This is a genomic window from Trinickia acidisoli (assembly GCF_017315725.1).
Lineage (GTDB): Bacteria > Pseudomonadota > Gammaproteobacteria > Burkholderiales > Burkholderiaceae > Trinickia > Trinickia acidisoli.
The window spans coordinates 455,003-512,673 of record NZ_JAFLRG010000001.1 but is presented as its reverse complement, the minus strand read 5'-3'; the positions used below and the strand labels follow the sequence as shown (position 1 = coordinate 512,673).

Sequence of the window (57,671 nt, the reverse complement as noted above, 5' to 3'; positions counted from 1 at the left end):
CGCGAAGGAAACAGCGAAATCGCATGGTTAGTCTCTTATTGTCTCTATTTAAGGAGATTCGACGGGAAGACGCTTGCCCGCCTTCGGAGCCGCCAGGAGCGCCGCGCGGCCAAGGCAACCCGCATTCGCCGCCGGCCGCTCCCCACTTTGCGTATTGCGCGCCGGCGCACGCGGGCTCGGCAAGCCACCGGGAGTAGCCGTTATAATAACCGGCTGAAATATCGGCGCCGTTCGCATTCAAGGGCGGCCACAGCACCCCCACGTATGCAACTGCTCACGATCGGAATCAATCACCACACGGCGCCCGTCGCGTTACGCGAGCGCGTGGCGTTTCCGCTCGAACAGTTGAAGCCGGCGCTCGACGCCTTCCAAGACCTCTGGCGCGGGCGCACGTCGCTCAGCGCACCCGAAGCCGCCATCCTGTCCACCTGCAATCGCACCGAACTGTACTGCGCCACGGACGAGCGCACCGCGCGCGACGCGGCGCTGCACTGGCTCTCGGCTTACCACGGGCTGTCGGTGGACGATCTCGCGCCGCACGTGTACGCGCTGCCGCAATCGGAGGCCGTCCGGCACGCGTTCCGGGTCGCCTCGGGCCTCGACTCGATGGTGCTCGGCGAAACGCAAATCCTCGGACAGATGAAAAATGCCGTGCGTTCGGCATCCGAGGCGGGCGCGCTCGGCACGTACTTGAACCAGCTCTTCCAGCGCACGTTCGCCGTCGCGAAGGAAGTGCGCGGCACGACGGCCGTCGGCGCGCAGTCGGTCTCGATGGCCGCGGCGGCCGTGCGGCTCGCCCAGCGCATCTTCGACAAAATCTCGAACCAGCGCGTCCTCTTCATCGGCGCCGGCGAGATGATCGAACTTTGCGCAGCCCACTTCGCGGCGCAGAACCCGCGCGAGCTCGTCGTCGCCAACCGCACGATCGAGCGCGGGGCCAAGCTCGCGGAGCGCTTCGGCGGTCACGCGATGCCGCTCGCCGATCTGCCCGCGCGCATGCATGAGTTCGACATCATCGTCTCGTGCACGGCGTCGACACTGCCGATCGTCGGGCTCGGCGCCGTCGAGCGCGCGGTCAAGGCGCGCCGCCGCCGCCCGATCTTCATGGTCGATCTGGCCGTGCCGCGCGACATCGAGTCCGAAGTCGCCGAGTTGCAGGACGTCTTTCTCTATACGGTCGACGATCTCGGCGCGATCGTGCGCGAAGGCAACGCCTCACGCCAAGCCGCCGTCGCACAGGCCGAAGCGATCATCGAAACGCGCGTGCAAGGCTTCATGCAATGGCTCGATGCGCGCAGCGTCGTGCCCGTGATCCGGCACATGCACACGCAAGCCGACCTGCTGCGCCGCGCCGAGCTCGAACGCGCGATGAAGATGCTCTCGCGCGGCGACGACCCGGCCAAGGTGCTCGAGGCCCTCTCGCAAGCGCTGACGAACAAGCTGATTCACGGCCCGACCCATGCGCTCAACCGCGCGAGCAGCGACGAGCGGGCCACGCTCGTCGAGTTGCTCGGCGGCTTCTACGGGCACGCCAAGCGCCCTGATTCATCCGAGCATTAGCGGCGCTCCCCGCGCCAGCGTCCGCACCCGCGCCCTTCCCGTCGGACCCTTCCACTTTCTTTTCGGGGAGCCTCGCTCCGCACCATGAAAACGAGCATTCAACAGAAGCTCGACCAGTTGACGACACGGCTGGCCGAACTGAACGATCTGCTGAGCCGCGCCGACGTGACGGCCAATCTCGACCAGTACCGCAAGCTCACGCGCGAGCACGCGGAGATCGGCCCCGTCGTCGAGCACTACGCGCTCTGGCGCCAGGCCCGCACCGATGCGGCGACGGCGCAGGAACTGCTGGCCGATGCGTCGATGCGCGAATTCGCCGAAGAGGAAGTCCGAGCATCGCGCGACCGAATGACGCAGATCGCGGAAGACCTGCGCAAGATGCTTTTGCCCAAGGACCCGAACGACGAGCGCAACATCTTCCTCGAAATCCGCGCAGGCACGGGCGGCGACGAATCGGCGCTGTTCGCCGGCGACCTGCTGCGCATGTATCTGCGCTACGCCGAGCGCCAGCGCTGGCAAGTCGAGATGATGTCGGAGAGCGAGTCCGATCTGGGCGGATACAAGGAAGTGATCGTTCGCATCGCGGGCCAAGGCGCGTACTCGCGGCTCAAGTTCGAATCGGGCGGCCATCGCGTGCAGCGCGTGCCGGCCACCGAGACGCAAGGCCGGATCCATACGTCGGCCTGCACCGTCGCGGTGATGCCCGAAGCCGACGAGATCGGCGAAGTCGAGATCAACCCGGCCGACTTGCGCATCGATACGTTCCGCGCGTCGGGGGCGGGCGGCCAGCACATCAACAAGACCGATTCGGCCGTGCGCGTGACGCACTTGCCGACGGGCATCGTCGTCGAATGCCAGGACGACCGCTCGCAGCACAAGAACAAAGACCGCGCGCTGAAGGTGCTCGCCGCGCGCATCAAGGACAAGCAGTCTCACGAGCAGCACGCGAAGGAAGCGGCGACGCGCAAAAGCTTGATCGGCTCGGGCGACCGCTCCGAGCGCATCCGCACCTATAACTTCCCGCAAGGCCGGCTGACCGACCATCGGATCAATCTGACGCTCTATAAGCTCGACGCGATGATGGACGGCGATCTCGACGAGCTCATCGCCGCGCTCGTCAGCGAGCATCAAGCCGAGCTGCTGGCCTCGCTCGGGGACGCCGACTGACGCGCCGCCCGTCGCGCCCGCGCCATGACTTCCGGCCCGCTCATGCCCACACCTATGCTCACCCCTACGCCCACGCCACCGGTCACCGCCGGTGCGTTGCTGCGTGCATCGCTGCTATCTGCGCTCGAAGCCCGCGTGTTGGTCGCCCATGTGCTGGGTTGGCGGCGCACGGAGTTGATCACGCGCGCCGACGAGCCGCTCGATGTCGCGGCGCAGGCACGCTTTCGCGCGCTCGAAGCAAGGCGCGTCGCGGGCGAACCGATCGCGCAGATCGTCGGTGCGCGCGAGTTCTACGGGCTGTCCTTCGAGGTCACGCCCGAGGTGTTGATTCCGCGCCCCGAGACCGAGTTGCTCGTCGAGACCGCGCTGGCCGCAATCGCGGCGACCCCGCACGCGCGGGTGCTCGATCTCGGCACGGGCAGCGGCGCGATCGCCGTCGCCATCGCATCGGCACGGCCCGATGCGCGCGTTTGGGCTGTCGACCGTTCGCCGGGCGCGCTTGCCGTCGCGACGCGCAACGCCGCCAAGCTGCTCGATCCGTCGCGCCCCGGCGGGCCGATTGCGTGGCAGCAGGGCGATTGGTACGCGCCGCTGCCACCTTCCGCCGTCTTCGACGCGATCGTCAGCAACCCACCCTACATCGCCGCCGGCGACCCGCATCTCGATACGGGCGATCTGCGCTTCGAGCCGAGGGGGGCGCTCACGGACGACGCGGACGGACTATCGGCGATTCGCGCCATCGTGGCCGGCGCAGGCTCGTTTCTCGCTGAATATGGACATTTGTGGATCGAGCACGGCTACGACCAAGCGGCCCAGGTTCGAACACTGCTGGCCGCATCGGGCTTCACGAACGTGCAGTCGCGACCGGACCTGGCTGGGATCGAACGCGCGACGGGCGGTTCGCGCGCTTGATGCGCCGCGCCGCCGTCACCCGAACGTTCCCAATCGTCCGAACCCCATCTAACATGGATAGGTGCATTGTCGGCACTGATATGATCTATCCTCTCACGCGCCAAGAGATCGGCCTGGCGCAAGCGCTTATCAATCGACCTTCCAGCGGAGCATACGGTGAAGCGCCTCCTGCCCCATATCGGCGAACGACTGGTCATTCGCGGGACTGAGCTGCACCAGGGAGAGCCGCCCGAGCTGATGCAGAACAAGCTCGCTCGCATTGCGCTCGACGAAATGTCGGCGTTCGTCGCACTGCTGAGCCCGGACGGCACCGTGCTCGAATGCAACCGCAACGAACTCGGCGCGCGCTTGACGCCGCTAGCCGAACTCACCGGGCATTCGCTGGCCGACGCGTTACCGCCCTCGACGGAGCGGTCCGAAATGCGCGAAGCGCTGCGGCAAGCCGTCGCGCGCGCCGCGGCGGGCGAAACGGTATCGCTCGATCTGCCTTTACCGCCGGCCGGGCCCAACGATGCGTCTCCCGTTTTCGATACGACACTGCGTCCCGCGCGCGACGATGCCGGCCGTATCGCATTCGTACTGTTCGAGGCGCGCGAAGCGGCGCAGCCGCGTAGCGCCGACGCGCGTCGCGGACATGAGGCGTCGGCGCAGCTCAAGGAAAGCGAGCAACGCTTTCGCCTGCTCGTCGACAGCGTCGTCGATTACGCCATCTTCATGCTCGACGCCGACGGCTACGTGACGAGCTGGAACGCGGGTGCGCAACGAATCAAAGGCTATCGAGCCGACGAAATCATCGGCCAGCACTTCTCGCGCTTCTATACGCCAGAGGACCAACGCAACGGCGTGCCGCGCTCGGTCCTGTCCAGCGCCGCGCGCACGGGCAAGTTCGAGGGCGAAGGCTGGCGCGTGCGCAAGGACGGCTCGCGCTTCTGGGCCAACGTGCTGGTCGATGCAATCGTCGGCCCTGAAGGCGACGTCATCGGCTTCGCCAAAGTCACCCGCGATTTGACCGAGAAGCGCAACGTCGAAGCCCAGTTGCGGCAGTCGCAGAAGATGGAAGCGATCGGCCAACTGACGGGCGGCATCGCGCACGATTTCAACAATCTGCTGCAGGTCGTGATCGGCAGCCTCGAAGGGCTCCAGCGGCGTGTCGGCAACTTCGAGCAAGCGCCGCAAAGCGCGGACATGCAGCGCTTCGTCGACAACGCGCTGCGCGGGGCCGAGCGCGCCGCCAATCTGACGCGGCGTCTGCTGGCGTTTTCGCGGCGGCAGACGCTCGACGCGAAACCGACCGACGTCGGCAGGCTCGTCGGCGGCATGTCGGATCTGTTGCGCCGCACGCTCGGCGAAGCCATTTCGATCGAAGCGGTCAACGCGGCCGGCCTGTGGCGCGTCTTGATCGATGCCAACCAGCTCGAAAGCGCGCTCTTGAACCTCGCCGTGAATGCGCGCGACGCCATGCCGGGCGGCGGCAAGCTGATCATCGAGACGGCCAACTGCTCGCTCGACGAATCGTATGTCTCGCGTTTCGATGGGCTCGAGGCCGGGCAATACGTCATGCTCGCCGTGAGCGATACGGGCATGGGCATGACAAAGGATGTCCTGGAGCGGTCGATGGAGCCGTTTTTCACGACCAAGGAAATCGGTCACGGCACGGGGCTCGGGCTGAGCCAGGTCTACGGCTTCGTCAAGCAATCGGGCGGACACGTGCGGATCTACAGCGAGGTCGACGAAGGCACGACGGTCAAGCTGTTCCTGCCGCGCCTGACCGGCGATGCCGTCGAGGACGAGCAAGCCGACCACCGGCCCGTGCCGGCCAGCCGCGTCGGCGAAACGATTCTCGTGGTCGAGGACGACGAAAGCGTGCGCACGTCGACGACCGATATGCTGCGCGAACTCGGCTACCGCGTCGTGACGGCGGCGGATGGCGCGAGTGCCTTGCGTCTGGTCGGCGAGCGGCCCGAGATCCGTCTGTTGTTCACTGACGTCGGGCTGCCGGGCGGCATGAACGGACGCCAGCTCGCCGACGCCGTGCGGGCGAGCCGGCCCGAGTTGCCGGTGCTGTTCACGACGGGCTACGCACGCAACGCGATCGTTCACCACGGGCGGCTCGATCCCGGCATCAATCTGCTTTCGAAACCGTTCACGTATGCCGAGTTGGCGAACAAGCTGAGCCGGATGCTCGCCGACGCGCCGCAGGCGCGGCGGTAAGCGCCGGCCCGCGCGGGCGAAATCCGCTATCATTTCGATCTATCTTTTATCGTTTCGCGCGTGGCGCAAAGAAACAAGGTCAGTCATGGATACGCAACAACGCATCAAGCAAGTCGTCGACGAAAACGCAGTCGTCCTTTTCATGAAGGGCAACGCGCAGTTTCCGATGTGCGGCTTTTCGGGCCGTGCCGTGCAGATTCTGAAGGCGTGCGGGGTCGATCAATTCAAGACGGTCAACGTCCTCGAGGACGAGGAAATCCGTCAGGGAATCAAGGAATTCTCGAATTGGCCCACCATCCCGCAGCTCTACGTGAAGGGCGAATTCGTCGGCGGCTCGGACATCATGATGGAGATGTATCAGTCGGGCGAGTTGCAACAGCTCTTCGCCGCGGCTTAAGGCCACAGGTCATGGGCCACGCGTCCGGCACCGGCGCATCGCCGGCCGCCGCGCGCTTGTCCGTTGGCTCCGACGCTTCCGCCATGTCGCCCGCCAGTGCGCCGCCGCGCCGGTTGATCGTCGCGATCACCGGCGCCACGGGTGCGATCTACGGTGTCCGTCTGCTCGAAACGATGCGCCGCATCGAGGGGCTCGAGACGCACCTCGTCGTCTCCGGCGCGGGCTGGCTCAATCTTCAGCACGAACTCGGTTTGACGAAGGATGAGGTCCATCCGCTGGCCAACGTCGTCCACAGCGTGCGCGATGTCGGTGCAAGCATCGCGTCAGGCTCGTTCGCAACGGACGGCATGATCGTCGCGCCCTGTTCGATGAAGACGCTCGCCAGCATCGCGCATGGGCTGTCCGACAACCTGATCGCGCGCGCAGCGGACGTGACGTTGAAAGAGCGCCGGCGCCTCGTGCTGCTGGCGCGCGAGACGCCACTGAACTTGGCGCATCTGCGCAATATGACGGCCGTCACCGAAATGGGCGGCGTGATCTTCCCCCCCCTACCGGCTTTTTACAACCGGCCCGCCTCGATCGACGAGATGGTCGACGACACCGTGGCGCGCGTCCTCGATATGTTCGCGCTCGGCCCCGCGCTGGCCGCGGCTTGGGCGGGGTTGCGCGGCGAGGCATGAGCGTGTGCCATGCGTACGACGCGCGCCTCTGTGCCGGGCGCGCATTCGCAACTGCGGTGACACGGTTCGTTTCCAGAAAGCCCGTTTATCGCTTGCGCGCGGCGGCATATAGTCACGGCAGTCGCATTGCCCACTGATCTCAGGCCGCGCCCCGCGCGCTCCCATGCCATGTCACGCTTACCTTCGCTTTTCTTGTCTCACGGCGCACCAACCTTGCCGATCGACCCTGCGATGCCGTCGGGCGAATTCGCTACGCTTGCCGCACGCCTGCCGCACCCGCGCGCCATCCTGATCCTCTCGGCGCATTGGGGCACGCAGATGCCCGTTGCCAGCACGGCCGAGGCGCCCGAAACGATCCATGACTTCTACGGCTTTCCGCGCGCGCTGTATGAACTCCAATACCCTGCGCCGGGCGCGCCTGAAGTGGCTCGCGAGGCAGCCGCTCTGCTCGATGCGGCAGCGATAGCCGCGCAGACGCAGCCCCATGGGCTCGATCACGGTGCCTGGGTGCCGTTGCTGCTGATGTTTCCGCAAGCCGACGTGCCGGTTGCACAGTTGTCGATCCAACCGCACCGCGATCCCGCGCATCACTACGCGGTCGGACGCGCACTGCGGCCGTTGGCGGGCGACGGGGTATTGATCGTCGGCTCGGGCCAGATCACGCACAACCTGCGCGCGGCCGACTTCGGCGCGAAGCCGGGCGACGCCGATCCGCGGGTGGCCGAATTCACCGATTGGTTCGAAGCACGACTAGCCGAGCGCGACGTCGAATCGCTGCTCGACTATCGGCGCCGCGCGCCGCACGCGGTGTATATGCATCCGACCGACGAGCACTTGCTGCCAGTGTTCGCATCGCTCGGCGCGGCCGGCGACGCCTACACGCTCGACATTCAATCGCTGGGGACGTATCAGCGAGCGCTGGCGATGACGAACTACCTGTTTCTCGATTAGGCGCTGCCGCGACGACGCGCGGCGGCCAGGTACCGCGTTGCGTCAGGCGCCGACGCCTTCGAGAATGTCTTCCTCGGGCTCGCGCTCATCGAGATAGCGCGTGCGGTAGCCCGTGTTCACGCCCCAGAAATAGAAGCCGAGCGCGAACAGCGCCACGACGAGCATGTCCCATCCGTAGGGCAGGATGTTCAGACCACCGAACTGCTTACTGCCGATGATCGACAGAACGGCCATCGTGGGCAAATACGCGACGAGCCACCAGGCGGCCTTCAGATCGCGACCCCAGCCGCCGAAGCCCGATTTGCCCTGGTAGTAGAAGTAGACCGGCAGCGCGACGATCATCAGAAGAATGATTTCGCCCGTGAGCGGCCACTTTGCCCAAAAGAGGACGAGCGAGGCGCAGACGAAGGCGAACGGCGCGATCAGGTTCATCAGCGGCAGGCTGAGCGGACGCTCGACATCGACGGCCGTGCGGCGCAACGCCATCAGGCTGACCGGGCCCGTCAGATACGAAATGACGGTGGCGACCGAGATGACGGCGGCCAGCGAGCTCCAGCCGCGGAAGAAGAACATGAAGATGAAGGAGACGATGAGGTTGAACCACATCGCGTTGCGCGGCACGCCGTAGAACGGGTGCACGTTGCCGAACATCTTGGGCAGCGTGTTGTTGCGCTCCATCGCGTAGATCATGCGCGTCGTCGTCGCCATGTACGTCGTGCCGGTGCCGCTCGGGCTCACGAATGCGTCGACGTAGAGCAGGATCGCGAGCCAGTTCAGGTTCAGCGCAAGGGCAAGCTCGGCGAACGGCGAAGCGAAGTTGAAATGGCTCCAACCCTTCGCGACATCAGCCGGGTTGACGGCGCCGATGTAAGCGATTTGCAGCAGCACGTAGATCACGAGCGCGAGCAGGATCGAACCGATGACGGCGAACGGCACGCTCTTGGACGGATTGCGCGCTTCGCCGGCGAGGTTGACCGGGCTTTGGAAGCCGTTGAAGCTGAAGACGATGCCGCTCGTCGCGACGGCCGTAAATACGGCCGACCAACCGTAGGGCGCGAATTGGGTCGTGGTGCCGAAATTCTCGCGATGGAAGCCCGCCACCAAGAGGCCGAGAATCGTGAGGCCCGGGATGATGAACTTGAACACGGTGATGGTCGTGTTCGCGCGCGCGAACACCTTCACGCCCCAGTAATTGAGCATGAAGTAGACGATCACGAGCAAGGCCGACAGGAAGAGCCCCGGCGGCGCCAGCGATCCGTTCACGAACAACGCATGCGCCCAGGGATAGGGCCACGTGCTCATGTACTGAATCGACGCTTCGGCTTCGATCGGAATCACCGACACGATGGCGATCCAGTTCGCCCATGCGCTGATGAAGCCGACGAGCGCGCCGTGAGAATAGCGCGCATAGCGCACCATGCCGCCCGATTCCGGGAACATGGCGCCGAGTTCGGCGTACGTCAACGCGATGGCGAGAATCACGACGGCGCCGATGATCCATGCGCACACGGCCGCCGGCCCCGCGATCTTGGCCGCTTTCCACGCGCCGAACAGCCAGCCCGACCCGATGATCGAGCCCAAGCCGGTCAGCATCAGTGCAAATGGCCCAATGTTCCGTTGAATAGAACTTTTCACAACCTCTCCTTGGGGATAGACGAACGGCGCGCGAGTGAGGACGCGCGGGTGCCGCAAGAAACGTGCAACCGTGATGAGCGCTGCGGCGAGGGGAAGCCGCAACCAGGCGCAACCACCCGGCGCGGCGCGTAGTTTACCGGTTGCGATCACTTAAATGGTGCAAAATGATCCGTCACCAAGAAAAAAACATCGTGAAATGAAAGATTTGTAAGAAGAGACTGCGAACCTGGCGAACGCGCACGCATGTTGCGCCGCGAAATTGTGTTGACCTGCACGTTTTTTAGCGGTATAAAACTCAAGCAGGATTTCAAGTGGCGAGTGTTGATCGGTCTTTCGTAGTTCGCCCCCATCAGGTACTCCGGTTGTCCTATTACCCTTCCTTGATTTTCGTGCGCTCCCTGGCTTCGGCCTTTTTTACCCAATTTAGGAATACGTAATTATGGAAACCGGTACCGTCAAGTGGTTCAACGACGCTAAGGGCTTTGGCTTCATCACGCCCGACGGCGGCGGCGAGGATCTCTTCGCGCACTTCTCGGAAATCCGCGTCGAAGGCTTCAAGACGCTTCAAGAAAATCAGAAAGTGTCGTTCGAAGTGAAGACAGGCCCGAAGGGCAAGCAAGCCGCAAACATCAAGCCGCTGTAAAGCGCTCGACCGCTGTAAGCGCCTGGCGCTTATAAGCACTTCGCGCTTAGCGAATTAAAAAACCCCGCGTCATGCGGGGTTTTTTTGCTTTTACGGCAGCGACATGGTGTGCACTTCAGTGCGCCATCGGCCGCCTTGCGGCAGCGAAGGTGCCCTCTAGGCGAAAAGACGCTGCGCGTGGATGCCGAGCCCCGCCGCGACGCTCGCGAGCCGATCGCCGAACACGGGCCGAGCGTCGGGGAACGCCGCGCACAGCGCGCTCGTGAGAAAGCGCAGCCCGGTCGAGCCGCCTGTGAAATAGAGCGCATCGACGTCGCCGAGGGCCACGCCCGCGGCCTTTGCCGTCTCGCGCGCCGCCTCGGCGATCCGCCGCGTTTCCTCCGCGCCGGCCGCGATCAGTTGCGCTTCATCGAACGCGAGACGCAGATCGGCCTCGACATCGTCGAGATCGATCGAGGTCTCGCCGCCCGCGGCAACGCCAATCTTCGCCTCTTCGCCGCGCGCCGTCAGCGCATGGCCGAGCCGACGCTCGACGACGCGCATCAGCCGCTCATGATGCCGCACGTCGCCGTACAGATGGCGCATCAGCGCCAGCTCGCCCACTCGCTTGCCCGAGTAGACCGTGTTGATCAGGTGCCAGGTGGCGAGGTCGAAATAGATGCGGTTCGGCACTTCGCGGCCTTCGGGATCGAGCGAACGATAGCCGAGCTCGAGCAAGATCGTCTCGAGTTCCACGCGCCGGTCGAAGTCGGTGCCGGCCACGTGCACGCCATGATGCGCGAGCACGTCGTCCTTGCGCTCGATACGTCGCATCCGCTCAGGCCCGACGCGCACGAGCGAAAAGTCGGACGTACCACCACCGATATCGGCAACGAGCACGAGCGCTTCTTCGCTCAAACGCGATTCGTAATCGAAGGCCGCGGCGATCGGTTCGTACTGGAAATGAATGTCCTTCAAGCCCGCCGCACGGGCCGCCGCTTCGAGTTGCCGTTGCGCGAGCTGATCGGCGCGCGCATCGTCATCGACGAAGAACACGGGGCGACCGAGCACGGCGCGCTCGATCGGCACGCCCGCGCAGGCTTCGGCCTGGCGCTTCAGGAAGGCCACGAAAATCGCGATGACCTCGGTGTACTTGAGCGCGCTGCCGTCGCCGAGGTCCGTCGCGGTCTCGGCGAGCGAGGACCCGAGAATGCTCTTGAGCGAGCGCATCAGGCGCCCGTCGAAGCCGTCGATGTATTCGGCCAGCGCGGCGCGGCCATAGGCGCGCGAATGCTCGTCGGTATTGAAGAAAACGGCCGTGGGCAGCGTCGTGTGAGTGCCTTCGACGGGAGCCAACATCATCGTCTCGCCGCGCGGCAACGCCACGGCGGAGTTGGACGTACCGAAGTCGATCGCACAATAAGGCATCGCTTGCATCGCAACTCGCTTTATGCGAACAGAAGGGAGCGCGCTTTTTATCACAACTACCCGAGACGAGCAATCGGTGCGCCATTCGATGATGGCTCGCCTCGCCAGCCGGGCACGGTCCATGCGCCGCTGGCGGACGGCACGCGGCGTGCGCCGGCAGCTCGCACCGCATCCGCTTCACCGCCATCCCTCAGGAGAATGCCAGAAATGAGCCTGAAGACCGCGGCGCCGCGCCCCGCCTCACGCGAGGACGTCATCGAAACCGATTTGCCCTCGCGGCTCGACCGCCTACCCTGGGGACGCTTCCATACGCTGATCGTCGTTGCGCTCGGCGTCACGTGGTTGCTGGACGGGCTCGAGGTCACGCTCGCGGGTGCCGTTGCCGGCGCACTGAAGTCTAGCCCGGCGCTACATCTATCCGATGCCGACATCGGGCTGGCCGGCAGCGCCTACATCGCCGGCGCGGTGCTCGGTGCGCTCGGCTTTGGCTGGCTCACCGACCGGCTCGGACGGCGCAAGCTCTTCTTCATGACGCTCGGGCTTTATCTCGTTGCCACGGCCGCCACGGCGCTCTCGTGGAATTTCGCAAGCTTCGCGGCGCTGCGCTTTTTGACCGGCGCCGGTATCGGCGGCGAATACGCGGCGATCAATTCGACGATCCAGGAGTTCACGCCCGCGCGCGTGCGCGGCTGGACCGATCTCGGCATCAATGGAACGTTCTGGATCGGCGCGGCACTGGGCGCCGGCGGCTCACTCGTGCTGCTCGATCCGGCCGTCGTGCCTGGCGACTGGGGCTGGCGCGCCTGCTTTTTCATCGGCGCGGCGCTCGCGCTCGTCATCGTCTTCATGCGCGTGTGGGTGCCCGAAAGTCCGCGCTGGCTTCTCACGCACAACCAACCTCAGGAAGCGCGGCGCATCGTCGAAGACATCGAGGAGCGCTTTCGCCACGCGGGCCGCCGGCCGGTATCGGACGAGCGGGAGACGCTGCGATTCGCACGGCGCAAGAACACACCGCTCGCCGAAGTGTTCGAGGCGCTGTTCGTCACGTACCGACGCCGCTCGCTCGTCGGGCTCGCGCTCATGACGGCGCAGGCGTTCTTCTACAACGCAATCTTTTTCACCTACGCGCTCGTCTTGACCGACTTCTATCACGTGCCCGGCGGCAAAGTCGGCTGGTATCTGCTGCCTTTCGCGCTCGGCAATTTCCTCGGTCCGATCGTGCTCGGCCATGCGTTCGACGCGATCGGGCGGCGCGCAATGATTGCCTTCACCTATGCGTGGTCCGGCTTGTTGCTGATCGGCAGCGGCTACCTGTTCGCTCGCGGCCTGCTCACCGTGCAGGAGCAAACGCTCGCCTGGATGGTGATTTTCTTTTTCGCGTCGGCCGCGGCGAGCTCGGCGTACCTGACGGTCAGCGAATCGTTTCCGCTCGAGATCCGCGCGCTCGCCATCGCCGTGTTCTACGCGTTCGGCACGGCGTTGGGCGGCATTGCCGGCCCCGCCTTCTTCGGTCGGCTCATCGATACGCAGCAGCGCGGCGCCGTGTTCGAAGGTTATCTCGTCGGTTCGGCGCTGATGCTGGCCGCCGCGGCGATCGCGGCCGTATGGGGCGTCGATGCCGAACGCAAAGCGCTGGAACACGTGGCGATGCCGCTGTCGGCGCTGCGCGACGGGTCCTGAGCGCGGCAGCGCCTCCTTCCGACCTGCATTGGCCGGCCGCGCGCCAAGGCTCGGATCAGGCCGCCGTCACCGCGACGCTGCGCACGGCGCCGCGACGGTGAATCCGCAGCACCAGCACCGAGGCGATCAGGCACAACCCGCCCGAAATCATCGAAGCCACCGTGTACGTACCGAGGCTCGAACGCAGCAATCCCGCGCCGTACGCCGCGAACGCCGCCCCGAGTTGGTGCCCCGCCACGACCCAGCCGAATACGACGGGCGCGGAGTCCTTGCCGAACGCGTCGGTCGTCAGGCGCACCGTCGGCGGCACGGTAGCGATCCAATCGAGCCCGTAGAACATGGCGAACAGGGGCAGCCCGAAGAAATCGAAGCCGAACGCGTACGGCAGATAGATCAGCGAGAGCCCGCGCAGCCCGTAGTACCAAAAGAGCAGCACACGGCTGTTGAAGCGATCGGACAACCAACCCGAGAGCGTCGTGCCGAATAAGTCGAAAACGCCCATCGCCGCGAGCAGCGACGCACCCTGCACTTCGCTTAGACCGTAATCGCCGCACATGGCGATCAGGTGCGTGCCGACATAGCCGTTCGTGCTCGCGCCGCAGATGAAGAAGCTGAAAAACAACAACCAAAAATCACGCGATTTGCTGGCCGACGCAAGCGTGCCGAACGCAATCACCAGCGGATTGGCGGCAGCTTGCCCGTCGATGCGTGGCGCATCGTGCGGCTCGCCGTAGGGGCGCAAGCCGACGCTCGCGGGGCGCTCGGGCAGCAAAAAGAGGACGAGCGGCAAAACGAGCGCCGCGACGATCGCGACGATCCAGACGACCGGGCGCCAACCATGATGCTCGACGACCGCGGCGAGCATGGGCAGAAACACGAGCTGGCCCGTGGCCGAACTGGCGGTGAGCACGCCCATGACGAGCCCCCGGCGCTGCGCGAACCAGCGGTTGACGACAGTGGCCGAGAGCGTCAGCGCCGCGACGCCCGTCGCACTGCCGACCATCACGCCCCAGATCAGGATCATCTGCCACGGCGCCGTCATCATCGACGACAGCGCAACGCCGCCGGCCATCAGGGCAAGTGCCGTCAACAACGTCGGCCGCACGCCGAAGCGCTGCATCGACGCGGCTGCGAACGGACCGGTGAGCCCGTACAGCGCGATATTGACCGAGATCGCCAGCGAAATCGTCGCGCGACTCCAGCCGAATTGATGCTCGAGCGGCACCATCATTACGCTCGGCGTCGCGCGCGTCCCGGCCGCGGCGAGCAATACGAGGAAAACGACCGCCGCGACGACCCAGCCGTAATGCGCGCGCCCGTTCATTTTTCTTGCAATCCAGTTCATCGGCACTCTCGTTGCACGCTCCGCCGGTGGTATCGGCGTGACGGCGCGCGTAATTTGCGTAGCGTCGGTGTGTCCTGGGCCGGTTCGGCGTGACGTCCGACTGGCTTGTGACAGATCTGTCACAAGTGCGAGTTGCCATCGTAGTTACTGATCGGTAACATGTCAAGCGGGTCACCTTCGTAGTCTTGGCTGGCGATGGGTCGACCGGCATCACGATCGCCCTGATCGCCGCCCTCACCGTCAGTCGAATCCGGACAGCTCGCCATGAAAGACAGACACGCCGACGTCTCGCGTACCAGCGTCTCGACCGCCAAGTCGGCCGCCACGCGCACGCGTCCCCACACCGCTGCGGCCACGGCCCAGCAGCTCTTGCTGCGCGCGGCCGGGGAGCTGTTCTATCAGGAAGGCGTGCGCGCGGTCGGCGTCGACGCCGTCGTCGAGCGCGCGGGCGTCAACAAGATGAGCCTGTATCGGCAGTTCGCATCGAAGGACGAACTCGTCGTTGCCTACCTCGAGCAGGCGAACGATTGCTTCTTCGGGTATTTCGATAAAAGTATCGACAAGCATCCGGGCCAACCCATTCGGCAGATCGCCCAGTATTTCGATGACCTCACCGCTCGCGCCTCGCGCGAAGGGTATCGCGGCTGCCCGTTCGTCAACGTCGCGGCCGAATTTCCCGATCCAACGCATCCGGCCCGTCAAATCGTGACCCGCAACAAGACGCAACTGATCGAGCGGCTGACCGAACTGACGATCGCCGCCGGCGCCGACGATCCGGCGGGTCTCGCCGATGCGCTCGCACTGCTGGTCGAAGGTGTCTATGCGGCCAGTCAGACGTTCGGTCCTGGATGCGGCCCGATTCTGGCGGCGCCGCGCGTGGCCGCCCAACTCGTCACGGCGGCATGCGTCCGACGCGCAGACGCGTAAAATGCCGGCGCCTCCCCGTCTCATGCCGCCGAATCGCCGAACCGAAATGCCCGCTTAAAATGCCCGCTTACTCAGCCCACTCTGCCAACCTGCGGGAACCGAGCGATAGCGACACCGCACCCGCATCCGCAGCCGACCAGCACGTGCTCGACGTCACGCGGCATTGGCTGGTGCGCGCGGTGATCGGGCTCAATCTCTGCCCGTTCGCCAAGAGCGTCCATACCAAAGCGCAAATCCGCTATGTCGTCAGCGATGCGCGCGATCTCGACGGCATGTTGACGATGCTCGAAACGGAACTTCGGACACTCGCCGATACCGCTCCCGAGCGGATCGACACGACGCTCTTGATCCTGCCGCACGCATTCGCCGATTTCCTCGAATTCAACGACGCGCTGTATTTCGCCGAACGCCTGCTCGCGCAGATGCGGCTCGCAGGCGAGCTGCAAATCGCGAGTTTTCATCCGCGCTATCAATTCGAGGATACGGCGCCCGAGGACATCGAGAACTACACGAACCGCGCCCCCTACCCGATCCTGCATCTGCTGCGCGAATCGAGCGTCGAGCGCGCGACGCAAGCGTTCCCCGATGCCGCCGACATCTACGAGCGCAATCAAGAGACGATGCGCCGCCTCGGCCACGAGGGCTGGCGCGAATGGATGGAAGATCGGGCGCGGCCCGACGCGCCCGCGCCCGCGCCTTCGTCTGAAGATTAGGCTGATCAGGCCAATTCAGTCGGCGTAAAAAACCGCTCGTGCAGCGAATCGAGGCCGAACGTGTCGAGCACTTCGGCCAGGCGCTCGGCGGGCCGCCGCCGCGGCAAGTCCTTGTACTGCGCGACGATGAGTTCGTTTTTCATCGAATGCTCCCAGCCGACGAGTTCGGTCACCGTCACCTGATAGCCGTGCGCCTCCAGTTGCAAACAGCGCAGGACGTTCGTGATTTGACTGCCGAATTCGCGCGTATGCAGTGGGTGGCGATAGATCTCGGCAAGCGCGCTGCCGAGCGATTTGCCCTTGTTACGCCTGAGCACGCCCGCGACCTCGGCTTGGCAGCACGGCACGAGCACGATGTGGCGCGCGCGCTTTTCCAATGCGAAGCGAATGGCGTCGTCGGTCGCCGTATCGCAGGCATGCAATGCGGTAACGACGTCGATCGTCTCAGGCAACCGCGCCGAGCCGATTGAATCGGCCACAGATACGTTCAAAAACGACATTCCGTCGAAGCCGAGCCGCGCTGCCAGTAATGTCGCTTTGTCGACGAGTTCGGCGCGCGTCTCGATACCGTAAATGCGTGATCCGGTGCCGCCCGGCAACCCCTTGAAAAAAAGATCGTAGAGGATAAAACCAAGATAGGACTTGCCTGCGCCGTGATCGACGAGCGTGACGCATCCTCGATCGCGTACGACGTCCTCGAGCAGGGGTTCGATGAATTGGAACAGGTGATAGACCTGCTTGAGCTTGCGGCGGCTGTCTTGGTTCATCTTGCCGTCGCGCGTCAGGATGTGAAGCTCCTTGAGCAGCTCGATCGATTGGTTGGGGCGGATTTCGTAAGTCTTGTTCGACATGGTGGGACGGATCTCGGACAAGTCGCCGCCAGCGTGCGACAGCCTACAGAAGCGCAAAAACAATAGCGTCAGTTTACCCAAAAGCGCGAAGACGCTGGCAAGTGCGCGGGAACGGTTTATGCATCACGGCGCGGGCGCATTTCTTTCACGCCCGGGCGAGCCGCTCCGGACGCGTGCGGCAAGAGCGACAAAGTTGACGAAAGGACGACAGCAATGGCTACGATACCCAACGGAGACGCCGAGCAAAAGTTTCAAGCGATGCTCGCCACCCTCCTCACGCCGCCGACGGGCTGGTCGGAGAAGCAGCAATTGGAACTCGAAATGGCGCGCGACATTTCGACGGAGATGCTGCGGCTCGCGGAGTTGATGCGCGATTCCGACGGCAGCCTCGAAGCGCTGCTCACGCTGCTCAAGTACGCGAAGGTCGTCGACTTCATCTTGACGACGCTCGCATCGAGGCGCGACATCCGCCCGCAGACGTTGCGCGTCATCTTCAAGCTCGCCGGCTTGAAAGTCGACGAAGCCTATCCTGGCTAAGCGTATCGCCTGACATGCGAGCCGTGCGCCGGCCGGCGCCGCGGCCCGCCGCCCTCTCGTCACTTCACCCCGAGCCGCCACAGCGAGGTCACTTCGGCAGCACGGGCGCGGTAAAGCGGATCGGAAAGGTCCGCCGCCTTCGGGTGAACCGGCCGAATGTCGTCGCGCCCGATCACCTTCAAACCCGCCGCGTCGATCATGTCGAGCAACGCTTCGCGTGAACGCAAGCCCAAATGCTCGGCGAAATCGGACAAGATCAACCACCCTTCCCCGCCCGGCTCCAGATGGGCCGAGAGGCCGCCCAGAAACCCGCGCAGCATGCGGCTGTCGGGATCGTAGATGGCGTGCTCGACGGGCGAGCTCGGCCGCGCCGGCAGCCACGGCGGATTGCAGACGACGAGCGGCGCGCGTCCCGGCGGAAAGAGATCGGCCTCGGATATCTGAATCTGCTCGGTCAAACCGAGGCGGCCGACGTTCTCGCGCGCGCAGGCGAGCGCGCGCGCATCGGCATCCGTCGCGACGATGCGTGCAAGCCCCCGCTTGGCGAGTACGGCGGCGAGCACGCCCGTGCCCGTGCCGATGTCGAATGCCAGCGCGCGCGAGGGCAGCCGCGCACGCGCCACGAGCTCGACGTATTCGCCGCGCACGGGCGAAAACACACCGTAATAGGGATGAATGCGCGCACCGAGCGCGGCGATCTCCACGCCCTTCTTGCGCCACTCGTGAGCGCCGATCAGGCCCAATAATTCGCGCAACGAAACGACCGACGATTCGCCGCCGCGCGCATCGGCATCGCCGTAAACCTCGCGGCATGCCTCCTTCACATCGGGCGCGCGCCGCAGCGGAATCGAATAATCGGCGTCGAGCGGAATCAAGAGCATGCCGAGCGTGCGCGCGCGCTGCGCCTGCGCTTGCCGGTGCGCGTTGAACGCATCGAGCGGCGCGGCAGGCGGCTTGCGCGGTTTGCGATCGATTCGGCGCGCCATGGCTTGCAATAGCTGCCGCGCATTTTGATAGTCGCCGCGCCACAACAGCGCAACGCCCTCGCTGGCCTGGCGATAGGCCGCGTCGGCCGTCATGCGGTCGTCCGCAAGCACCACGCGCCGCGGCGGCACGACGCCGGCTTCGGAGCGCCAGCGCGCGCTCGGTTCAGCGGCGCCGTCGGTCCAATGGATAACGGGAAAAGTCGGGTCGATGGTCACGAAACGAAACGAAACGAAAGAACATCAAAAGGCGAGCGGACGACGCATTCGCTCGGCAAGCCGACACGATACGCGCTTTTGCATCGACGCCGTGCCCCATCGACGATCGTCCCCGGCGGATGCACGCGTATTCGTCTGACTTTGCGACAGCACGCGTCGCACGATGCTTGCGCGCGGTCTAATCAAGCACCGAGCCGCTCGCGTAAAGGCGAAAGGGCGCGAACTCACGCCGTCACGCCGTCACGCCGTCGCAACGCCGCGATGCTGGCCGCCGCGCTCGATGCTCGGCGTAAGAGGCAAGAGCGCACCTTGCAGCAACAGACGCGTCGCCGCATCGGCATCGAGCGGCTTGCTGAACAAAAACCCTTGCGCTTCGACGCAGCCGAGCCCGATGAGGAATGCCCGCTGGGCCTGCGTCTCGACGCCTTCGGCAATGACGTCGAGCCCGAACGCATTGGCGAGCGTCACCACGGCCGTCGCGATCGCGCCGGAATCGCCCGCGCCGATTCCCCGCACGAAGGCGCGGTCGATCTTGATGCGATCGACGGGCAACGCGCGCAATTGCCCCAGGCTGGAATAGCCCATGCCGAAATCGTCGATGGCCACCCGCATGCCGAGGCGGCGAAATTCGGCGAGCCGGCGGGCCGACGCCTCGGGATTCTTCATCAGCGCCGTCTCCGTCACCTCGAGCTCGAGTAGCGACGGGTCCATACCCGTTTCTTTGACGACACGCTGGAACGTCGCGACGATGTCGGCGCGCTGAAGCTGCAGCGGCGATACGTTGACGGAAATCGGGATCGGCTTGGCCTGCAGGTCGCGCCACGTCGCGGCCTGTTCGCACACCGCGCGCAGCACCCATTCTCCGAGCTGCGACACGAGTCCCGACGCTTCGGCGATGGCCACGAAATCGACAGGGCTCACGATCCCGTGGGCCTCGTCGCGCCAGCGCACGAGCGCCTCGAGGCCGCGCACTTCGCCCGTGCGCATGTCCACCTGCGGCTGATAGTTCAGATGCAGCTTGCCGCCTTCGATCGCTTTCCTTAGGCGTCCCGACAATTTCAGGCGGGCGTCGGCGTCGCTGCGCATGCGATGTCGGTAGAACTCGCAGCAATTGCGGCCGCGGCCCTTGGCCGCATACATCGCCATGTCGGCCGCGCGTATCAGCCCTTCGGCGTCGCCGCCGTCTTCGGGAAAGACGCTGATGCCGATGCTCGCACCGGCGAACAGTTCGTGCCCCGCCACGACGATCGGCTCGGCGAGCGCCGTCAGCACGGCATCGCCCAACGCCTGACGCGCGTCGCCGTCGCGCAGCTCGCTCACGATGATGAACTCGTCGCCGCCGTAGCGCGCAACGAGATCGTCGCGCCCCGCACAGGCCGCGAGCCGCGCGGCCACCTCCACGAGCAGTTGATCGCCGATGGTGTGTCCGAGTGCATCGTTCACGGTCTTGAACGCATCGAGATCGATGAACAAAACGTGAATGCGCGCCGCCCGAGTCATCATCGCTTGCAGCTTGGCGGCGATCGTCACGCGGTTCGGCAAGCCGGTGAGGCTGTCGCGCTCGCTGAGTTCGCGCAGGCGACGCGAGCGCTCGGTGAGCTTCATGTAGACGTCGTACGTGGTCTTGGCGAGCACCAGGGGATAGCCGATGAGCACCGGCACCCACGCGAGCGCGGTATGCGGATCGATGCCATGGACCACCTGCGTCCCGAATATGAGCACGCCAGCGCCGAGCCCCAGCGCCATGACGAGAAGACCGTAACCGAAGAGCCGCCAGCCGCCGGCCGCCATGTTGTCGATCGCGAACATGAGGAAGACGACGACAGTCGCGATCGGCGAAAAATGCACGGCCGCGATGAACCAGCCCCCATTGATCGAATCGATCATGAAGTTCCAGCGCTCGCGCAACAAGGGTTGCGGCGCGGCACGCACCTGCATGAAAGCCAAGTGCGGCCAGAGGAAACATACGGCCGCAACCGCGGCGATCGTCAAAGGATGGGCATGCTGCGAACGCAGCAAAAGCAACACAGGAAGGAAGCCGAGGCCAAAGCCGAAAAGCCGCAACACGTAGATGCGGCGCACGAACTTGGCCCCTTGTCGCGGGGCGTCCGCGCGATTGGCGATTGTTGCTGCAGTCAAGCGTGTCGGCTCGTGTGGCATGCCCTGGGCGGTGCGGTGCGCGTTCGCCGATTTGGCCATCGATTCGGAAACCGATTCGGAAACCGATTCGACCCATTCGACATCCCGCGCGCGTCAAGACAACGTGATCCCTGTACTAACGGCCATTCGTCCTAAAAGTTTAGACAAAAGTAACACGAGAGGCGAGACACACTAATATGCCCCGCGCACTGCCCGCCGTGATGCCTTTCCTCGCCTCGAAGAAAGGCGATACCGGTCCGGGCGGTGCGGTCGTCGGCGAACGAAGGTGTCACCTCACCATCGACGTTTCGCAGCGACTAACCGGGAGACAAGCACGTTTCATGGCCGACCTCATCGATCGCCTCCGGCGTCAACGCTTCGAGGCACATCGAGGCGCTTCGATGCACTCGAGCGCCCCGCTCTCCCCGTCATCGGAAGGATCCCCTCCTCGATCAGTCGACGATTCTCCGTTCTTATTCTCCGTTCCTCTTTTTCAAAAAATTAGGAGTCCGAACGATGATCGAAGGGAACACGCATCCCGCCGCAATCAACGTGCCCGCCATCGGTGATTATTGGGCCGGGCAAGGCGGCGTTTACGCGGGCATCATGCCCGATTACGTCGGCAGCCGCCCTTATCACCTCATCGTCTCCATCGACGAAGCGCTCGCCGTGGCGTGGGGCGGCTACGGGCGTGAAGAGCCGAAAGCGCGCAGCAAAAGCGACGGCGACGCGAATACGCAAGTGCTCGAGCGCTGTCCCCACCGACATCCGGCCGCGCACTGGGCGGCCGATTACCGAAAGGACGGCCACGACGACTTCCATTTGCCGGCTCAGCTAGAACTCGAAGCGGCGATGACCCTGCTGTCCGACCACTTCACCCCCTCCGATTGGTATTGGTCGAGCACCGACCATTCGGCCACGGAAGCTGAGGGGCACAATCGCAACGGGGTGGACTTCGCGCAGATGTTCAAGACGTTCGAAGGCCGCGCACGCGCCGTGAGGAGAATATTCGTGTCCGATCGCTGAGCATCGCGCCCCGTTGCCGCGCGTCTTAAATGTCGAGCGCAATCGACGATTGAAGGAGCGCGTGCATCAATATCGTCGCGCCGACCAACTCCACCCGCGCGGCAGCGGGCCACTCAACACACGAGGAGCGATTGTGATCGATACCACCCAGGGCGTCCGGCTCGCCGATGCGCCGAAGCTCGGCGAGTACTGGCCGGGACAAGGCGGTTTATACGCCGGCATCATGCCCGATTACGAGGGCACCCAGCCCCGCGTCTTGATCGTCGCCGAAGACGAAGCCGTCGACATCCCCTGGGGCGGGTTCGGCGCGACGGAGGAAGGCGCGCACGAGGACGGCGACGGCCACGCGAATACGCGCGATCTCGTCGGTTGCCCAAAGCCGTGGCACGGCCATCATGCGGCACGCTTTGCCGCGGCTTACGAAAAGGACGGTCACAAGGATTTCTACCTGCCGTCCCACCGTGAACTCGAGATCGCCAACGTCACGATTCGCGACGCATTCGACAAGACGGATTGGTACTGGTCGAGCACGGAGCAATCGAGCGCCATGGCGTGGGGCCGCAGTTTCGGCGACGTGCATCTCGAAAGTCTCTTCAAACACATGCCGGCCCGCGCGCGGCCCGTTCGCAGCATGCTCATCATCGACGGCAGCGCCACGTCCGACGATGAATGAATCAGTAAGTGAGTAAGCAGGCGAACGGGCGACCGACCGAGCGTGGCCGGCACGAGCGGAAAAAGCGCGCCCGTCGCCGCGACGCCAGTGCCGAGCAGCACGGGCCGGTCCGGCTAATCGCCTGCCACGTGGCGCTTGAATTCCGAGCGAAAGCGATGAAGCAACGGCTCCGTATACCCGTTCGGCTGCGTCCGTCCTTCGAACGCAAGCGCGCATGCCGCGCGAAACGCGAACGACGCGGCGTAATCGGGTGCCATCGGCCGGTAGTTCGGATCGCCCGCGTTTTGCTGGTCGACGACGCGCGCCATCCGCTCGAAGGTCGCCTTCACGAACTCAGGCGTGATCACCCCGTGGCGTAGCCAATTGGCAATATGCTGGCTCGAGATGCGCAGGGTCGCGCGATCCTCCATCAAGCCGACGTCATGGATATCGGGCACCTTCGAGCAGCCGACCCCTTGCTCGATCCATCGCACGACGTACCCTAGAATGCCTTGCGCGTTGTTCTCCACCTCGCGGCGAATCTCCTCCTCCGACCACGAAGCGCGCTCGACGACGGGCACCGTCAACAAACCGTCGAGCAGCGCATCGCGCTCGCTCGCATAGTCGATTTTCTCGAGCGACTGCTGTACGGCCCGCACGTCCACTTCGTGATAGTGAAGCGCATGCAGCGTGGCCGCCGTCGGCGACGGCACCCATGCAGTATCGGCCCCGGCGCGAAGCTGAGCGCCCTTTTGCTCGAGCATCGCATGCATCAGATCGGGCATCGCCCACATGCCCTTGCCGATCTGGGCGCGCCCGCGCAGCCCGCAGGCGAGACCGACGAGCACGTTGCTGCGCTCGTAGGCTGCGATCCACGCCGTGCTCTTCATATCGCCCTTGCGCAGCATCGGGCCCGCTTCCATCGTCGAGTGCATCTCGTCGCCGGTGCGATCGAGAAAGCCCGTGTTGATGAAGGCAACGCGCCCCGCCGCGGCAGCGATCGAGGCAGCGAGGTTGATGCTCGTGCGGCGCTCTTCGTCCATGATGCCGATCTTGATCGTCTGCGGCGGCAGGCCGTAGAGGCGCTCGACACGGCCGAACAGCTCATCGGCGAATGCGGCTTCGGCCGGCCCGTGCATCTTCGGTTTGACGATGTAGATCGCCCCTTCGCGCGAGTTGCGCCGGTTCTGCCGATCATGCAGCGCGCAGAGCGTCGTGACGACCGCGTCGAGCACGCCCTCGGGGATCTCGCGCCCGTCGCGGTCGAGCACCGCGTTCGTCGTCATCAAATGACCGACGTTGCGCACGAACAGCAGCGAACGGCCGTGCAGCGTCAGCGTGCCGCCCTCGCCCGTGTGATAGGCGCGATCGTCGTTCAAACGCCGCGTGAACGTCTTGCCGTTCTTGCTGACCGCTTCCTCGAGCGTGCCCTGCATGAGCCCGAGCCAGTTGCGATAAAGCGCGACCTTGTCCGCGGCGTCGACGGCCGCGACCGAGTCCTCGCAATCGATGATCGTCGTGACCGCCGCTTCGAGCACGACGTCGTTCACGCGGGCCGCGTCGGTCTTGCCGATCGGCGCCTGCGCGTCGATCCGAATCTCGATGTGAAGCCCGTGGTGCTTGAGTAGAACGGCCGACGGCGCATCGCTCTGCCCTTGGTAGCCGACGAATTGCCCGGGGTCCGCAAGGCTCGCCTCGCCCGCCTTCGTGCGCACGACGAGACGGCCGTCGCGCACGGCATAAGCCGTGGCGTCGCAATGGGACGCGCCCGCGAGCGGCGCGGCGCGATCGAGAAACGCGCGCGCGTAGTCGATGACCCGTGCGCCGCGCACTGGGTTGTAGTCGCCCGAACGCGTCGCCCCATCGTCCTCAGGCAACGCGTCGGTGCCGTATAACGCGTCGTAAAGGCTGCCCCAGCGCGCGTTGGCCGCGTTGAGCGCGTAGCGCGCATTCGACAGCGGTACGACGAGTTGCGGGCCCGCTTGCTCGGCGATCTCGACGTCGACGCCAGCCGTGCCGATCTTCACGCCGGCCGGCGCCGGCACGATATAGCCGATCTCTTCGAGAAACGTACGATAGGCACGCAAGTCGCGAACGGGGCCGGGATGCGTGCGATGCCATTCGTCGAGCGCCGTTTGCAGGCGATCGCGCTCGGCCAACAGCGCTCGATTTTTCGGGGCCAGCTCGTGCACGAGCGCGGCAAAGCCTTGCCAGAAAGCCGACGAGGCGATGCCGGTACCCGGCATCGCCTCGCGCTCGATGAATTGGCTCAGGGCCGCGTCGACACGCAGCCCGTGGTGGTCGGTCAGATTCATGATGCGGTTGTTGCTTCGGTTGTTGCTTCGGTTGTTTCGTTGAAAAACGGCTCCGGGCTAAGCCTCGATGCTTTGCGCGCCTGTCTTGGCGACGTGCGCGTCCTGCTCCGACTTGACGCCCGATACCCCCACCGCGCCGACCACGTGCCCGTCGACGACGACCGGCACGCCGCCCTCGAGCGTGCCTTGGAGCGGCACGCTCAGAAATGCGGTACGTCCCCCGTTGATCATGTCTTCGTAAGCTTTCGATTCGCGCCGGCCGAGCGCCGAGGTGCGCGCTTTTTCCATCGCAATGTAGGCGCTGACGGGCGACGCGCCGTCCAAGCGCGTGAGCGCGAGGGGATGCCCGCCGTCGTCGACCAGTGCGATCGCCACGTTCCAGCCGTGCTTCAGGGCTTCGGCGCGGGCCGCTTCGATGATCGTGTTCGCTTCGGCAAGGCCAAGTACAGGTTTCGTTTGCATCGTCCGCTCTCTCTCAAAGGTCAAAGTCAAAGGTAGAAGAAAGGTGCGACGTCGGCGCGCTGCGCCGCGTCGAGATCATTGTCGCAAGCTTGCGCGTGTCCGTAGGTTGCGCGAACGAATACCGACCTGCTGAACCACAGCATAGATGCCAATCGGCCGAGCCGCATGCTCGTGCCGCGCCGCCGCCACGACAAAGGCTCGAAGGCAGGGTGCCGGGTCAGGCGGCCGGCAACTCGCGTTGTCGAGCCGGCGTGCGCTCGGCGCTCGCCGGCTCCCATCGATGTGCCGAAACGAGCTTGCCGGTGCCGTCAGCCGCATTCCACCAAACGACGCGCAAAAGCGGCGCGAATTGCGCGATATGAATGGCCTGCACCGGATCGCTTTCGACGAAATGCGTGCACGATAGCTCGACGGCCGCCTGCGCCTTATGCGCCGCCACCTCGTGCGGCCGATCGCCGTGGCGCGCGGGATCGCGCATGACGAGCCGCGGCCGGTCGAACCCGTGCCGGGTCAGCCAGGCCTGCGTGCGCGCGCGATCGATCTCGGGGCGCCCCGTGACGATCGCCTTGGCGCACGCGAAGTCGATGCCGGGCAAGCGGTCGAACGGCAGGAGCGCATCGCGCTCGGCGAGGGCAGCGGCCAGATCGGCTTCATAGTGCTCCGGCGCAACGTCCGGTAACAGAATGCCGTCGAGATCGACGGCGTAGACCGCGAATTCGTGATCTTCGCCGATCGCGCCCCGTGTACCCGCCCGCGTTCGCTGCCATGCCTCGCGATAAGGATCGGTGTAGGCGTGGCGCTCCCACGGGAACAAAACGAAATAACCGCGGGCGTCGATGCCGTAATCGGGCCGAATCCGACTCAGATCGTCGAATCCCGCCGCGAGCGTGATCACCTCGAGCCCGTGAGCGCGCAGAAAGGCCATGCAATCGTCGAGCGTGTTGCCGGCGCCGGCGATATCTTCGCAAAGCAGCACTTTGCTGCCCGCGAGCGGCATGGCAATCGAGGAATCCCATGCCACCGTGCGCGTCGCGCGCTCGTAGCGTAAAAACGCCGCGGGCACGCCGACCGCGTGCGACACCATGAGTGCAAGCGGCGCGCCACCACGCAAAATGCCGACGGCGCACGCCAATCCCTCACCGGCCAGATCGGGCTGCAGCGAGGCGATCCATTGATCGATCTGATCGTAGGTCAGCGCAAGTATGGGTTTGTGCATGGCGGGATGGCGACGCGATTGTGCGAATGATGCGACGAAGCGGGCGGTCAACCCAGCATTATTGCCAATAGGCGGGTTGCCGTCCATTCGCAGCGCAACGCGCGGCTCGCTGTCGATGACTCGCCGATATTCGCCCGCCGCTGACGGAGATCGCGCTCGCCGGCGGTTTCTCGTCTCAGTCGCATTTCCGGCAATGCCTTCAAACATGCGTTCGACTCCAACCCGGCGCGCTATCGCAGCTTGCTGGGCGGGGCTGCCGGGCAGGCGCGCCAGCGCTCGTAGGAAAACGCTTACATCCGCGGCAGACGGGACGACATCAGGTTCCGCCGGCGCTGATTGGTGGCGCCAACGATCTGAACAATACTTTCATCCGACGCATGCACCACACCGCGCAGTTCAGTAAGCGGTCGAATCGAGAGGCGTGCGACCCGTGTTCCCCGTTGCGGAGGCTAGAGTGGACAATCGCGAAGTGCTCGAAACGATACGCGAAATCAACCTGTCGTATTTGATGCTTGCGCAGCACATGCTCAACGAGGACTACGCCGAAGGCCTGTTCAAGCTCGGCTTGTCGGCGCAATTGGCCGACTTGGTCCACACGCTCACGCCCGCGCAAACGATCAAGCTCGCCCAGTCGGAAGACCTCGTCTGCGATTTCCGCTTCGACGACGCGGCGATGCTGACGGCCCTCACGACGGCCGACAAGGGGCTCGACGCCGCCGCCACGCACGCGGCGATCTTGCTCGCCGCGCAGCCCGCCAAGCAATTCTGCTAAAAGGGAGCCAACCATGCCGAAGACGAGCCTGATCGAAGAAGCACAGGAAGTGTCCCGCGCCGTTGCACTGATCGAACTGGGCGCCCGCATGCAGGTGCTCGAGTCCGAACTCTCGCTCTCGCGCGAGCGGCTGATCCGCCTCTATCGCGAAGTCAAATCCGAATCGCCGCCGAAGGGCATGCTGCCCTCCTCCGCCGACTGGTACATGACGTGGCAGGCCAATATCCACGCGTCGCTGTTCTATCACACGTACTCGTTTCTGAAGGGCGAAGCGCGCTGCTCGCACGTCGACGCGCTGACCAAAGGCTACCGTCTCTATCGAGAGCACTGCACGAACGGCGGCCTCGATGTGCATCTGGATTTGACGCGTGCCTGGACGCTCGTGCGCTTCTTCAACGGCGGCATCCTCGAGATGCACCAATGCTGCCGCTGCAAGGGCAAGTTCGTCTCGTACAAGCACGATCTGCCTCGCGCAAAAGCTTGCGTCATGTGTCAGCCGCCCTCGCGCGCCGGCAAGAAAGCGAAGACGCTTAACTGAGCACGCTAGCGCCGCTGATCGGCGGCGCCCGGCAGCGCTTGCAGTCCGGCGAGCTGATACCGCCAAAACTCGATGGGCAGGCCCGGATAGGCAAACAGATCTTTCAACAACGTCGGCACGCCTGCGAGCAAACCCTGTGCTCGAACCGTGCCTGCGCGCTCGCGCGCCGCCTCGACGTCGATCGACGCCACCGCATTGACGCTCGGCTGCATTTGCAAGTCGTCGGCGGGATGACTGAATTTCCATGACCTCCGAGGTAATCGATTTTGCGTTCGGCTCCTTCTACGATGCCTTCCAACGCATCGACAACCGATATCGACAACCCACCAAAGGAGAACGACCATGCCATTCATTACCGCGAACGACGACACTCAACTCTACTGGCGCGAATGGGGCCGCGGCGCACCGATGGTGTTCGTGAGCGCGCTGGCCTGCGGTAGCGCGATGTGGGACTACCAGTTCGCCGAATTCGGCGAGCGCGGCATGCGCTGCATTTCCCTGGACCGCCGCGGTCACGGCAAATCGGACGAGAGCGCGCACGGCTACGACTTCGACACGTTCGCCGACGACCTCGCAACGCTCATCGACAAGCTCGATCTGAAAGAGATTACGCTCGTATCGCACTCGATGGGCACCGGCGAAGTCGTGCGCTATCTGAGCCGACACGGCAGCCGGCGCGTGGCCCGCGTCGTCATGCTCTCACCCACCACGCCGATGCTCTTGAAGACCGAGGACAACCCCACCGGCGTGCCCCGCGAGCAATTCGAAGCGCTCTGGGCGCTGTGGCGCCGCGACTATCCGAGCTGGGTGGCCGCCTCGCTCGCCCCGTTCTTCGTGCCGGAAACGTCGCCGGCGATGATGAAATGGGGCATCACGCTACTGCAATCGTCGGTGCCCGTCACGCTGGCATGCAGCCGTGCGCTCGCAGAAGCCGATTTCAGGGACGAGATGTTGCGCATCGACCGTCCGACGCTGATCGTGCACGGCGACCGCGACCGCTCGGTGCCGCTCGAAGTGGGCGGATTGCCGTCGTCGGAATTGATACGCGGGTGCCAACTGAAGGTTTATGCGGACGCGCCGCACGGGCTGCTGTACACACATATGGGTCAGTTGCACGCGGACATGTGGGATTTCATGCGTAGGAACTGACAGTGCGATGCATCGCTAGCGCCTTCGCCGGTCCGAACCAGCATGATCGCCGGCGATATACGCCTGCAGCCCGCGCACCAACGCATCGAAGGTTGCCGTGCAACGCGGGCTGCCGCGCAAATCCTCGTGCATGACCACCCACGTTTGCAGCTTCAGCGCGACGGCATCGGGCAGCAACCGCACGAGCGAATCGCGTTGCGCAATGCCGTTTTGACAGATGCCGATTCCGCAGCCCGCGCGAATCAACGCAAGCTGCGCGAGCGTGCTGTCGGTACGCAGGGCGAAGGCTTCGCGCTTCCAGATCGGAAATGCTTTGCCGGCTTCGCGCAGGAACGGCGTCACTTGATCGAAGCCGATCAACGCATGTCGCGCCAGGTCGGCGAGCGTCGCCGGCTCGCCGTGCTCCTCGACATAATCAGCCCTCGCGTACATCCCGAGTTCCACCTCGCCGATCCTGCGCGCGATCAGCGCCCCCTGCGACGGCTCGGCCATGCGCACGGCGATGTCGACTTCACGCTGCAACACGTCCTGGATGCGATCGGTCGGCACCAATTCGACAACGAGCTCCGGATGCGCCCGTCTGAGCTCGGCAATGACGGACGGCAACACCTCGACGCCGATCACGTCGCTCGCCGACACGCGCACGACACCCGCCAGCCCGGTTCCGTGGCTCGCCGCCGCACGCTCGAGCGCAGCCGCGGTGCTTTGCAGCGCGCATGCATAGCCGCGCAGCGCGAGCGCGGCCTCGGTCGGCAGCAGCCCCGACTGCGAGCGCGTAAACAACGTCTGGCCGAACGCGGCCTCCAGCGCCGCGACGTGGCGCCCGGCCGTCGGCTGCGTAATGCCGAGCGCACGGGCCGCGCCCGACAGCGAACGCTCCGTCAGCACGGCAAGAAAGGTTCGGTAGAGTTCCCAGCTCAGATTCGATGCCATACATAAATGTATATCCGATCGCTTATGCTCGCCAATTCCTTTATATCGAAGCTCGCCCCAGAATGTGCCCCATCGAGACACTCTTCTGAGGAGAACGGCGATGGAAACGAGGCAAGAAGCGAGACAAGAAGCGAATACCAAGCGCGCGCTCGTACTGGGCGCGACGGGCGGCATCGGCAGCGAGCTCGCACGGCAATTGCGCGATGCGGGTTGGGAAGTCAAGGCACTCACGCGCCGGCCCGACGCGGCCGCCGAGCGCGAAGGCATCGCCTGGATACCCGGCGATGCCATGGACCGGCAAGCCGTCGTCGCGGCGGCACGCGGTTGCAGCGTGATCGTGCACGCAGTCAATCCGCCGGGGTATTTGCGCTGGTCCGAACTCGTGTTGCCGATGATCGACAACACGATCGAGGCGGCGGCCGCCGCCGGCGCAACCATCGTATTGCCCGGAACCGTCTACAACTACGGCGCCGACGCGTTTCCGCTCTTGAAGGAGGATTCGCCGCAACGACCGTCGACGCGCAAAGGCGCGATCCGCGTGGAACTCGAGCGCAGGCTCGAGGTGGCAACGACGCGAGGCGTTCGAACGATCATCGTTCGCGCGGGCGACTTCTTCGGCCCGCACGTCGGCAATAGCTGGTTTTCGCAGGGGCTCGTCACGGCGGGGCGTCCCGTCAAGGCCGTGCGCATCCCGGGCCGGCGCGGCGTCGGGCACGCCTGGTCCTACGTGCCCGACGTCGCCCGCACGATGCTCGCGCTCATCGAGCGCCGAGCGACGCTCGCCCCGTTTTCCACGTTCCATATGGCAGGGCATTGGGATAAGGACGGCACGCAAATGGCCGCGGCGATCCGTGCCGTCGTAGAGCGGCATGGCGCGCGCCCCAAACTGCGGCGCTTCCCGTGGTGGTTGGTCCGGTTGGCCACCCCGTTCGTGCCGACGCTGCGCGAGATGATGGAGATGCGCTACCTCTGGAAGGTACCGGTACAAATGACCAATGCGCGCCTCGCCGGTGTGCTCGGCAGCGAACCGTTCACGCCGCTCGATGCCGCCGTCGAAGCGACGCTGCGGGGCATCGGCTGCGTGCGCTGACTGAGCGTGGGGTATCGAGGGGCGCGCTCGCTACGACACAGCCTTCCCTTGCCGAAAATGCTGCTGCACGAATTCGACGAAGCGGCTCGCGGCGCCGTTCTGCTGCGTCGTGGGAAAGCTCAATGTAATCGGCGCCGTCAATGCATGCGGCATTTTCAGTCGACGGTAGACCACGCCCGCTTGGTTGTATCGCTGCATCGACGCAGGGACCAGCGTCACGCCAAGCCCCGTCGACACGAGCTTGATACCCGAAAGCATGCGCGGCACTTCGCGCACGACGTTCGGAGAAAACCCCGCCTCGCGGCATGCGGTGAGGATGTCCGCATACATGCCGGGCGATCCCGGCCGCCGCACGAAAATAAAGGGTTCGTCGGCAAGCTCGCGAAGCGCGATGTCCGATTGCCGGCCCCGCCGGCGCCTCAACAACGCATGATCTTCGGGCAGCACGACGACCATCGGCTCCTCCTCGAGCACGTCGAACGACAAACTCGGCGGCCGCTCCACCGGCTTGCGCAGGAACGCGACATGAACGAGCCCGCCCGCAAGCCGCTCGTTGACTTCGGCCGCATTCAACTCGATCAAGTCGATGCCCACGTCCGGATGCAGCCGCCGGAATTCGCGGATCGCCTCCGTGGTCAGCGGATGAAAGCTCGCGGAACTCGTGAGCCCAATCGAGATCGTGCCAAGCTCGCCGCGCGCAATTCTGGCCGCACGCTCGACCGCGTGCTGCAGGCCCTCGATGATGCGTTGCGCGTCCTGTGCAAACGCCTTGCCGGCCTCGGTCAGCACGACGCCGCGCGGCAGGCGCTCGAATAGATCGAAGCCGATCTCCTCCTCGAGCAGGCGAATTTGCTGCGACAGCGGCGGTTGCTGCATCGCGAGCCGCGACGCCGCGCGCGTGAATTGCCCCTCCTCGGCGACGACCAAAAAGTAACGCAGATGCCGCAATTCCATCGTCCGTCCCCATGAAGTCGCACCGCGAAAATCCATATTTATTAAATATGGATAGCTCACAAAATAGGTATTTTACATTTACCAACCCCGAACCTACGATCTCGCCATCGCGATAAAAACCGGAATCGGCAACCGCTCGCCGCACGCCGCCACGGATAACAACCCGAGCTTTGCATGGATGGAGACCCCCACAATGAAGAAGCACTATTTCGCCGCCGCTCTTGTCGGCGCGGCCAGCCTGTCGGCGCACGCGCAATCGTCGGTCACGCTCTACGGCTTGATCGATACCAATCTTGAATTCGTCAATCATGCCGACGCGAAAGGCGACGCGCTGGTGCGCGAGAATTCCGGCGGCCTCAGCAATTCGCGGTTCGGCTTTCGCGGTACCGAGGATCTCGGCGGCGGCTATCAAACGTTCTTCGAACTCGAAGCGGGATTCAACGGCACCGACGGCACCAACACGACATCGGGTGTGCTGTTCAATCGAACCGCGGCCGTCGGCATCTCGAATGCATCGTACGGGGCATTCTCGGCCGGCCTGCAGTACACGGCGATGTACGACATCCTCGAACAATACGATCCGATGGGCTATGCCCCGCAATACACGTGGTTCCCGACGACGGGCTCGTCCGACGACTTCTCCTACAAAGCACGACTCGACAACTCGGTGAAATACGTCGGCCAGTTCGGCGGACTGAAAGCGATCGCCGACTACAGCTTCGGCGGCACCGTAGGCTCCTTCCAGAGCAACGCGGCATACGGCGCGGGCCTGGAGTACGCAATCGGCACGCTGTCGGCCGCCTTCGCCTACGACTATCGCAACGGTGCGGTCACCTCCACGGGCACATGGACGAAATCGCGCAACTGGAGCCTGTCCGCGCGCGATCAATTCGGCAGCGTCACCGTGATGGGCGGCTACGAGCACTTCTTGGAAAACCCGACCAAGGGCGCAACGATATCGCAGGCGTTGTGGTTCGGCGGCACGCGTTATCGTTTCACGCCGGCGTTCCAGTTGACGGCGGCGCTGTACTACCAAAGCAACGCGACGAGTGGCGTGTCGAACTCGATCATGGGCGTCCTGAGCGGCGACTACACGCTATCCAAGCGCACGGACGTCTATGCGACCGTCGCATATGCCGCAGCCACGCATAATGGGAACGGCACGTTCACGCCGGTCGGCGTCACCGACGACACGGCATTCTGGGCAAACCAGACCGGTGTGACGGTCGGCATTCGCCATCGATTCTGAGCAGCCGGATGATGACGGACGACGATACGCGGGATGATTCGGGAGTGAATCGATGAATCTAATCAAGATCGCACACCTCAACGCGCTGCGCACGATACGGCGGTGCGCAGCGGCAACCGTGGCGGCTGGATTGACGTTGGCGTTGACGTCCGTTGCCGTGCCCAACGCCGCGCTCGCGCAACATGTGTACGCGCCGCACCTGCACCCGGTGGCCGTGATTGCGCCCGCGCGTCTGCAACTCGACACGCCACAAGGGCCGGCGCAGTTTCCGCTCTATCTCTCGGCGGATTGGAACGCGCCGCAGCCGCGTATCGAGCGCGCCGTCATCGTCATTCACGGCAAGCTGCGCAACGCGGACGTCTACTATCGAACGGCTTTGCACGCACGCGATGCGGCGGGCGCGGAACCGGGCACGACGCTGCTGATCGCGCCGCAGTTTCTCGCAACGCTCGACATGCGCGTGCATGATCTGCCCGCCGACATGCTGCACTGGAAGGACAACGCGTGGATGGGCGGCGAGCCTGCCGACGGCAGCGTGCCGCTCAGTTCGTACGCGGTGCTCGATGCGATCGTCGCGCGCCTTGCGGACCGGCACCTGTTTGCGCATCTGAAACAGATCGTCTTCGCCGGTCACTCGGGCGGTGCGCAAGTCGTGCAACGCTACGCGGTGGCCGCACATGGCTTGCAAGCCCTCGCGCAAGAGGGGATCGACATAAGCTACGTGGTCTCGAGCCCATCGTCGTATGTCTATTTCGACGAATCGCGGCCCAACGCGAACGGCGGGTTCTCGGCCTTCGATGCGGCGCGGTGTGCGAATTTCGACGACTGGAAGTATGGAATGCAAGCACGCCCGCCTTACGTGAGCGATCGCAGCCCCGCGCAACTGGAAGCGGCCTATGTGAGCCGCCGCGTGACGTATCTCGTCGGCGGTAGCGACGACGATCCGAATCAGGCCGCACTGGATCGCAGTTGCCCCGCCGAAGCACAGGGAATGGAACGCGTTGCGCGGGCGCAGGGCTATTTCCATTACCTGCAAGCGCGTCATCCCGCAGGCTTGAATCAGCAATTTCACGTCGTGCCCGGCGTAGGCCACAATGGCGCGCGCATGCTCACGTCGTCGTGCGCACTTGCTGCGATGTTTGGAACGAAATCATGCGCCTATTGAACGCACCGCATATGATCGAAAGCACGTCCGGCCCCACAACGATACCCACATTGAGCCCGCGGATGGTCCGCCGCGCGATCGTGTCGTCCGTGCTCGGCAGCGGCCTCGAGTGGTTCGACTTCCTCGTCTACGGTTATTTCGCGAAGATCATCGCGCAGGTGTTTTTCCCCGCGGATAGACCGTTCGTGTCGATCACGCTCACGCTCGCGACGTTTGCGATCGGCTTCCTCGTGCGGCCGATCGGCGGCGTCTTGCTCGGCATGTACGCCGACCGCGCCGGTAGACGGCGCGCGCTCGCCATGTTGATCGTAACGATGGCCGCCAGCACGCTGCTGATGGGATTGACCCCTTCGTATGCAACGATCGGCGTCGCCGCGCCGCTGCTCATCGTGCTTGCGCGGTTGCTGCAAGGCATGTCGGTCGGCGGCCAGTTCGCGACGGCCTCCGCGATGCTCGTCGAGTACGCGCCGCCGGGCAAGAAGATGTTCTACGGCAGCTTCAACATGTCGGCGCAATCGTTCGCCCTGTTGCTGTCCTCGGGCGTCGGCTGGTTGCTGACCACCCATCTCTCGCATGCGCAGCTCGTGGCCTGGGGCTGGCGCGTGCCGTTTTTGATGGGCTCGCTTGCGGGACCGATCGGCTTCTATATTCGCCATCGCGTAGCCGAATCGCCCGAATTCACTCGATTGCGCGAACACGGCGGCAAGCCGCAGCGCCCCACCGTCCGCACGTTCTTTCGCGAGAATACCGATGCCGTCATCTGCGCGATGGGCATCATCATCGTCGGCGCGGCGACGAACTACGCGTGGCATTCGTATTTGCCGCTCTATGTGGAACGGCAACTGCACCTGCCGCTCTCGACCGCGCTCGTCGGTGCCTTCGTGTCCGGCGTGCTCAACCTCGCACTGTTCCCACTGGCGGGCAAGCTGTGCGACCGCTACGGCGCCTATCGGCTGTTCTATCCGGTCGTGATCGCATGGATCATCGTCGCGTATCCGCTGTTCGGCTTCGTCATCTCATCGCCCTCGCCGACGCATCTGTTCATCGCGCAGATGGTGTCCTCGCTGTTTCTTGCCGCGATGTCGGGCTCGCATCCCGGCATGCTCGCCACGCTGTTTCCCGTGCGCAATCGTTCGACGGGCGTCGCGCTCTCGTACAACGTGGCCGTGACGTTGTTCGGCGGACTGGCGCCGCTCACGATCACGTCGCTCACGCACTGGAGCGGAAGCAGCTATACCCCGGCCTTCTATCTGATCGTGGCCGGCCTCGTCTCGCTCGCGATGGTCTTCTTCACGAAATCCGGGAGAGATCCGGCGCCGGTGACGCAGGAAGGCTCACCGGCAGCGCAATAACGATTGATCTACGCTCGATAGGCTTTGCATGACCCAGTTATTCCGTCCCGACGATGAGCGCGCACCGAATGAACGCCCCGTCGCCGTGGTCGCGCCGCATCGTCTTGCCGTCACGACTTCCGCGGGCCGCGGCGTCATTGCGCTTTACATCACGTGTGATTGGCGCGTGCCGCAGCCGGCGATACGGCGTGCGGTGATCTTGATTCACGGTCGCTTGCGCAATGCCGATGCTTATTTCGAACTCGCACAGCAAGCGCGCGCCGCCGGCGGCCACGACGACGAGACGCTGCTGATCGTGCCGCAGTTCCTTGCCGCCGCCGACGTCGCCGCGCATCGGCTCGCGCCCGATGCGCTGCACTGGGAATGGACCGGATGGATGGGTGGCGACGCCGCGTTGGGGCCGGCGCCGCTCAGTTCGTTCGACGCGCTCGATGCGATCCTCGAGCTGCTCGCGCAACGCACTCGGTTTCCGTCGCTCGAGACTGTTGTTGTCGCCGGTCATTCGGGCGGCGGCCAGGTCGTGCAGCGCTATGCGGTCGTCACGCGCGGAGAATCGCAGTTAACCGGTCAAGGCATCGCGCTGCGTTACGTGATCGCGAATCCATCCTCGTATGTGTATTTCGATGAACAGCGGCCAACCGAAGATGGCCGCTTCACACCATTCGATGCCGCGCAATGTCCCGGCTTCAATGACTGGAAATACGGGTTGAACCGCTTGCCGGCTTACGCGCGGAGAGTGGCGAACGACAGATGCGCGCGCGATCTCGAAGCGGCGTATGCAAGTCGTGACGTGACGGTGCTCCTCGGCGGCGAAGATTGCGATCCCGCGCACCCCGCACTCGATAAATCGTGCGCTGCACAGACCCAAGGCGCGCATCGCCTTTCGCGCGGACTCGCTTACGCGCGCTACATGCATATACGTCACCCGTCGCTGCGTCACCGGACGTTGGTCGTCGATGGCTTCGGCCATGACGGCAAGGGCATCTTCTGCTCGCCGAGCGGTGTAGCGGCGCTGTTCGGTCGAACTGCATCGGCCTAGGTTTCAGGGAGGTGGTTCAAATGCTTTCGCGTCGCGACGCTGGTCCAGATCGCCGTGATCCGATGGTTTGTTGTCCGGTTCCGTTCGTCCTGAGCCCGAAGCATGTCCGGTGCGACGGGCGTCGGCCCAGTGCGGTCGAAAGCCCGATTCGCGAGAGACTTCTTTGGTGTTCGCGCGGGCCGATACCACTTGTCGAGCGGGAGGCCTAGCTGCTCGAACCGTTTTGCGACCTTCCAAAGGTCGCCGAAATGTTCTTCGCGGGAAGGCAGCGTTTCTTGTTGAAGCTGGAAAATTAGGGTGATTCGCATGTCAAGGATGGAGCAACGATTCAATAGGAAGCTTTTCATCCAAGAATCGCTCGGTGAAAAACTTATGAGCAATGGGCTGCATGAAATACCAAGTCGGCGTCGCCGGCGGATTATTTCGGATCACATCGCATTGCCGTCGGGCTTGCTCTATCGATTCGTCTTGCGTGAGTCCTATGCGTTTGACTTCGCCATATGCTTTGGCGAGGCGCGATCGATCACGAACCGATACAGCTCCGCACTTCCGCAATTGCTTAGTAGTCCTGAATTTTCTATGCCCTCTGCCGCAATGGCGGACAGGTACGAACGTCTTCTAGCTTACGCTCGCGCCGCGCAACAGGTCACGCGCACAATGGCTCAGGATGTAACCGAAGACCGAGCGCACGCAGAACTTTAAGCATGGTGGAGAAGTCGGGGCTTCGCTCGCCGGACAGGGCCTTGTACAGACTTTCTCGAGAGAGGCCTGCGTCGCGAGCAATTTGCGTCATGCCGCGCGCGCGAGCCACATCGCCTAACGCCCTAGCGATGAACGCCGCATCGTCGCCCGCCTCTTCGAATGCGGCTTCAATGTACAGGCGCATTTCCTCCTCGTTGCGCAAATGGTCGGCAATGTCGTACCGTGTAGTAGTCGTAGCCATCGTCAAAACTCCAGTTCGCGGGCCATATCCAGCGCTTGTCTGATGTCCCTATCCTGTGTCCGCTTGTCGCCACCGCACAGTAGCAGGATGCAGACACCACGCCGCTGCGTGTAATACACGCGGTATCCCGGGCCGTAGTCAACGCGCAACTCCGAGACACCACCTCCGACCGGCTTTACGTCCCCGTGGTTGTCATCGGCGAGGCGTTGGATACGAATCTGAATTCGCGCACGCGCTCGGGCGTCTCGCAGATCATCGATCCAGCGGGCAAATTCTGAGGTCTTGCGCAGTTCAGTCATATCGATCGTAGCCTACTGGCTACATAAAATCAATCCCACAAATGCGAATCGCCGCCATCCGGCCAGTGATCGTTACCGGCGGCCGAATAAGTGCTATCGCTTCAGAGCAGCCACACCCGTTTTCGACGGCCGAAATGACCGACTAAGAGACAGATTTGCGTATGGCTCGCTTGGCGCGCATTCTGGCGGCGCGAGCGAAGCAGAGCCTTTTTCCGGAACGAATTCAGTCCAACGGAGGTGCCCTCTCGTGCAGGGGATCGTCGACACGCAGCGGCTCGGCGGCTCGACTTTATCGCTCCTCGGGCTACGCCTTCCCCACCGTTATCCACATCACCAAACGATCCTTCGCCTGACTGAACAGCGCTGCGCACCGGCGCGCCGACACGCACTTGTGTCGTGCTAGCCTGCCGCCGAGGACCCCGTAGGCACCCGCTATGGCATATGGGCGTGGCCTGGTCGGCGGTCTGGGCGCGTCGCCGCTCCGCAACGAAAAGCGAACGCGACATAGCCTTCTTTTGGTGGATTGGCAATGAAGGTCGACGGCCCTGGCGGCAACACCGAGATGAACCGCGGCGGCGAAGCGCCAAAGGAAGTGCCGGCAGGCGCGCCGCTGGCGGAGCGCGATCACGCACCCGCCGTCGAAGGACTGCGCCAACTGGCGGCCGGCTTGCCGAAGGCGGATGCGATCGCGCGCATCCGGGTGGCACCCGCTAAGCACGACCTGATGTGTCATCACCACTTCCCAGGGCCGGAGGGCGCAGCCCGCGAGCGCTTCATGGAGGCCGCTGCGCCGTTCGACCTGACGCCATCGCAGATCAACGCGCTGTGGTCCCCTCCGCCGAAGGACGGGACCGGCGCGTTCGACGCCCGCGGCAACGACCTCGTCAGGCAGACCGTTCAGCAGGCTCAAGTCCACATCGACGGCCATCCGGAAGAATCGGCTTATCTGCTCGCAACGGATTTCGTCAACCTGGCCGGACTCAACAAGGCCCTCCACAACGTGGCGGCGTCCGCCAATCGGCACCTGGAAGCGATCTCGAGCCGCCCCGACGCAGCGCTGAACGCTCTGGCCGTCGACCTCGCGCCCATGCGCGCGAGCAGTACCGGCAGGCACATCGTGACCGTGGGTCGAGCGGACGAGAAGCGGATGCTTCGGGCCTTGCGGCAAGCCAAGACCGAGGCGCATCTCTATGCACTCCAACATCGACTCGACCAAATTAAGCATCCCGGACGTCGCCGCCGCGGCGTGGATCTCAACATGGCGCTGGTACGGATCGAGCCGGGACAGCCGTTCGAGGAGATCGTTGAACGTGCCTCAGACGCGCTTGGCGAAAGCATGGATGAGGTGCTTGGCGGTGCCGTGCTCGCAGAGCCGTTCGTCATGCCGCCAACGCGCTGGTGCCCGAATCCGGACGAGTCGATCGAACGGGAGTTCTACGCAACGGCTGCAAAGGTCGGCGTGGGCCGTTCAAAATGGCGGCCTCTGTTCAAAGCGGCGGGATGGAGAGTCGAGCGCGATCCGGCAGGTGTCTATAGTGCAAGAAGCGGTCACACAAAAGCGAAGTTCGTGCGCGCAGGCCAGGCCGTTCTGGAGGCCGCGGCCAGTCAAGGGCGCAAGCTCGACGGGTATTTCATTTCGTGGGACCTCATCAATCTGGGCGGCATCACAAAGGCGCTAGGGCGGGCCGACGCCGACCGGCACATGGCCAGCATGATCCATCTTGCCGCGCAAACGGTCGCGGACGCAGGTTACGATATTTGCCCGATGCGCACCGGAGGAGACGAGTTTGGCGATCGCGTGATCGGCGAGAACCAGACGCGCGAGCAAATGGACTCCGTGGTTCAGCTAGCGCGGGAACGCGTCGACGCGTACGGACGCAAACACGGGCTCGACGCGATCGAGCATCACCGGCGCCCCGGTGAAAAAGGCTTCGGCCTGCATGCGGGCATCGCGCCTATCCTGCCGGGCTTACGGGTGGGCGATACGTTTGAGTTGGCCGATCTCGATCTCAACAGAAGCAAGGCAGAGGGGCAGCACGGTGTCTGACAAGGATAGAGACGAGCGACTCGGTCTCACCGGACTCACGCCCGAGGCCCGTGAAGCGCGTCTTCGCGAACGAGAGGGCGCGCTCGCCGAAGCGGTCGCACGCGCGAAAGCGGAACTCGAAGCGAAACGCAAAGCGGCAAGGAACAAGCAGTCGCGTTGACGAGCGCAGCTTCGCGTGCGCTGGAGCGCGCCCGCTCTGATCTACCACCGGAGCACCGCGAGGGGCGAGTCGCATGCCGGACTCAGCCTGTCTGCCCACGCCTGCATGGAGCCGATTCCCAGCATTCTCGTTTCTCCCAATGTTCCGTCTTCGTGGCTTTCATATAATAGATTTACAACATAATAATTATGTAAAATATCTAATATGAGAAAACCAAGCATGCCGCTCGACCGAACCCTTCAGCACATCTTCGCGCAGGCCAAAGCGTCCGGCGCTCCGGACCTGACCGACTTGCCGCCGGAAGCGGCGCGCGCGGTTTATCGCCAGATTCTCGCAGCGGCAGATGTCGCGCCGGCTGACGTCGACGTCACCAGCCATACGATCGACGGCCCCGATGGCGCCCTGCCGCTACGCGTTTATCGTCCGCGTCGCGAAGCGGTGCAGGGCATCGTCGTCTACTACCACGGGGGCGGTTTCGTGCTCGGCGACCTCGACGGCTATGACAACGTTTGCCGGCAGCTATGCGAGGACAGCGGCGGGCTCGTCGTATCGGTGGGCTACCGGCTTGCGCCCGAGCATCCGTTCCCGGCCGCCATCGACGACGCGTGGGCCGCGCTCGAATGGGTGGCGGCGAACGCCGGTGAAATCGCGTCGCGCGACGCCCGCATCGCGGTAGCAGGCGACAGCGCCGGCGCGCTACTTGCGACGGTGATGTGCATCCTCGCGCGGGATCGGCGCGGTCCAGTCATCGCATTTCAGGCGCTCGTGTACCCGCCCGCCGCCGCCGGCTCGCTGTTGGATTTCCCTTCGCGCACGCTATACGCGGACGGCCCCACGCTGACCGCCCGCATGATCGACTACTTCAACGGCTTCTATTTCGGCGCCGAAGGGCCGCCGAGGAACGCGCTGGCCGCGCCGCTGTGCGCCGACGACCTGGCGGGCCTGCCGCCCGCGCTACTGCAGATCGGCACGTACGATCCGCTGCGCGACGAAGCGCTCGCTTATGGACAACGCCTGCTCGAGGCCGGCAACGATGCGATCGTGGTCGAGTATCACGGCCTCCCGCACGGCTTCGTCAGCATGGGTGGCGCGGTGCGCGCCGCGCGTCTCGCGCAGCGACAGTTGGCGCAGGCACTGCGCGATGCGCTGCAACCGACAGCACACGTCTGACCTACCTGAGCTGCCTGCCGCGGCGCTCGAATCGTGGGCCCTTGCGCCGCGAGGCAGACTCGAACGACGACGCAACCTCCGCCATGACGGCTCGCGCTATTCGGTCATCATCCGAACCTTGACCTTGCGCCCCTTCACCTTACCCTTACCCAGCCTGCGCAACGCCTCCTGCGCAATGTTGCGATCGACCGCCACATACGTCGAAAACTCGGTCACGTTGATCTTGCCGATCTGCGAACTGCTAAAGCCCGCTTCACCCGTCAATGCCCCCAGCACATCGCCGGGCCGAATCTTTTCCTTGCGGCCGCCGAGAATCTGGAGCGTTTCCATCGGCGGCAACAGCGGTTCGTCGCTGGCGGAACCGAGCTCGGCCAGCGGATGCCATTCGACATCCCGGTTCTGCGCCTGCTCGATGCTGCCGACGCGCCCCATTTCGTTCATGCTGGCCAGGCTCAGCGCCCAGCCGTCCTGATCCGCGCGGCCCGTGCGACCGATGCGATGAACGTGCACGTCCGGATCGGGTGTCACGTCGACGTTGATGACGGCCTCGAGTTGGGCGATGTCCAGGCCTCGTGCAGCCACGTCCGTCGCAACGAGCACCGAACAACTCCGGTTCGCAAACTGCATCAGCACCTGGTCGCGCTCGCGCTGATCCAATTCGCCATGCAACGCCAGCGCGTGAAAGCCTTGCGCGCGCAGCACATCGAGCAAATCGCGGCATTGCTGCTTCGTATTGCAGAACGCCAGCGTGCTCACCGGCCGATAGTGATTCAGCAGCTTGCCGACGGCATGCAGCCGCTCGTCCTCGGTTACTTCGTAGAAACGCTGCCGGATCTTGCTGCTGTCATGACGCTCTTCGAGCTTGACCTCCTTCGGATTACGCAGGAATTGCCGGCTCAGCTTGCCGATACCCTCCGGGTAGGTAGCGGAGAACAGCAGCGTCTGACGTTCTTTCGGGCATTGACCGATGACCGTTGCGATATCGTCGAAGAAGCCCATATCGAGCATCCGGTCCGCTTCGTCGAGCACGAGCGTATTCAGCGCGCTGACGTCGAGGCTGCCGCGCGCCAGATGGTCCATGATGCGCCCAGGCGTGCCGACGACGACGTGCGCACCGTGCTGGAGACTCGCGGTCTGCGGCGCCATCGGCGTCCCGCCGCACAGCGTCAGCACCTTGACGTTCTGCTCCGCCCGCGCGAGACGACGGATTTCCTGCGTTGCCTGATCGGCCAGTTCGCGCGTCGGACATAGCACCATGGCCTGGACGGCGAAACGCCGCGCGTCGAGCCGTGCGAGCAACGCCAGGGAAAAGGCCGCGGTCTTGCCGCTACCGGTCTTGGCCTGCGCGATCAGGTCGTGCCCGGCCAACGCAACGGGCAGGCTCGCAGCCTGGATCGGTGTCATGGCGACATAGCCGAGCTGGGCAAGATTGGCGAGCACAGCGGGGGCAAGCGCAAGCTCGCTAAAGGATGGGGCAGCGTTCTTTTCTGTCATCTCTCGAAGTCTTCAACGGTGTGCGCAGTTTCGTTCCGTCGAGACTGCAAGGTGTCTGATTTGCCAACCAAGTCGGCAACTATACGCTGGTCGTTTGCCGTGTACCGCCCTCACGCCGCGGCTTCACGAAACCCAGGCATTTCACGTCGTCGCGTCCGCATCGCAGAATTCGGTTGACCGGGCTGGACTATCCACGTATTGTCTCTAACCTGAAGTATTCAGGATGTTCAATTGGTGTTCGTCTGGTGCCGCCATTTGCGCGGAGTTCGCTTTCTTCTTCTCCCACTTGATGCTTCCCCGTCACCAGATTGGAACGGGAATGTTCTGTTTTTTATTTTTTTAGGGATCCATCATGGAAACCGGTACTGTCAAATGGTTCAACGATAGCAAGGGCTTTGGCTTCATCACGCCGGACAAGGGCGGCGACGATCTGTTCGCCCACTTCTCCGAAGTGCGTGGCACGGGCTTCAAAACGCTTGCCGAAGGCCAGAAGGTCACCTTCGAAACGAAGCGTGGTCCGAAGGGGCTCCAAGCCTCGAACATCACGCCGCAGTAAACACCACCGGATGGCGACGGCCCCCAATTTTGGGGCGGCGCGATCCTCTGGCTTTGAGCGTGGCGGTGGTATGCCACGCATGCCTGCCCTCTTTCCTGCGTCCAAGCTTTACCGCGTCGGCTAACTGACGGCGCGGCATCGAATGGCGCACTCCATGCATGCGTTTGCCGGCCGGGATCAGGTTCCTGCCGACCGGCCGCGAACCATGCACGCTCGCTGGGCGCGTTGATCAAACGCGTGGCCAGCGAAATCTGCGCTTGATCGGACAGCCAGAGTTTCGACGCGGCATCACGCCCGCCCACCGGAGGAATTGATTTGGCAAAAGAAGAACTGCTGGAACTCGACGGGGTCGTCGACGAAGTGCTGCCGGACAGCAAGTATCGCGTCACGCTCGAAAACGGCGTCGTCGTGAGCGCCTACGCATCGGGCCGCATGCGCAAGAATCACATCCGCATTCTGGCCGGCGACCGCGTCACGCTGGAATTGTCGGTCTACGATCTGTCGAAAGGCCGCATCAACTTCCGGCACAAGGATGAACGCGCGTCGTCGGGCGCGCAGCCGCAACGAAGCCCTATGCGTCGCCGATAGGCATGCGGCGATCCTGACTGGATCGCCCTATTCACTCATTCCCGCGAGGCGGCTTGCCGTGACGCGCGAGGAATCGATCGAGTTGGCCTGCAAACGTCTTGCTGTCGCGCGTGCTGAAGGGTGCGGGACCGCCCGTATCGACGCCGACGCCGCGCAGTTGATCCATCACATCGCGCACGGTCAGACGTTCCTGGATATTTTCACGGGTGAACCAATTTCCGCGCGGATCGAGCGCATGCGCGTCCTTGTCGAGTACCGCGGCGGCAAGCGGTATATCCGCGGTAATCACCAAATCACCTGATGCGACCAGTTCGACGATGCGCTCATCTGCCACGTCGAAGCCGCTCGGCACCTGAATCGACTTGATGAAAGGCGACGGCGGCGTGCGCAAATACTGATTCGCGACGAGCGTCACCTGCACCTGCGCACGTCGCGCGGCGCGAAACAACATTTCCTTGATGACGACAGGACAAGCGTCCGCGTCGACCAGCACTTGCATGAAGTCATCCCGCCACATTAAAAAGCGATCATATATCGAGGTCGCCGGTGGGCGCGTGAGCGATTCGCTCGCGCTCGAGGCTTGGGCTTCGTCCATCCCAATCGCACGCTCGGCAGTCGGCGCGTTGCCGTCATCAGGTTTTCAGGTGCGCCAACGTGCCCGCCATCGCCTCCATGACATCGCCCCATTGCCCGCGCGACTTCTGGCGAAAGAGGCGCACCGTCGGATACCAGGGCGTATCGGTGCGCTCGAGCAGCCAGCGCCAGTCCGGCACCGTCGGCAGCATCACCCATGCCGGGCGCCCGAGTGCGCCTGCCAGATGCACCGGCGACGAATCGACCGAGATAAGCAGGTCCGCGGTGCTCAGGATCGCAGCGGTATCCTCGAAGTCCGCAATTTCGTCGGAGAGCGATAGGAACGACATCCCGGCCGGGGGTTCGCCGGCCTGCGCTGCCGCCGGCCCCTTCTGGATCGACAGGAATGTAACGCCGGGCTGCGCGAGTGGCGCGAGTTGCGCCAGCGTCAGCGACCGGTTCGCGTCGTTGAAGTGCGTCGGGCGGCCGGCCCAGACGAGCGCTACGAGCGGACGCGGCAGCACGTCGAGGCGTTGACGCCACTTGGCCACGCGCTGCGAATCGGCGCTCAGATAAGGCATCGTGCCCGGAAGATCGTCGAGCGTGAGCCCCATCGCCATCGGCAAGCTCATCATCTCGCAATGAAAATCGAACGCGGGCGGCAGGCTACCGCGCGCGACGATGTCGTCGTAGCCGTCCATGCGCTGTGCGAGCGGCAGCGTTTCCGCGTTGATCTCCAGAACCACGCGGGCACCGCTTTTTGCTTTCGCTCGGCTCACCAGCCGCATGAACTGGAAGGTGTCGCCGTAACCCTGTTCGTCGTGAATCAGCAACGTTTTGCCCGGTATGGGCTGGCCGCTCCAGCGCGGGCGCTGCACCTTGCGCTCGATCTGCGCCGTATGCGCCAGGCTGTAGCGATACCGGTACTCGCGCCAACCGCGCTCGAACTCGCCCAACAGCAGCAGTGTCTCCGACCAGTCGAAACGCGTCGCAAAATCGCCCGGCGCGTGCGCGACCAACATTTCCTGGATCGCGCAGGTCTCCCTGATCTTCCCCTGCGGACGGATCGCCGCCGCGAGCTGCTTCCACAGCACCAGCGGCCCGGTGCCCGATGCCAGGTGCGGACGCAGCATCGCCTCGGCTTCCTCGAACCGCCGCGCGTCGAGCAATGCACGGGCCTGCTGCTCGACGGCCGCGGGCTGCGGTACGGCATTCGTCGTCATCGCACCTCGCCCCCGAGCGCGGCGAGCAGCGGGCCGAGGTGATCCTCGTATTCGCGCCAGCGGCCCTTGGACGTCCTATAGATCGGCTGGCGCACCTGGTTGACGCTCGCAGTGCGCACGACGCGCGGGTTATCGTGGAAATTCAGGCACGCGGCATCCCACGGCAGCCCGAGGAAATCGATCAGCCGACGTGCCTCGCCTTCGAGATCGTCCACCACAGACTCATAATCGATCTCGATGAAACGATCGGGAGACAGCACGCCACACCAGTGCGCCATCAGCTTCCGGTAGTAACCGTAGAATTGGCCGAGTTCAGTCTGGTTGTAGGTAAAGCGCTGATCGCCGCCGAAGAGTTTCGTGTAACACGACAAACACGTATCGACTGCATTGCGTCGCGCATGGATGATGCGGGCCCTCGGCAGAATCAACGGTATCAGCCCTGCGTAGAGGAAGTTGGCCGGCATCTTGTCGACCAGACGTGCGTGACCCCGCGCGAGCGGCATGATGCGCCTGAGGTAGTCCTGCCCGATTCGGCCGGCGTCCTCGACCGTCATGGTTGACACTCCGTCGGGAAAGTGCCCACCGTTCTCGATGCTCAGGCGCAGTGCCGATAGCTCGCCCGCACCCGTCACCTGCGGGTGCGACGACACGATCTGCTCGATCAACGTGGTGCCCGAGCGCGGCATGCCAACGACGAACACGGGTAGTTCCGAAGGCTCGGTCGCGCGGGGCAGGGCTGCATAGCGCTCCGCGGCAAAAGCTTGCGCGATGCACGCCATCCACTGACCGGTCGCGGCCGAATCGTAATCGAGGCTGGCCCGCTTCAGACGATTGCCTTCGTCGAGGTGCGCAAATGCACGCACGGGCTCGCCGATGTCCATGTACGCCTTGCCAAGCGCAAAGCGCGCCGTGATCCGGTCGGTCAGCGCGCGCCGCTCGCCGTCCTCCACACACGCTTCCAGCGCCGCGATGTCGGCGTCGCCCGGCTGGAGCTTGCGAGCGTCGACCCGACCGGCGAGCGCCGACACCGAATCCGGAAAGACCTCCAGCGCATGCGCGAAAGCCGCCAGCGCCGCATCCTTGCGGCCGGCCTCCATCAATAACGAGGCACGCCCCACCAGAGCGTCTTGCGCCACCGCCCCGGGCAGCTCCGCTGCCTTCGCGAACGCCACCAGTGCGTCGTCCGTGTGGCCGAGCGACTGGAGCACCACGGCCACTGTCAGATGAGCTTCCGCGCTGCTCGGTGCGAGCGCCACCGCCTGCCGGGCAAAACCAAGCGCGTCGTCGAGACGCTCGAGCTGCCGGAGCGCCTTGGCGGATGCGACCAGCGCCGCCGGGTGCTGGGGCGCGAATGCGTGCAGCATGTCCAGGGCACGCAAGGCGGCTTCATAGCGATGACGTGAGATCTGCGCATCCGCCAGATTCAGGTATGCGTCGACGAGCCGGGGACTGAGGTCGATCGCCTGCTGCGCGGCGCGGACCGCTGCATCATGCTGCCCTTGGGTCGAGAGCAGGAAGGCCAGGTTGCTGTAGGCTTCGGCATAGTCCGGGTTCAGTGCCAGTGCCTGCCGGTAGTGCGTTTCGGCCAGATCAAGATGGCCAAGCCGACGGCAGGTATTGCCCAGGTTGTTGCGCGCCTCGGCCCAGTCGGGCCGCAGCGCCACGACGCGCTCGAGACATGTGCGGCTTTCCTCGAACTTGCCGGCTTCCTGCAGCACGATGCCCAGGTTGTTCCATCCCGATTCGAGCGCCGGGTCTAACGCCACGGCCCGCCGCGCCGCCTCCTCGCCTTCGGCCAGCAGCCCCTTCTGGCGGCACATCTCCGCGAGATTGCTCGAATAGACCGCCGGCGCGCGCGGCGCCTGGCAGGCCTGGCGCAGGTGCGAGATCGCGAGGTCGAGATTGCCGTAAGCGTGCGCCATGAGCCCCAGCAGATGCAGCGCATCGGCCTGGCCTGGCCAGGCGGCGAGCACCCGTTGGCACCATTGCTCCGCCTGGTCGGCCTGACCGGCGTTCCAGTGGGCGTGTGCCCGGGTCAACGCTTCGTGAACAGTTAGTTGATCGGGTGAAGAAGGACTTGGCATGGATGACTTGGGAGCAGCTTGGCCAGAGTGTAGATAGGTGCAGGCGAAGTTTACGCCATGCAGGTAAAGCGGAGGGACAGCACGATCTCCCCGTATGCCGTCTCGAACCCGCGCACGAGCTTCGCCCCCAGCGCACTGCGCACCGACGCGTCATGCGCCGCATCCACCGACAGCGCCGCGCCATTGCCTCCGCTTTCCGTATAGCCGTTCTGATGCTGGTAGCTGTACACCAGGCTCGTCAGCGGTGTGAGCGTCATATTGCCCACGGCCAGCGGCCAGCCCGCCTCGGCGCTCGCCAACAGATTGGCGCTCGAATCGTTCGACTCGCGGCTGGTCTGCATGCGCAGGACAGCCTGCGCCGATAAATCTCGCCAAACCACCAAAGTTGTAAGACAATTAACACTTGTTATGACAACATACTCCTGCTCCCGGTACCTCCAATGAAGCTGTTTTCCCAACGCGCGTCGGCTGCGCTGATCGTGGTAGCACTCGCCGCGGCTACCTCAGCCGCGGCGTGGACGCAGGGGCTGAGGAATATCTCGGCGCACCGGGTTACCGCGCTCGATCAGAACGCGCCAGCCTTTGCCGAAGCCAGCGTACGCGCCGTCACCGGCACCTGGGACCCGCGTGAAATGATGGGGCGGGCAGCGCCCGAAATCATGACGCCATTCGTCCGGCAGGAGCTGCCGAACGCGTATGCGCGCCTGAACGCGAAACTCGGCAAGCTAAAGACACTGAGCGAGCCGGTCAGCGACAACGGTCCGCCGCTGCCGGGCAAGGATCCGCTGGCCAGCCCCGCGCCGGTCACCGTGCCGGTACCGCGTGACGGCATGGTCGAACGCTATGTGTTCAACGCGGCATTCTCAGCGGGTGGCCCGGCGCACATCGAGATCGTGCTGCGCTATCGCAAGAAGTGGCAAATCGTCGGTCTGCACATCGTGTCGCCATTGCTGCAGCAATAAAAATCAACATGGGCCGTGCATGACCCTGCCCTCGGCGTTTTATCGGACAGAACGGCCAATCACGCATTGGCCCTCGATGCGTTCAGATCGTCGATCACCCGCTTGATCGTGCCGATCACCTGGCCCGCGGTAATTATCCGCGAGCATTCGAACTGGCGTTCCGTGCCCGCATGGCGCGGGCACCACAGGTAATTCCGATTGTCGAACTCGACTGCCGTGTCGTTCCAGCAGCTATTGCACGCGTGATAGTTGATCACGCGGTAGGGCGTATCGAACTCGTTCTGCGGATGCGTGAAGCCGCTGATCATGACCACCGGCGTACCCACTGCCCAGGCGAGCCACGACAGCCCGCTGCTCAGGCCGACGAAGAATTGCGCGTGCTTGAGCAAGCTCGCGCGATCTTGCAACGGCAGTTGGCCCGTGAAGTCCTCCGCGCCGTACGGAATGTGATTCCAGTGCATCCCTTCGCCCGCAGTCGCATCGCGGTCGATGCACAGTACGCGATAGCCCTGCGCTTTGAGGAACTTGACCGTCTCGTACCAGCCCGACGGATTGTTCCAGTACTTGCACTGCGAGGATGCCTGCGCAGCGATGCACACGTACGGCTCGGCAATGCGCCGCGAGGTTTCGCGAATGCCGATGCGCGGACGGCATTCCTGCGCCGGCACGCCTAGCAGCCATGCGATGGTGCGCTGCAGGCCGCTCAAGCGAAAATCCACGGGCTGGTGCGTGCGATCCGAGCTCGGGAAGAAAATGCCGAGGAAATAGCTCGCGTAAAACCCGCTGGCCGCCGCATCTTCGTCCTCGGGCCGCACGTAATGCAGTTCGGGATAGGTGTCGGCGAACAGCGACCAGAGTTGCGGTCCGGTCGACAGATACATTTCGCAACCATGCTTCTTGCGGAACGCCTCGACGTACGGAAACCATGCGAGCACGTCGCCGATGGTCGAGACCGGCAGCCGCGCATAGACCTTGCGGCCGCGCGCGTTGAAGTCGTGCTCGAACACGAGGTTGCCGTCGCGGAACACCTCGATTCGAACATTGACGTAGTAGCGCTTGGTGCTCGTGACCATCGCGTCGCTGATCTCGTTGTCGTACAGCACGACATCGGCGTCGCGATCGACGAGGCGCACGCGTGCCCGCCCCTCCACCTTGACCCGGCAACCGTAGTTGAAGTCGTAGCTCACGCCCGGCGCCCCTTCGAACAACGGGTCACCGAGGCGCACGAAGGGCTGGTTGTCGAGGCCCACGGCGCCGGCGCTGGGCGCCTGCGTGCCGGCGCCGTCACGAGCGGATGAAATGCTCATCGTCACACCGTCGGTTACTGTTGCGCGGGGACCTGCTGGCCCGAAATCGACTCAGGCCATACCTGCCCCGGAAACGGCGAGCCGATCGCATTGCCGTTCGCGTCGGTGTTGCCCGGGAGGTCCGCGAAGGCCTGACTGCAATTGACCGTGGCGGCGGGACTGAACGCATTACTCGCCGCAACCTTGACGTTGTTGCTGCCGTTCAGCGCCATCAAGCCCAAATTGCCGCTGACGTTGTTGCCCAGCGTGATGTTGGCATCGCTCGCTTGGACAGCGCTGACCGGCGCCTGGTCGGCCACCAGATTATTCAGCGTGATACCGAGCGGGTTCACGACCGCCGTGGCCGGGGCCCCGGTCCAGCCGGCCGCGATCGCTGCCGGCGTGGCCAGATCCGCCGAGTTGAAGCCCGTCAGCGTCCAGTTCGCCGCGCTCAGTTCATGCACGCCGTTGACGTTGATGTTCTGATAGCTCGGCAGCACACCTTGATTGGGGCCGACATCGTAGGACGAGAAGATGTAGATGGCATTCTGCGGCGAAGCATCGTACGTGCTCGGCGATGGATTGCCTTGCATGCATACGTTCGTGTAGTTGATGTTCGATACGAGTCCGCCCTGTCCCCAGTCGGTCTTGATGCGAATGCCGTTGTCCGTGTAGTCGAGCGATAGATCGTACACGCTGATGTTCGACACGCTCGGGTAAAGCGTTTGTGTCGCATACGTCTGGTTCGTCGCCGACCAATCGCCATTGGCCTGATAGGCCGTGGTGCCGGTGGTGTAAGTCATTGGCGCGGTCTGTGCCATCACGGTCGCGCTCGGCATGCCGATGGCCGGCCCTCCCGAGGTCTGACTGCCGATCGACAGGCCGTGGCCGTAGAAGAAGTGATCGTGCGCGAAGATCAGGTTGTAGACCGCACCGTCGACCTTGCTGTAGCCGGTACCGGTGCCGTTGGGCGTATCCACGCAGCCCGAGCCGCCGGACGAGCCATCGAGACCGCACGGGCCGTCGCTGCTGCTCTCGCCCTTGATGGCGACGTTGTCGTCGCTGTCGCTGATGTACGAGTACGCCATCACGATATTGCTCACGTCGCCGTTGAAGCTGCCGAGCGAGTTGCCCGACGTATCGTTTGCGTAATTACCGGCCAGCGCGGGGGCCGTCGGCGTGCTCGACGATGTCGCACCCTTGTTACCCGGATCGAAACCGTCGGTGTTTTTCACCGTCGCGTAATCGTAGTAGGCGCCCCAGTAATTCTGTTTCTGCGTGTAATCGTTCGTCGGCGTGAAAACCTTCAGGTTCCATGCGACGAAGCCGTTGATCCCCGTCGGCGAGATATGGATCTTCGGTGCGTTCTGCAGCGTGACGTTGTAGAGCGTGAAGTTGTAGCCGAACTGCGGCCACACGATGCGAGGATTGTTCTGGTCTTCGCCGGTCAACGCCTCGTTGCCCTCCCAGCCGAGATCCCACCAGCTCATGGCGGTGCCGTCCGAACGGGTCAAGAGCGGCGGGAACAGATAGTTGCCGGCCGGCGTGCTCAAGGTTTGTCCGGCGAGCAGCGAGAACAGCGGCTGGCCGCCCTGGCCGTCAATGACGCCTGGTCCCACCACCGCGTTGTTGCTGGTGTACACCTTGCTCGGCTTCGAGGCCGGTCCGGTATAAACCACATTGCTGATCAGCGCGTTACAACCGTCGTCGTTCGGATAGATCTGGCCACAGAAGTAGGTCGGGCCGCTGCCGCCCGACCCGGCGCCGGCGCTCGACGGGTCGTCGCCGTAGCCATAGGACGTCGGTGTCAGGGTAGCGCTCTGTGCCCCGCCCGTGCCGACGACATACGTATTCGCGCCTTGTTGCGTACCGCTCGGCGTGCCGTACAGCGCGCCGTCCGGGGAGCTGTAGCTCGAGGCCTTGTAGGCCGTCGCCGATTCATACAGCACCGGGTCGCGCGAGGCAAAGAGCGTGACGCCCTGATCGATCTCGAGCGTCACGCCGCCGGGCATGGTCAGCGGCCCGGTCACGTAGGCCGTCTGCCCATTCGCCCCCTTCGACAGTTCAACCACGGTGTTGGTCGCAATGTCGTTCTTGTTGTCGTACGCATTCGCCGCCGTGGCGCACGCATACAACGCAGCCTGGATTCGCGCGGTGTCCGGCGCAGTCGGATACCCGTCCGGCACGTTCAGGCCATTCGTCGCCAACGCAACCTCCGTCGCGCCGCTCTTCGTACCGAGGCCAAGCACCGTCGGAACCGTAGTGCTATTGGCGGTCCAGGTTGTCGATGTGCTCCAGGCCGGAACACCCAAGGTCGAATCACCGTCGGCGAGCGTCACGTCGACGTTGGTAGTCCCGCCCAATGCATAGGTCGGGATCGCCGGGCTGCCCGACGCATAATATTTGGCCGACAACTGGCACGCCGCCAGCGGAGCCGCGGGCTGAGCAGGCTGATACGGCTGCAACGACTTATCGGTCGGATTCAGCCCGACTTGGTACGGCACCGCGGCCGGCGTGGTATCCGGATAAGCCGAGGCCGAATCGCCGGGGTTGGACGACGAACCGCTGCCGCACGCAGCGAGCAGCAGCGCCAGCAGGCTTGCCGCCACGGTCTTTTGAGGGGATCTGATCACTTCGGTCTCCAATCGAAATCTTTTCGTGCGCCGCAACGGGCCGGCATAGCGGGCGCGTTCGTCACGGCATCACCACTGCCATTGCGCGCTCAAGCGGCCGCCATAGTCGTTCGTGTGCGTCCCCACCTCGCCGCCGAGCGTCGCGAATACGCGCATGCGCTGCGTTAGCTGCATCTGCGCCCCCACGTCGAAGCGCGCGGCGTCGCGGTCAGCCGGCGTGCCGTAGACCTGCCAGGCCGAGGCCGGCGCGCTCGAGAACGAAGCCGTCAGCGATTGGTTCACGCCGATCAGGCTATGCACCCACGCAAGATTGAACTGCCAGTCGACCCGGTGACCGAACAGCGCGTCGTCCTGCTGAAGCAGGCGTGCTCCGAGCAGGCTAAACACGGCACCCGTGCTCGCCGACGCATAGGCCAGCGCGCTCACGCCACCGCTTTCCGTCGCGCTCTGCTGACCGAAGTGGCCTACCGTCAGGCCTGCGTACGGCTCGAGCGTGCCGGCAGTCGTAGCGAGCTCCAGGCCGGCTTCGCCATACAGCGTTTCGCTCGTCGTCTTGAATGTGGCCGTGTTCTGCTCGCTCTGCGTATCGACCGTCACATCGCGCGTCAGACTGTTGTCCCAATAGCCCAGGCCGGCGATGCCGGTGACATAGAACGGCCGATCCGAAGGCGACCACGTGCCATACAGTTGGCCCTGTATGCCGTCGGTGCGGGCGTTTGCCGGATTGTTCGCGAAGCTCAGGTTGTCGTTGTTGACGCTCAACGCAACACCGGCACGCACGCCCGGCAGCACCGCCTGGTCATAGCCCAGGGTCAGTGCGGCCGAGTTGTCGAGATAGCCGTCGCTACCGACGGTGCCATCGCCACGAACCTGGTTGTGCTGGTAATCCGCGCTCACCCACAAACCGTGTGCGTGCGCGATCGCACCCACCTGAACGAGGTGCGAAACGATCGTGCCCTGCGTCTCGGCCGTTCGGTTTTCAGCGATCTGGCGCAGCGGCACCGCTTCGCTGCCGGCCAGCTCGGACATCGCGCTATAGGCCTGCGCTTGCGTGGTCTGCACGAGATTTCTCGTCACGGCATTGCCGCCGTTGTCGTAGATCTGGCTCAGCACCGCGGCTACGCGATTCTGGTTGAGCGAATCGGCGGGCAGCGCGAAGTTGATGGTGGCCGGCGCGACGAGCGTGACCGTCACCGCGCCGCTGTTCGCGTAGCTGAGCGCGCCGTCCATGTAAGCCAAGTTGGTCGTCACACGGCCGAACGTGCCCGACAACAGGCCCGAGTAGCTCAGCACCGTGTACGTGGCGCCCAGCGTGTAACCGCTGCCCGACGAGATCAATTGCAGCGCAACGCCGTTGTTGATCGCCACGTTGCCGAGCACGTTCGTGACACCGCCCAACGTCGGGCTGATCGCCACGGCGTAGTTCGCGCCGCTATTGAACGCGAGCGTGCCGCTGATGTTCAAGCCGGTGCCGGGCTGGTTCGCATACAGCGTGCTGCCGCTCGTCATGGTCAGGCCCGGCGTGATCGTGCCGACGCCTTCGACCGTGGCACCGCCCGAGCCGATCGTGACGTTGGTGGCAACACCGCCGTTCATCAGCAGCACGCCGCCGTTCTCGACCGTCGTGCTGGTGGCGATGCCGGTGCTCATGCCGTTGCCCGCCGCATCCACCTGCTGCGTGCCGCCCGACACCAGCGTATCGACCGCCGAACCACCGCTCGTCACGTCCTGATACGCACCGCGGCCCACCGTCGTACCCGACGCTACGCCGTAAGTCGCACCGTCGATGATCTGCGCGCCTCCGGAAGTCAGTTGGGCATCGATCGAGAGACCGCCGGCATAGACATACTGCGTGCCGCCGAGACTCACGGTGGTGGCGGTAGCCGTACCGCCCGCACTCAGCACCTGCTGGCCGCCGCCGCTGATCTGGCCGCCGCTGGCGACACCGCCCGACAACACGGTCTGGGTTCCGCCGTTACCCACGATCGTGCCGCTTGCGAGCCCGCCTGACGACACGGTTTGCACTCCGCCCGCAAGCGTGGTCGCGTTGACGACGCCGCCCGACAGAACCGTTTGCGTGGCGCCGCTGTTGACGACAGCGTTATCTGCTATGCCGCTCGAAGAGACGATCTGCGCACCGTCGCCATTGACGAGCGTCGCCGACGCGACGCCGCCCGATGCGACGAACTGACTACCGCCATTGACGACGCTGCCGATGGCGAGCCCGCCTCCCGACACCATCTGCGTCGCGCCGGCGCCGAGCGTGGTCGCGCTGGCCACGCCGCCCGCCACGGTCTGACTGCCCGAGTTCGACACCACCGCGCTGATCACGAGCCCAGAGGCGATGTTCTGCACGCCGCCGGCCTGCACCGTGGCATCGGTCACGATGCCGCCGGCGCTCACGTTCTGCGTGCCGCCGCTCGTCACGGTCGCGCTCAACGAGGTGCCGCCATCGGCGACGTTCTGCGTGCCGGCGGAGGCCACGGTCGTCACGGCCGCGGTGCCGCCGGACAAGATCGACTGCAGGCCGCCCGCGCTGATCATCGTGCCGCTCGCCAGGCCGCCTGCGGCAATGATCTGCATACCGCCCGCACTGATCTGCGTGCCCGCGGCAACTCCGCCGCCCGAAACGTTTTGCGTACCGCTGCTGCCGACTTGCGTGGCCGAGACCGAACCGCCCGACAAGACGTTCTGCGTGCCGCCCGCACCGACCTGTGCGGACACGGCGAGGCCTCCTGCCGAAATAGTTTGCAGGCCGCTCGAGCCGATGACCGTACCGCTTGCAACGCCACCTGCCGATACCTGTTCGGCCCCGCCGCTATTGACCGTCGTATGGAGCGACGTCCCGCCCGACAACACAGACAGGCTGCCGCCGTTCTCCGCCGCGATGCCCGACGCGACGTTGCTAGCGATCGTGAAGGTGCTCGATGTGCCCGACACGGAGATCGCATCGCCGGTAACGGTATCGTCCGTGTTCAACACCAGCGCGGCGCCGGCGCTTTGCACGGTGTTGGTCGCGGTGCCGCCCGAGGAGACGACAAGTACACCGCCGCTCGACACGCCGGTATCGGTTGCCACGGTGCCGCCCAGCACATACAGCGTGCCCCCGCTGCCCACTACCGTGCCGTATGCAGTCGAACCCGCGGTGACAGTTTGCGTGGCACCGCCCGATAGCGCCTGCGGCACGGCCAGATCGCTAACGTTACCGGCTGCCGTGTTTTCGCCATTGTTGGTCGAGCCCGACACCAGATACACCGCGCCGCCTGCTTCGACCGTACCGCCGGATAACACGCCGCCGGACGACACGAACTGTGTGCCGCCACTATCCACGAGCGTATCGACCGACGTGCCGCCGCTCGCAATGTTTTGCAGGCCGCCGTTGGTCACCGTTGTGCTGGAGGCCACGCCGCCCGTGAGGATGTTCTGTGTGCCGCCGCTATTGACTGTCGCGCCGATAGACAGACCACCCGACGACACCTGCTGCGTGCCGCTATTGTTGATCACCGTGCCGCTTGCCGTACCGCCCGACGCGATGAATTCAACCCCTGCGCTGCCCACGCGCGTGTCGAGCGAGGTATTGCCGGCAAGCACCGACAGCGTGCCGCCGTTTTCGAGCACGAGGCCCGAAGCTACTCCCCCCGAGATGGAGAACGCACTGCTGGACCCGGCCGATACATAGGAACCCGACAGGCTCTCGTCGGTATCGACGACCAGCACGCCGCCGGCGCTCTGCACCACGCCCGTTGCCGTGCCAGCCGAGCTGATATCGAGCTCGCCGCCGCCGGCGATCAGGGTACCGCTGGCTACGCCGCCATCGACACGCTGCTTGCCGCCGCTCGCCACCGTCGTACCGCTAGCCACACCGCCGACCGAAACGAGTTCGTCACCGCCAGATCCGACGTTCGTATCGAGCGACGTGCCGCTCGACAGCACCGAAAGCGAGCCGCCATTCTCGAGCACGATGCCCGACGCGACGTTGCCCGCAATCGAGAATCCGCTGGACGAACCGGCCGACACATACGTCCCGGTCAGCGTTTCCGCGGTATCGGTGATCAGCGTGGCCCCGGCGTTTTGCGTCACGCCAGCGGCGGTGCCGCCCGAGGTGACGTTGAGCGTGCCGCCGCCGGACACGATCGCACCGGAAGCTGCGCCGCCCGACGAAACAAGCTGGGTTCCGCCGTAAGCCACCGTAGTGCCGGAAGCGAGCGCCGCGGCACCGACTACGCTTTGCGTACCGCCGCTCGCCACCGACGCGTTGACGGCGGTGCCGCCCGATTTGACGTTTTGCTGGCCATCGACCGTTGCACCCGCATCGACGCCGCCCGACGAAACGTTCTCCGTACCGCCGATCCCGATCGTGGTGGACGTCGCGGAACCAAGCAGGCTTTGCGTGCCGCCGCTCGATACCGCCGTGCTCGATGCCACACCGCCCGCGCTCACCTTGAGATTGCCGGCATCCGTGACAGTTGCGCCCGTGGCGACGCCGCCGCTCGATACGTTGAGCGAACCGCCGGAGACGGCCGCGCCGGTGGCCGCCCCTCCCGAACTGACATTGAGCGTACCGCCCGTTGCCACCGTGGCGTGTTGATCCGTGCCGGCGCCATAAACCGTTTCGGCACCGCCGTTATTGACGGTCGCGGAGATCGACGTACCGCCCGAAGACACAGCCAAGATGCCGCCGCCGTCGACGACCGTCGACGACACCACGCCGCCGGCGGTGGTTCCCGATCCGAGCGCAACCGTGCCACCGCTAGCCACCGTAGTGGCCGAGGCGACGCCCGTCG

General features: G+C 64.5%; 50 protein-coding genes (1 of these 50 cut by a window edge). 27 read left to right on the top strand and 23 right to left on the bottom strand.

The annotated features are described in order from the left end of the window. The first annotated feature begins 264 nt into the window (after positions 1-264). The 7 genes from hemA (at position 265) to J3485_RS02400 (ending at position 7,878) form a co-directional block, all read left to right on the top strand. Positions 265-1,560 carry a glutamyl-tRNA reductase gene (gene hemA / locus J3485_RS02430; protein ID WP_206951001.1) on the top strand — a complete coding sequence of 432 codons (1,296 nt, stop codon included), beginning with the start codon at positions 265-267 and terminating at the stop codon, positions 1,558-1,560. 84 nt (positions 1,561-1,644) lie between these two features. Then, a complete protein-coding gene (prfA, locus tag J3485_RS02425) occupies positions 1,645-2,727 on the top strand; it encodes a peptide chain release factor 1 (RefSeq protein WP_206951000.1) in 1,083 nt (360 codons plus the stop codon). 24 nt (positions 2,728-2,751) lie between these two features. After that, positions 2,752-3,639 (top strand): peptide chain release factor N(5)-glutamine methyltransferase, encoded by an 888-nt coding sequence (gene prmC / locus J3485_RS02420; RefSeq protein ID WP_242538455.1) that lies wholly within the window; start codon positions 2,752-2,754, stop codon positions 3,637-3,639. Between the two features lie 156 nt (positions 3,640-3,795). Beyond that, positions 3,796-5,850 (top strand): hybrid sensor histidine kinase/response regulator, encoded by a 2,055-nt coding sequence (locus J3485_RS02415; RefSeq protein ID WP_206950999.1) that lies wholly within the window; start codon positions 3,796-3,798, stop codon positions 5,848-5,850. An 85-nt stretch (positions 5,851-5,935) separates the two neighbouring features. After that, the gene (gene grxD, locus J3485_RS02410) at positions 5,936-6,247 is read left to right on the top strand and encodes a Grx4 family monothiol glutaredoxin (protein WP_206950998.1); all 312 of its coding nucleotides are present in this window, start codon (positions 5,936-5,938) and stop codon (positions 6,245-6,247) included. An 83-nt stretch (positions 6,248-6,330) separates the two neighbouring features. Beyond that, the gene (locus tag J3485_RS02405) at positions 6,331-6,927 is read left to right on the top strand and encodes a UbiX family flavin prenyltransferase (RefSeq protein WP_206955602.1); all 597 of its coding nucleotides are present in this window, start codon (positions 6,331-6,333) and stop codon (positions 6,925-6,927) included. 168 nt (positions 6,928-7,095) lie between these two features. Continuing rightward, on the top strand, positions 7,096-7,878 hold the full coding sequence (locus J3485_RS02400; RefSeq protein ID WP_206950997.1) for a DODA-type extradiol aromatic ring-opening family dioxygenase: 783 nt from the start codon (positions 7,096-7,098) through the stop codon (positions 7,876-7,878). A 42-nt stretch (positions 7,879-7,920) separates the two neighbouring features. Here J3485_RS02400 and J3485_RS02395 read toward each other — a convergent pair whose 3' ends face one another. Beyond that, positions 7,921-9,513 (bottom strand): APC family permease, encoded by a 1,593-nt coding sequence (locus J3485_RS02395; protein WP_206950996.1) that lies wholly within the window; start codon positions 9,511-9,513, stop codon positions 7,921-7,923. A gap of 439 nt (positions 9,514-9,952) precedes the next feature. On the opposite strand from J3485_RS02395, the gene J3485_RS02390 reads away from it, so the two are divergent. Continuing rightward, positions 9,953-10,156, top strand: coding sequence for a cold-shock protein (locus tag J3485_RS02390; protein WP_102610995.1), 204 nt, complete (start codon positions 9,953-9,955; stop codon positions 10,154-10,156). 156 nt (positions 10,157-10,312) lie between these two features. Here J3485_RS02390 and J3485_RS02385 read toward each other — a convergent pair whose 3' ends face one another. Next, positions 10,313-11,563, bottom strand: coding sequence for an Hsp70 family protein (locus J3485_RS02385; RefSeq protein WP_206955601.1), 1,251 nt, complete (start codon positions 11,561-11,563; stop codon positions 10,313-10,315). A 207-nt stretch (positions 11,564-11,770) separates the two neighbouring features. On the opposite strand from J3485_RS02385, the gene J3485_RS02380 reads away from it, so the two are divergent. After that, complete coding sequence (locus J3485_RS02380; protein WP_206950995.1) at positions 11,771-13,243, top strand: MFS transporter; 1,473 nt, start codon at positions 11,771-11,773, stop codon at positions 13,241-13,243. Positions 13,244-13,298: 55 nt separating this feature from the next. Here J3485_RS02380 and J3485_RS02375 read toward each other — a convergent pair whose 3' ends face one another. Next, positions 13,299-14,588 carry an MFS transporter gene (locus J3485_RS02375; RefSeq protein ID WP_206950994.1) on the bottom strand — a complete coding sequence of 430 codons (1,290 nt, stop codon included), beginning with the start codon at positions 14,586-14,588 and terminating at the stop codon, positions 13,299-13,301. Positions 14,589-14,852: 264 nt separating this feature from the next. On the opposite strand from J3485_RS02375, the gene J3485_RS02370 reads away from it, so the two are divergent. Both J3485_RS02370 and J3485_RS02365 read left to right on the top strand, forming a co-directional pair. Then, positions 14,853-15,515 (top strand): TetR/AcrR family transcriptional regulator, encoded by a 663-nt coding sequence (locus tag J3485_RS02370; protein WP_206950993.1) that lies wholly within the window; start codon positions 14,853-14,855, stop codon positions 15,513-15,515. A 59-nt stretch (positions 15,516-15,574) separates the two neighbouring features. After that, entirely contained in the window at positions 15,575-16,228 is a 654-nt protein-coding gene (locus J3485_RS02365; RefSeq protein WP_206950992.1) for a DUF1415 domain-containing protein, read from the top strand. Between the two features lie 5 nt (positions 16,229-16,233). Here the strand turns inward: J3485_RS02365 and J3485_RS02360 are convergent, their stop codons facing one another. Next, positions 16,234-17,079 carry a class I SAM-dependent methyltransferase gene (locus J3485_RS02360; RefSeq protein WP_206950991.1) on the bottom strand — a complete coding sequence of 282 codons (846 nt, stop codon included), beginning with the start codon at positions 17,077-17,079 and terminating at the stop codon, positions 16,234-16,236. Between the two features lie 213 nt (positions 17,080-17,292). Between J3485_RS02360 and J3485_RS02355 the strand changes: the two genes are divergently transcribed. Continuing rightward, positions 17,293-17,616, top strand: a complete 324-nt coding sequence (locus J3485_RS02355; protein WP_206950990.1) for a DNA-binding protein — start codon at positions 17,293-17,295, stop codon at positions 17,614-17,616. Positions 17,617-17,675: 59 nt separating this feature from the next. Here J3485_RS02355 and J3485_RS02350 read toward each other — a convergent pair whose 3' ends face one another. Then, on the bottom strand, positions 17,676-18,818 hold the full coding sequence (locus tag J3485_RS02350; protein WP_374192402.1) for a methyltransferase: 1,143 nt from the start codon (positions 18,816-18,818) through the stop codon (positions 17,676-17,678). Between the two features lie 240 nt (positions 18,819-19,058). After that, the gene (locus J3485_RS02345) at positions 19,059-20,957 is read right to left on the bottom strand and encodes a putative bifunctional diguanylate cyclase/phosphodiesterase (RefSeq protein ID WP_206950989.1); all 1,899 of its coding nucleotides are present in this window, start codon (positions 20,955-20,957) and stop codon (positions 19,059-19,061) included. A gap of 516 nt (positions 20,958-21,473) precedes the next feature. Between J3485_RS02345 and J3485_RS02340 the strand changes: the two genes are divergently transcribed. Together J3485_RS02340 and J3485_RS02335 are read left to right on the top strand one after the other, a co-directional pair. Next, positions 21,474-21,983: an Lcl C-terminal domain-containing protein gene (locus J3485_RS02340; RefSeq protein WP_206950988.1), complete on the top strand. Its 510-nt coding sequence runs from the start codon at positions 21,474-21,476 to the stop codon at positions 21,981-21,983. 133 nt (positions 21,984-22,116) lie between these two features. Then, positions 22,117-22,656, top strand: a complete 540-nt coding sequence (locus J3485_RS02335; protein WP_206950987.1) for an Lcl C-terminal domain-containing protein — start codon at positions 22,117-22,119, stop codon at positions 22,654-22,656. 113 nt (positions 22,657-22,769) lie between these two features. Here J3485_RS02335 and J3485_RS02330 read toward each other — a convergent pair whose 3' ends face one another. The 3 genes from J3485_RS02330 to J3485_RS02320 form a co-directional block, all read right to left on the bottom strand. After that, the gene (locus J3485_RS02330; RefSeq protein WP_206955599.1) at positions 22,770-24,944 is read right to left on the bottom strand and encodes a malate synthase G; all 2,175 of its coding nucleotides are present in this window, start codon (positions 24,942-24,944) and stop codon (positions 22,770-22,772) included. Positions 24,945-25,007: 63 nt separating this feature from the next. Next, positions 25,008-25,412: a heme-binding protein gene (locus tag J3485_RS02325; RefSeq protein ID WP_206950986.1), complete on the bottom strand. Its 405-nt coding sequence runs from the start codon at positions 25,410-25,412 to the stop codon at positions 25,008-25,010. Positions 25,413-25,629: 217 nt separating this feature from the next. Further along, positions 25,630-26,628: a phosphoribosyltransferase family protein gene (locus tag J3485_RS02320; protein ID WP_206950985.1), complete on the bottom strand. Its 999-nt coding sequence runs from the start codon at positions 26,626-26,628 to the stop codon at positions 25,630-25,632. Positions 26,629-27,082: 454 nt separating this feature from the next. Between J3485_RS02320 and flhD the strand changes: the two genes are divergently transcribed. After that, complete coding sequence (gene flhD / locus J3485_RS02315; RefSeq protein ID WP_206950984.1) at positions 27,083-27,400, top strand: flagellar transcriptional regulator FlhD; 318 nt, start codon at positions 27,083-27,085, stop codon at positions 27,398-27,400. 13 nt (positions 27,401-27,413) lie between these two features. Further along, positions 27,414-27,938 carry a flagellar transcriptional regulator FlhC gene (flhC, locus tag J3485_RS02310; protein WP_206950983.1) on the top strand — a complete coding sequence of 175 codons (525 nt, stop codon included), beginning with the start codon at positions 27,414-27,416 and terminating at the stop codon, positions 27,936-27,938. Between the two features lie 5 nt (positions 27,939-27,943). On the opposite strand, the gene J3485_RS02305 is transcribed toward flhC, so the two are convergent. Further along, complete coding sequence (locus J3485_RS02305; RefSeq protein ID WP_206950982.1) at positions 27,944-28,150, bottom strand: hypothetical protein; 207 nt, start codon at positions 28,148-28,150, stop codon at positions 27,944-27,946. Positions 28,151-28,280: 130 nt separating this feature from the next. On the opposite strand from J3485_RS02305, the gene J3485_RS02300 reads away from it, so the two are divergent. Next, positions 28,281-29,087, top strand: coding sequence for an alpha/beta fold hydrolase (locus J3485_RS02300; protein ID WP_206950981.1), 807 nt, complete (start codon positions 28,281-28,283; stop codon positions 29,085-29,087). 15 nt (positions 29,088-29,102) lie between these two features. Here the strand turns inward: J3485_RS02300 and J3485_RS02295 are convergent, their stop codons facing one another. Further along, a complete protein-coding gene (locus J3485_RS02295) occupies positions 29,103-30,020 on the bottom strand; it encodes a LysR family transcriptional regulator (protein ID WP_206950980.1) in 918 nt (305 codons plus the stop codon). A gap of 100 nt (positions 30,021-30,120) precedes the next feature. Between J3485_RS02295 and J3485_RS02290 the strand changes: the two genes are divergently transcribed. After that, positions 30,121-31,110, top strand: coding sequence for an NAD-dependent epimerase/dehydratase family protein (locus tag J3485_RS02290; protein WP_206950979.1), 990 nt, complete (start codon positions 30,121-30,123; stop codon positions 31,108-31,110). Positions 31,111-31,140: 30 nt separating this feature from the next. On the opposite strand, the gene J3485_RS02285 is transcribed toward J3485_RS02290, so the two are convergent. Next, a complete protein-coding gene (locus tag J3485_RS02285; RefSeq protein WP_206950978.1) occupies positions 31,141-32,064 on the bottom strand; it encodes a LysR family transcriptional regulator in 924 nt (307 codons plus the stop codon). 193 nt (positions 32,065-32,257) lie between these two features. Between J3485_RS02285 and J3485_RS02280 the strand changes: the two genes are divergently transcribed. The 4 genes from J3485_RS02280 to J3485_RS02265 are packed head-to-tail and all read left to right on the top strand — an operon-like array spanning position 32,258 to position 36,869. Then, positions 32,258-33,313: a porin gene (locus tag J3485_RS02280; RefSeq protein ID WP_206950977.1), complete on the top strand. Its 1,056-nt coding sequence runs from the start codon at positions 32,258-32,260 to the stop codon at positions 33,311-33,313. Positions 33,314-33,365: 52 nt separating this feature from the next. Continuing rightward, entirely contained in the window at positions 33,366-34,478 is a 1,113-nt protein-coding gene (locus J3485_RS02275; RefSeq protein WP_242538454.1) for an alpha/beta hydrolase, read from the top strand. Positions 34,479-34,489: 11 nt separating this feature from the next. Continuing rightward, complete coding sequence (locus J3485_RS02270) at positions 34,490-35,830, top strand: MFS transporter (protein ID WP_206955597.1); 1,341 nt, start codon at positions 34,490-34,492, stop codon at positions 35,828-35,830. Positions 35,831-35,858: 28 nt separating this feature from the next. Further along, positions 35,859-36,869, top strand: coding sequence for an alpha/beta fold hydrolase (locus J3485_RS02265; protein WP_206950976.1), 1,011 nt, complete (start codon positions 35,859-35,861; stop codon positions 36,867-36,869). Here the strand turns inward: J3485_RS02265 and J3485_RS02260 are convergent. From J3485_RS02260 to J3485_RS02250, 3 genes are all read right to left on the bottom strand, one after another. Next, the gene (locus tag J3485_RS02260) at positions 36,866-37,216 is read right to left on the bottom strand and encodes a hypothetical protein (RefSeq protein WP_206950975.1); all 351 of its coding nucleotides are present in this window, start codon (positions 37,214-37,216) and stop codon (positions 36,866-36,868) included. The genes J3485_RS02265 and J3485_RS02260 overlap by 4 nt on opposite strands. Before the next feature lie 299 nt (positions 37,217-37,515). Continuing rightward, the gene (locus tag J3485_RS02255; protein ID WP_206950974.1) at positions 37,516-37,812 is read right to left on the bottom strand and encodes an addiction module antidote protein; all 297 of its coding nucleotides are present in this window, start codon (positions 37,810-37,812) and stop codon (positions 37,516-37,518) included. A 2-nt stretch (positions 37,813-37,814) separates the two neighbouring features. Beyond that, a complete protein-coding gene (locus J3485_RS02250; protein WP_206950973.1) occupies positions 37,815-38,111 on the bottom strand; it encodes a type II toxin-antitoxin system RelE/ParE family toxin in 297 nt (98 codons plus the stop codon). 529 nt (positions 38,112-38,640) lie between these two features. On the opposite strand from J3485_RS02250, the gene J3485_RS02245 reads away from it, so the two are divergent. Together J3485_RS02245 and J3485_RS02240 are read left to right on the top strand one after the other, a co-directional pair. Beyond that, complete coding sequence (locus J3485_RS02245; protein WP_206950972.1) at positions 38,641-40,158, top strand: hypothetical protein; 1,518 nt, start codon at positions 38,641-38,643, stop codon at positions 40,156-40,158. Positions 40,159-40,537: 379 nt separating this feature from the next. Then, positions 40,538-41,488, top strand: coding sequence for an alpha/beta hydrolase (locus tag J3485_RS02240; protein ID WP_242538453.1), 951 nt, complete (start codon positions 40,538-40,540; stop codon positions 41,486-41,488). Between the two features lie 96 nt (positions 41,489-41,584). Here the strand turns inward: J3485_RS02240 and dbpA are convergent, their stop codons facing one another. Continuing rightward, positions 41,585-42,982, bottom strand: coding sequence for an ATP-dependent RNA helicase DbpA (gene dbpA, locus J3485_RS02235; protein WP_206950970.1), 1,398 nt, complete (start codon positions 42,980-42,982; stop codon positions 41,585-41,587). A gap of 352 nt (positions 42,983-43,334) precedes the next feature. Between dbpA and J3485_RS02230 the strand changes: the two genes are divergently transcribed. Continuing rightward, positions 43,335-43,538 (top strand): cold-shock protein, encoded by a 204-nt coding sequence (locus J3485_RS02230; protein WP_206950969.1) that lies wholly within the window; start codon positions 43,335-43,337, stop codon positions 43,536-43,538. Between the two features lie 315 nt (positions 43,539-43,853). Next, positions 43,854-44,126 carry a translation initiation factor IF-1 gene (gene infA / locus J3485_RS02225; protein WP_206950968.1) on the top strand — a complete coding sequence of 91 codons (273 nt, stop codon included), beginning with the start codon at positions 43,854-43,856 and terminating at the stop codon, positions 44,124-44,126. Between the two features lie 31 nt (positions 44,127-44,157). Here infA and J3485_RS02220 read toward each other — a convergent pair whose 3' ends face one another. The 4 genes from J3485_RS02220 to J3485_RS02205 form a co-directional block, all read right to left on the bottom strand. Further along, entirely contained in the window at positions 44,158-44,625 is a 468-nt protein-coding gene (locus J3485_RS02220; protein WP_206950967.1) for a YaiI/YqxD family protein, read from the bottom strand. 133 nt (positions 44,626-44,758) lie between these two features. Then, complete coding sequence (locus tag J3485_RS02215) at positions 44,759-45,922, bottom strand: glycosyltransferase family 9 protein (protein WP_206950966.1); 1,164 nt, start codon at positions 45,920-45,922, stop codon at positions 44,759-44,761. After that, the gene (locus J3485_RS02210) at positions 45,919-48,006 is read right to left on the bottom strand and encodes a tetratricopeptide repeat-containing sulfotransferase family protein (RefSeq protein ID WP_206950965.1); all 2,088 of its coding nucleotides are present in this window, start codon (positions 48,004-48,006) and stop codon (positions 45,919-45,921) included. Before J3485_RS02210 ends, J3485_RS02215 begins: the two co-directional genes overlap by 4 nt. A 50-nt stretch (positions 48,007-48,056) precedes the next feature. Next, positions 48,057-48,347, bottom strand: coding sequence for an autotransporter outer membrane beta-barrel domain-containing protein (locus tag J3485_RS02205; protein WP_206950964.1), 291 nt, complete (start codon positions 48,345-48,347; stop codon positions 48,057-48,059). Positions 48,348-48,446: 99 nt separating this feature from the next. On the opposite strand from J3485_RS02205, the gene J3485_RS02200 reads away from it, so the two are divergent. Then, positions 48,447-48,968, top strand: a complete 522-nt coding sequence (locus J3485_RS02200) for a hypothetical protein (protein WP_206950963.1) — start codon at positions 48,447-48,449, stop codon at positions 48,966-48,968. Positions 48,969-49,027: 59 nt separating this feature from the next. On the opposite strand, the gene J3485_RS02195 is transcribed toward J3485_RS02200, so the two are convergent. The 3 genes from J3485_RS02195 to J3485_RS02185 all read right to left on the bottom strand — a co-directional run. Then, positions 49,028-50,275, bottom strand: a complete 1,248-nt coding sequence (locus J3485_RS02195; RefSeq protein ID WP_206950962.1) for an autotransporter strand-loop-strand O-heptosyltransferase — start codon at positions 50,273-50,275, stop codon at positions 49,028-49,030. 14 nt (positions 50,276-50,289) lie between these two features. Further along, positions 50,290-52,887 carry a glycosyl hydrolase family 28 protein gene (locus tag J3485_RS02190; protein ID WP_206950961.1) on the bottom strand — a complete coding sequence of 866 codons (2,598 nt, stop codon included), beginning with the start codon at positions 52,885-52,887 and terminating at the stop codon, positions 50,290-50,292. Between the two features lie 69 nt (positions 52,888-52,956). Further along, positions 52,957-57,671: the 3' portion of an AIDA repeat-containing protein gene (locus J3485_RS02185; RefSeq protein ID WP_206950960.1), read on the bottom strand. 700 nt of this gene lie beyond the right edge of the window; the window shows 4,715 of its 5,415 coding nt (coding positions 701-5,415); its start codon lies beyond the right edge, outside the window; it ends in the stop codon at positions 52,957-52,959.

Excerpts from the sequence above, each read along its gene's own strand:
- J3485_RS02290 (WP_206950979.1), top strand. The coding sequence starts at position 30,121 with ATGGAAACGAGGCAAGAAGCGAGACAAGAAGCGAATACCAAGCGCGCG.
- grxD (WP_206950998.1), top strand. The coding sequence starts at position 5,936 with ATGGATACGCAACAACGCATCAAGCAAGTCGTCGACGAAAACGCAGTC.
- J3485_RS02245 (WP_206950972.1), top strand. The coding sequence starts at position 38,641 with ATGAAGGTCGACGGCCCTGGCGGCAACACCGAGATGAACCGCGGCGGC.
- J3485_RS02255 (WP_206950974.1), bottom strand. The coding sequence starts at position 37,812 with ATGGCTACGACTACTACACGGTACGACATTGCCGACCATTTGCGCAAC.
- J3485_RS02230 (WP_206950969.1), top strand. The coding sequence starts at position 43,335 with ATGGAAACCGGTACTGTCAAATGGTTCAACGATAGCAAGGGCTTTGGC.
- J3485_RS02240 (WP_242538453.1), top strand. The coding sequence starts at position 40,538 with ATGCCGCTCGACCGAACCCTTCAGCACATCTTCGCGCAGGCCAAAGCG.
- J3485_RS02260 (WP_206950975.1), bottom strand. The coding sequence starts at position 37,216 with ATGAAAAGCTTCCTATTGAATCGTTGCTCCATCCTTGACATGCGAATC.
- J3485_RS02355 (WP_206950990.1), top strand. The coding sequence starts at position 17,293 with ATGGCTACGATACCCAACGGAGACGCCGAGCAAAAGTTTCAAGCGATG.
- J3485_RS02360 (WP_206950991.1), bottom strand. The coding sequence starts at position 17,079 with ATGTCGAACAAGACTTACGAAATCCGCCCCAACCAATCGATCGAGCTG.
- J3485_RS02250 (WP_206950973.1), bottom strand. The coding sequence starts at position 38,111 with ATGACTGAACTGCGCAAGACCTCAGAATTTGCCCGCTGGATCGATGAT.
- J3485_RS02215 (WP_206950966.1), bottom strand. The coding sequence starts at position 45,922 with ATGACGACGAATGCCGTACCGCAGCCCGCGGCCGTCGAGCAGCAGGCC.
- J3485_RS02285 (WP_206950978.1), bottom strand. The coding sequence starts at position 32,064 with ATGGAATTGCGGCATCTGCGTTACTTTTTGGTCGTCGCCGAGGAGGGG.
- J3485_RS02295 (WP_206950980.1), bottom strand. The coding sequence starts at position 30,020 with ATGGCATCGAATCTGAGCTGGGAACTCTACCGAACCTTTCTTGCCGTG.
- J3485_RS02280 (WP_206950977.1), top strand. The coding sequence starts at position 32,258 with ATGAAGAAGCACTATTTCGCCGCCGCTCTTGTCGGCGCGGCCAGCCTG.
- J3485_RS02205 (WP_206950964.1), bottom strand. The coding sequence starts at position 48,347 with ATGCAGACCAGCCGCGAGTCGAACGATTCGAGCGCCAATCTGTTGGCG.
- J3485_RS02300 (WP_206950981.1), top strand. The coding sequence starts at position 28,281 with ATGCCATTCATTACCGCGAACGACGACACTCAACTCTACTGGCGCGAA.
- J3485_RS02325 (WP_206950986.1), bottom strand. The coding sequence starts at position 25,412 with ATGCAAACGAAACCTGTACTTGGCCTTGCCGAAGCGAACACGATCATC.
- dbpA (WP_206950970.1), bottom strand. The coding sequence starts at position 42,982 with ATGACAGAAAAGAACGCTGCCCCATCCTTTAGCGAGCTTGCGCTTGCC.
- hemA (WP_206951001.1), top strand. The coding sequence starts at position 265 with ATGCAACTGCTCACGATCGGAATCAATCACCACACGGCGCCCGTCGCG.
- J3485_RS02380 (WP_206950995.1), top strand. The coding sequence starts at position 11,771 with ATGAGCCTGAAGACCGCGGCGCCGCGCCCCGCCTCACGCGAGGACGTC.
- J3485_RS02375 (WP_206950994.1), bottom strand. The coding sequence starts at position 14,588 with ATGAACTGGATTGCAAGAAAAATGAACGGGCGCGCGCATTACGGCTGG.
- J3485_RS02365 (WP_206950992.1), top strand. The coding sequence starts at position 15,575 with ATGCCCGCTTACTCAGCCCACTCTGCCAACCTGCGGGAACCGAGCGAT.
- J3485_RS02390 (WP_102610995.1), top strand. The coding sequence starts at position 9,953 with ATGGAAACCGGTACCGTCAAGTGGTTCAACGACGCTAAGGGCTTTGGC.
- prfA (WP_206951000.1), top strand. The coding sequence starts at position 1,645 with ATGAAAACGAGCATTCAACAGAAGCTCGACCAGTTGACGACACGGCTG.
- prmC (WP_242538455.1), top strand. The coding sequence starts at position 2,752 with ATGACTTCCGGCCCGCTCATGCCCACACCTATGCTCACCCCTACGCCC.
- J3485_RS02405 (WP_206955602.1), top strand. The coding sequence starts at position 6,331 with ATGTCGCCCGCCAGTGCGCCGCCGCGCCGGTTGATCGTCGCGATCACC.
- J3485_RS02275 (WP_242538454.1), top strand. The coding sequence starts at position 33,366 with ATGAATCTAATCAAGATCGCACACCTCAACGCGCTGCGCACGATACGG.
- J3485_RS02265 (WP_206950976.1), top strand. The coding sequence starts at position 35,859 with ATGACCCAGTTATTCCGTCCCGACGATGAGCGCGCACCGAATGAACGC.
- J3485_RS02195 (WP_206950962.1), bottom strand. The coding sequence starts at position 50,275 with ATGAGCATTTCATCCGCTCGTGACGGCGCCGGCACGCAGGCGCCCAGC.
- J3485_RS02385 (WP_206955601.1), bottom strand. The coding sequence starts at position 11,563 with ATGCCTTATTGTGCGATCGACTTCGGTACGTCCAACTCCGCCGTGGCG.
- J3485_RS02340 (WP_206950988.1), top strand. The coding sequence starts at position 21,474 with ATGATCGAAGGGAACACGCATCCCGCCGCAATCAACGTGCCCGCCATC.
- J3485_RS02210 (WP_206950965.1), bottom strand. The coding sequence starts at position 48,006 with ATGCCAAGTCCTTCTTCACCCGATCAACTAACTGTTCACGAAGCGTTG.
- J3485_RS02220 (WP_206950967.1), bottom strand. The coding sequence starts at position 44,625 with ATGCAAGTGCTGGTCGACGCGGACGCTTGTCCTGTCGTCATCAAGGAA.
- J3485_RS02370 (WP_206950993.1), top strand. The coding sequence starts at position 14,853 with ATGAAAGACAGACACGCCGACGTCTCGCGTACCAGCGTCTCGACCGCC.
- J3485_RS02400 (WP_206950997.1), top strand. The coding sequence starts at position 7,096 with ATGTCACGCTTACCTTCGCTTTTCTTGTCTCACGGCGCACCAACCTTG.
- flhC (WP_206950983.1), top strand. The coding sequence starts at position 27,414 with ATGCCGAAGACGAGCCTGATCGAAGAAGCACAGGAAGTGTCCCGCGCC.
- J3485_RS02200 (WP_206950963.1), top strand. The coding sequence starts at position 48,447 with ATGAAGCTGTTTTCCCAACGCGCGTCGGCTGCGCTGATCGTGGTAGCA.
- J3485_RS02320 (WP_206950985.1), bottom strand. The coding sequence starts at position 26,628 with ATGCACAAACCCATACTTGCGCTGACCTACGATCAGATCGATCAATGG.
- J3485_RS02305 (WP_206950982.1), bottom strand. The coding sequence starts at position 28,150 with ATGCAGCCGAGCGTCAATGCGGTGGCGTCGATCGACGTCGAGGCGGCG.
- J3485_RS02270 (WP_206955597.1), top strand. The coding sequence starts at position 34,490 with ATGATCGAAAGCACGTCCGGCCCCACAACGATACCCACATTGAGCCCG.